The 47,063-nt window shown below is 46.9% G+C and carries 33 protein-coding genes (1 of these 33 only partly in view); 21 read left to right on the top strand and 12 right to left on the bottom strand.

Annotation, left to right across the window (positions count from 1 at the left end; translation table 11 throughout):
* Positions 1 to 76 precede the first annotated feature (76 nt).
* From ACYVGR_RS37455 to ACYVGR_RS37430, 6 genes are all read right to left on the bottom strand, one after another.
* A complete protein-coding gene (locus ACYVGR_RS37455) occupies positions 77 to 1,249 on the bottom strand; it encodes an ATP-binding protein (RefSeq protein ID WP_460966016.1) in 1,173 nt (390 codons plus the stop codon).
* Positions 1,250 to 1,420: 171 nt separating this feature from the next.
* On the bottom strand, positions 1,421 to 4,855 hold the full coding sequence (locus tag ACYVGR_RS37450; protein ID WP_460966015.1) for a ThuA domain-containing protein: 3,435 nt from the start codon (positions 4,853 to 4,855) through the stop codon (positions 1,421 to 1,423).
* 155 nt (positions 4,856 to 5,010) lie between these two features.
* The gene (locus tag ACYVGR_RS37445) at positions 5,011 to 5,790 is read right to left on the bottom strand and encodes an META domain-containing protein (RefSeq protein WP_460966013.1); all 780 of its coding nucleotides are present in this window, start codon (positions 5,788 to 5,790) and stop codon (positions 5,011 to 5,013) included.
* A 66-nt stretch (positions 5,791 to 5,856) separates the two neighbouring features.
* Positions 5,857 to 7,428, bottom strand: a complete 1,572-nt coding sequence (locus ACYVGR_RS37440; RefSeq protein ID WP_460966011.1) for a DUF1501 domain-containing protein — start codon at positions 7,426 to 7,428, stop codon at positions 5,857 to 5,859.
* Between the two features lie 104 nt (positions 7,429 to 7,532).
* Positions 7,533 to 9,083, bottom strand: a complete 1,551-nt coding sequence (locus ACYVGR_RS37435) for a DUF1800 domain-containing protein (protein WP_460966009.1) — start codon at positions 9,081 to 9,083, stop codon at positions 7,533 to 7,535.
* A gap of 210 nt (positions 9,084 to 9,293) precedes the next feature.
* Positions 9,294 to 10,544, bottom strand: a complete 1,251-nt coding sequence (locus tag ACYVGR_RS37430; RefSeq protein WP_460966008.1) for an MFS transporter — start codon at positions 10,542 to 10,544, stop codon at positions 9,294 to 9,296.
* Positions 10,545 to 10,877: 333 nt separating this feature from the next.
* On the opposite strand from ACYVGR_RS37430, the gene ACYVGR_RS37425 reads away from it, so the two are divergent.
* The 15 genes from ACYVGR_RS37425 to ACYVGR_RS37355 all read left to right on the top strand — a co-directional run bounded on the left by ACYVGR_RS37425 (position 10,878) and on the right by ACYVGR_RS37355 (position 23,094).
* Entirely contained in the window at positions 10,878 to 12,011 is a 1,134-nt protein-coding gene (locus tag ACYVGR_RS37425; RefSeq protein WP_460966022.1) for a Gfo/Idh/MocA family protein, read from the top strand.
* Between the two features lie 16 nt (positions 12,012 to 12,027).
* A complete protein-coding gene (locus ACYVGR_RS37420) occupies positions 12,028 to 12,471 on the top strand; it encodes a four helix bundle protein (RefSeq protein WP_460966006.1) in 444 nt (147 codons plus the stop codon).
* A 125-nt stretch (positions 12,472 to 12,596) separates the two neighbouring features.
* The gene (locus ACYVGR_RS37415; RefSeq protein ID WP_460966004.1) at positions 12,597 to 13,742 is read left to right on the top strand and encodes a Gfo/Idh/MocA family protein; all 1,146 of its coding nucleotides are present in this window, start codon (positions 12,597 to 12,599) and stop codon (positions 13,740 to 13,742) included.
* Positions 13,743 to 13,908: 166 nt separating this feature from the next.
* The gene (locus ACYVGR_RS37410; protein WP_460966002.1) at positions 13,909 to 14,961 is read left to right on the top strand and encodes a sugar phosphate isomerase/epimerase family protein; all 1,053 of its coding nucleotides are present in this window, start codon (positions 13,909 to 13,911) and stop codon (positions 14,959 to 14,961) included.
* A gap of 106 nt (positions 14,962 to 15,067) precedes the next feature.
* The gene (locus tag ACYVGR_RS37405) at positions 15,068 to 15,400 is read left to right on the top strand and encodes a type II toxin-antitoxin system RelE/ParE family toxin (RefSeq protein WP_460966000.1); all 333 of its coding nucleotides are present in this window, start codon (positions 15,068 to 15,070) and stop codon (positions 15,398 to 15,400) included.
* Positions 15,397 to 15,702, top strand: a complete 306-nt coding sequence (locus ACYVGR_RS37400; RefSeq protein WP_460965999.1) for a helix-turn-helix domain-containing protein — start codon at positions 15,397 to 15,399, stop codon at positions 15,700 to 15,702. Before ACYVGR_RS37405 ends, ACYVGR_RS37400 begins: the two co-directional genes overlap by 4 nt.
* 38 nt (positions 15,703 to 15,740) lie before the next feature.
* The gene (locus tag ACYVGR_RS37395) at positions 15,741 to 15,944 is read left to right on the top strand and encodes a hypothetical protein (protein WP_182457924.1); all 204 of its coding nucleotides are present in this window, start codon (positions 15,741 to 15,743) and stop codon (positions 15,942 to 15,944) included.
* Positions 15,945 to 16,034: 90 nt separating this feature from the next.
* Positions 16,035 to 16,805 (top strand): MIP/aquaporin family protein, encoded by a 771-nt coding sequence (locus tag ACYVGR_RS37390; protein WP_460965997.1) that lies wholly within the window; start codon positions 16,035 to 16,037, stop codon positions 16,803 to 16,805.
* Between the two features lie 21 nt (positions 16,806 to 16,826).
* A complete protein-coding gene (locus tag ACYVGR_RS37385; protein WP_460965996.1) occupies positions 16,827 to 17,816 on the top strand; it encodes a phosphotransferase in 990 nt (329 codons plus the stop codon).
* A gap of 3 nt (positions 17,817 to 17,819) precedes the next feature.
* Complete coding sequence (locus ACYVGR_RS37380; RefSeq protein ID WP_460965994.1) at positions 17,820 to 18,374, top strand: pyridoxamine 5'-phosphate oxidase family protein; 555 nt, start codon at positions 17,820 to 17,822, stop codon at positions 18,372 to 18,374.
* The gene (locus ACYVGR_RS37375; RefSeq protein ID WP_460965992.1) at positions 18,371 to 18,928 is read left to right on the top strand and encodes a YdeI/OmpD-associated family protein; all 558 of its coding nucleotides are present in this window, start codon (positions 18,371 to 18,373) and stop codon (positions 18,926 to 18,928) included. Before ACYVGR_RS37380 ends, ACYVGR_RS37375 begins: the two co-directional genes overlap by 4 nt.
* 117 nt (positions 18,929 to 19,045) lie before the next feature.
* A complete protein-coding gene (locus ACYVGR_RS37370; protein ID WP_460965990.1) occupies positions 19,046 to 20,572 on the top strand; it encodes a T9SS type B sorting domain-containing protein in 1,527 nt (508 codons plus the stop codon).
* 86 nt (positions 20,573 to 20,658) lie between these two features.
* Positions 20,659 to 21,462 carry a ThuA domain-containing protein gene (locus ACYVGR_RS37365; RefSeq protein ID WP_460965988.1) on the top strand — a complete coding sequence of 268 codons (804 nt, stop codon included), beginning with the start codon at positions 20,659 to 20,661 and terminating at the stop codon, positions 21,460 to 21,462.
* Between the two features lie 6 nt (positions 21,463 to 21,468).
* Positions 21,469 to 22,029: a Crp/Fnr family transcriptional regulator gene (locus ACYVGR_RS37360; RefSeq protein WP_460965986.1), complete on the top strand. Its 561-nt coding sequence runs from the start codon at positions 21,469 to 21,471 to the stop codon at positions 22,027 to 22,029.
* Positions 22,030 to 22,122: 93 nt separating this feature from the next.
* Entirely contained in the window at positions 22,123 to 23,094 is a 972-nt protein-coding gene (locus ACYVGR_RS37355) for a quinone oxidoreductase family protein (RefSeq protein ID WP_460965985.1), read from the top strand.
* Positions 23,095 to 23,122: 28 nt separating this feature from the next.
* On the opposite strand, the gene ACYVGR_RS37350 is transcribed toward ACYVGR_RS37355, so the two are convergent.
* From ACYVGR_RS37350 to msrA, 3 genes are all read right to left on the bottom strand, one after another.
* Entirely contained in the window at positions 23,123 to 23,737 is a 615-nt protein-coding gene (locus ACYVGR_RS37350; protein ID WP_460965983.1) for a Uma2 family endonuclease, read from the bottom strand.
* 135 nt (positions 23,738 to 23,872) lie between these two features.
* A complete protein-coding gene (locus ACYVGR_RS37345; protein ID WP_460965982.1) occupies positions 23,873 to 25,081 on the bottom strand; it encodes an MFS transporter in 1,209 nt (402 codons plus the stop codon).
* Positions 25,082 to 25,166: 85 nt separating this feature from the next.
* Entirely contained in the window at positions 25,167 to 25,829 is a 663-nt protein-coding gene (msrA, locus tag ACYVGR_RS37340) for a peptide-methionine (S)-S-oxide reductase MsrA (RefSeq protein WP_460965980.1), read from the bottom strand.
* Positions 25,830 to 26,002: 173 nt separating this feature from the next.
* Here msrA and ACYVGR_RS37335 point away from each other — a divergent pair, with 173 nt between their 5' ends.
* Positions 26,003 to 26,851 (top strand): helix-turn-helix domain-containing protein, encoded by an 849-nt coding sequence (locus ACYVGR_RS37335; protein ID WP_460965979.1) that lies wholly within the window; start codon positions 26,003 to 26,005, stop codon positions 26,849 to 26,851.
* Positions 26,852 to 26,915: 64 nt separating this feature from the next.
* Here ACYVGR_RS37335 and ACYVGR_RS37330 read toward each other — a convergent pair whose 3' ends face one another.
* From ACYVGR_RS37330 to ACYVGR_RS37320, 3 genes are all read right to left on the bottom strand, one after another.
* Positions 26,916 to 28,484 (bottom strand): RagB/SusD family nutrient uptake outer membrane protein, encoded by a 1,569-nt coding sequence (locus ACYVGR_RS37330; protein ID WP_460965977.1) that lies wholly within the window; start codon positions 28,482 to 28,484, stop codon positions 26,916 to 26,918.
* A gap of 93 nt (positions 28,485 to 28,577) precedes the next feature.
* Entirely contained in the window at positions 28,578 to 31,796 is a 3,219-nt protein-coding gene (locus ACYVGR_RS37325) for a SusC/RagA family TonB-linked outer membrane protein (protein ID WP_460965974.1), read from the bottom strand.
* 678 nt (positions 31,797 to 32,474) lie between these two features.
* The gene (locus ACYVGR_RS37320) at positions 32,475 to 33,161 is read right to left on the bottom strand and encodes a hypothetical protein (RefSeq protein ID WP_460965972.1); all 687 of its coding nucleotides are present in this window, start codon (positions 33,159 to 33,161) and stop codon (positions 32,475 to 32,477) included.
* A 288-nt stretch (positions 33,162 to 33,449) separates the two neighbouring features.
* On the opposite strand from ACYVGR_RS37320, the gene ACYVGR_RS37315 reads away from it, so the two are divergent.
* From ACYVGR_RS37315 to ACYVGR_RS37295, 5 genes are all read left to right on the top strand, one after another.
* On the top strand, positions 33,450 to 34,589 hold the full coding sequence (locus ACYVGR_RS37315; RefSeq protein WP_460965970.1) for an FG-GAP repeat domain-containing protein: 1,140 nt from the start codon (positions 33,450 to 33,452) through the stop codon (positions 34,587 to 34,589).
* A gap of 80 nt (positions 34,590 to 34,669) precedes the next feature.
* Positions 34,670 to 35,077, top strand: a complete 408-nt coding sequence (locus tag ACYVGR_RS37310; RefSeq protein WP_460965969.1) for a hypothetical protein — start codon at positions 34,670 to 34,672, stop codon at positions 35,075 to 35,077.
* Between the two features lie 119 nt (positions 35,078 to 35,196).
* Positions 35,197 to 39,381, top strand: a complete 4,185-nt coding sequence (locus ACYVGR_RS37305; RefSeq protein ID WP_460965966.1) for a hybrid sensor histidine kinase/response regulator transcription factor — start codon at positions 35,197 to 35,199, stop codon at positions 39,379 to 39,381.
* A 216-nt stretch (positions 39,382 to 39,597) separates the two neighbouring features.
* Positions 39,598 to 44,613 (top strand): beta strand repeat-containing protein, encoded by a 5,016-nt coding sequence (locus ACYVGR_RS37300; protein WP_460965964.1) that lies wholly within the window; start codon positions 39,598 to 39,600, stop codon positions 44,611 to 44,613.
* Positions 44,614 to 44,920: 307 nt separating this feature from the next.
* On the top strand, positions 44,921 to 47,063 hold the 5' portion of the coding sequence (locus tag ACYVGR_RS37295) for an RICIN domain-containing protein (RefSeq protein WP_460965962.1). 1,130 nt of this gene lie beyond the right edge of the window; the window shows 2,143 of its 3,273 coding nt (coding positions 1-2,143); it begins with the start codon at positions 44,921 to 44,923; its stop codon lies beyond the right edge, outside the window.

Raw genomic sequence — 47,063 nt, 5'->3', positions numbered from 1 at the left:
TGCATTCTCGGTCATTTTCCTGCGAAAAATCAATCGAAAACGGAAAGTTTAAACAGCTTCATTGACAAAAGGCTGTCTATTGACTGGATAAGAGGTTGATTTTCATGAATTCCCGCCAGTTCAATACAGTTATACCAATGCTTCTTTTTTGCATTTGATTACCCGCATATAAGACAAAGGATTCTTTTTGATCACTTAAATGATTCCAATAGATTATATTTTTGAAGAACTCAGTATTGATTGTCTGGCCAGATTTTAACTCGATGGGTATTAGTTTTTCGGCTTCGTCAATAATAACATCTATTTCATGTCCTGTTTTATCACGCCAATAAAACAGGTTAATAGGTAACCCGGCATTGGTACGTTGTTTTACTAACTCGGAGATAATCATGCCTTCAAAAATAGCTCCTCGTAATGGATGGCTTTGGAGGTGCTCAAGCTTTGTGATACGTAGTAAGGAACAGACTAAGGCTGTATCGTAAAAATAGATTTTGGGTCGCTTGACAATTGTTTTGTTGAAATTTTTGAAATGAGGTTTTAGTAGATGTATGATAAAGCTACTCTCTAGAATACCTAGCCAGGATTGAATAGTTTTCACATCTACGCCTGTTTCTACGGCCAATGCACTCATATTTAATTCTTGCCCGTTACGACCCGCCAGAAGAGACATAAAGCGTTCGAAAACAAGGAGATCTGTGATGTTTTTAATCTGTCTGATATCTTTCTCTATATAGGTCCTGATGTAGTTAATACTCCAGTCGATTATTGGGATGTGCTGGTCGTACACAGGCGGATAAAAGCCGGTTAGCATCAATTCATCATCCGTAACGGGTAATAAGTTAGCATTTGTAAGTTCGGCTATGGAAAAAGGCAGCAAAAAAAGGTGAGCAACTCGGCCAGCCAAGGTTTGCGAGATTGACTGTTGAAGCAGGAAATTATTAGAACCCGTTAGGATAAATTGTCCTTTTTGATTCGAGTTATCAATTATTTCCTGCAAATAAGAAAATAGGTCAGGTGTTCGCTGTACTTCGTCCAGAATAGCTCCATATGGATAAGAAGCCAGAAAGCCTCTTGGGTCCTGTAACGCAAATTGGCGCAAGTCTGGGTTTTCTAAGGATACATAAGGCTTGTCCTTAAATAGTTTTTTTGCCAAGGTCGTTTTTCCGGACTGGCGAGGACCTGTAAGGGCAACAGCTTTAAAGGTAGCTGCTAATTGTATTAATTTTTCTTCTGCGATCCGGTTAATCATATACTAATCTAGCGAAAAACTGGAAAAATTTGGAATCTGATTCCAAATTTTTCCAGTTTTTCGCTAGATCAAAAATTACCTATTGTACTTTCAATGTCTTATTCAATGGATGATAAAAAACGCCCAGACCAACATTGGTCTGGGCGTTTTTGGTATTAAACCTAAGACAGTCTACATACCCTGTGTATCGAACTGTACTTTATCGACAGCAAACAGTGGTTTTGGCCCAGCATTAGGGTTGACAAAAACAAGATATAGCTTATGTACGCCCTGAACCGGCTGACGGAAGGGTAGATTGACAGGCCCTGTAGCACCCTGTTTTACATCGGCTTCGCCAAGCAATGTACCCGTTGGAGAATCAAGCCTGGCTTCGAGTTTGCCGCCTGCAACCTGATCGTTTGAGGCAAATACTGATGGTGTAAGTGCCTGAATACCCGTCAAGTCAATGTCCTTAAAGATCAGGTAACTGCCTGATTTTGTCCCGATAGCGGCAGGGCCTAATTTCGGAATATCATACTCGAAGATATCCTGTTTTCCATCGGCCGAAACAGCTTTTACCGACGGCGAACGCAACGCCAGCGAGGTTGAACCTGTCAGGGGACCAATAACCCCATTACCCCGGTCGGTATAGCTGGCGGTCAGAATATAGGAACCATCTTTTTTCTGTTGTACAGGTACGTAATCGCCCGCAATCGGTTTGCGGTTGGCCGGTTTATCATTGGCCAACGACAGAATGTAACGAACCATGTCGGTAACCTCACTTTCTTTCAACTGTGGGTGAGCACTCATGGCTTGTTCGCCCCAGACTCCGCCACCACCTGAAATGATCTTCCGAACCAGTTTGCTCTCAATGCCAGCAGTGCCTTTGTATTTCTTGGCTACGTCGATATAAGCAGGTCCGATTGATTTCTGATCGATAGCATGACAGGCTTTGCAGTCGCTCAATTCCATTAACCGTTTGCCAGTCGAGTTACCCGTATTGGCCTGGTGCCCTTGGGCTAACATCGTTTTATCGAAGCCTTCGAGGTAATCAATGGTCATCGTTACATCGTCGGCGTTAATGCCTTTCTGAAGTGAACCATCTTCTTTGTCAACGACTTTTACGGCATATTTAACGGGTTTGTTCGGAAAATAGAACGTCTTGTTTCCAGCAACAGCGACTTCAACTTTAGGTTCATCGTTACCGACTTTGATCTCCATTGTTTTGGTCGCGGTATTTCCTGCGGCATCAGTTACTTTCAGGGTAGCCGGATAAGTACCGGGCTTGCTGAAAGTAACGGTTGGGTTGGCGGTTGTTTGTGAAGGTGCTCCTTTCCCGAACGACCATTCGTATTTCAGCGCATCGCCATCGTAGTCCATCGTGCCTTTCGAATCGAACTTCACAACCAGTGGGGCAGCTCCAACCGTTTTATTGGCATTGGCAACGGCAACCGGTTTACGATTACCCGCATTGTACGTGATGCGCGACAGACGGGCGTCGGCGTTGGCACCAAACCATTTCTGGCCGTATTCAATCGTGTAGAGCGAGCCATCATTGGCAAACTGCATGTCGATGATGTGCGAGAATTTCGTGCTTGGCATGAAGGTTTCCATCTTCACGAAATCCCCATTCTCTTTCATGGTAACTGGGTGAATCCAGTCGCGAATCCAATCGTAGGCAAAGAATTTACCATCGTAGTGACGAGGGAATTTCACAGACGTTTCTGGATAATCGTCATAGTAGTAAACCGGTCCACCCATCGCATTCCGACCACCTTTTCCAACAATTTCACCGAACTCAGGCGAGTCGGCATAGGGGTAGTAGATGTAGGCTTTCTGCGCTGGGGGCAATTCGGTTAACCCTGTGTTATTGGGCGAGTTGTTTATCGGCTTCATTGGGTCGAACAAGGGCCCTGTTGTACTATCGGCAAAGGTGCGCTGGTGGTAGGGGCGGTTATCGGCAACGAACAATGGCCAGCCGAAATAACCAGCTTTCCGGGCCTGATTCATTTCATCGTGACCACGGGGACCGTATTTGTCGCTGTTATTACCCGCATCAGGACCTACTTCACCCCAATACAAGAACCCCGTGCGCTGATCGACCGAAATCCGGTATGGGTTTCGGTTACCCATTACATAAATTTCGGGACGGGTTTTAGGCGTTCCTTTCGGAAAGAGATTGCCTTCTGGAATGGTATACGTGCCATCGGCTTCGGGATGAATCCGCATGATTTTTCCCCGCAAATCATTCGTGTTGCTGGATGTTAGGCGAGCGTCCCAGCCACTGCGGCCTGGACGCTCGTCAATTGGTGCATAGCCATCGGAGTTGAACGGGTTGGTGTCATCACCAGTAGATAAGTACAGATTTCCTTTCCGATCCCAGGCAATAGAGCCGCCCGTGTGGCAGCAACCATCACGCTTAACCGGAATCGTCAGCAGTACTTTCTCCGTATTCAACAATACCGTATCCCGAACGTCGTCGTATACAAAGCGCGACAGGTGTTGGGCGGTATCGGCAACAGTTTTCCCGGTCGAAGGGGAGTAATACACGTAAATCCACTTGTTCTGCTTGAAATTCGGGTCGATGTTCAGCCCCATCAGGCCATACTCAAACTTGGTGAAGACCGGGAAATTAGCGACTACTTTTACCTTTTTTTTTTGCGGATCGTAGACGGACAACTCGCCTTTGCGCTGAGCGTACAGCACTTTGCCGTTGTCTAATACTGCCAGCTCAGTAGGTTCATCCATTCCCTGAATCAATACCTGCTGATCAAAACGGTTTTCTTCGGGAAACGGCTGCGTTTTAGCCTGGCCAAATTTCAGGCTGGTTGCCATTACGGATTTGATACCGCCCAGAATGTGCTGTAAAAACAAGGGATCAGCATACGACTCATCTGTATGGCCACCACCCGTGTAAAACGCCTTGCCACCATCGAAATCGTGATGCCAGATAAATGGGTGATTGTCCCCATTCTTGCCACCTTCGTAGGTTTTTTCGTCCAGTTTGCCCAGTACTTTCAGATCGGGCTGGATGCTCTTGTAGCTATACCATTCGTCCCAGCGCTTCCAGACGTCGGGCAGCATTTTGGTTGATGGGTGGCTTTTGTCGATAATGTCGATTTCGGCGTTTTGCTGTTTGGGGTGATTTAAGAAATAAGCCCCTACTAATTGGTTGTACCATGGCCAGTCATATTCAGTATCGGCAGCTGCGTGAATACCCACAAAGCCACCACCTGCCTGAATGTAGCGCTCGAAAGCAGCCTGCTGGCCTTCGTCGAGAATGTTGCCGGTTGTACTTAGAAAGATGACGGCACTGTACCGTTTGAGGTTAGCCTCATTAATTTTCGTCGCATCTTCGGTTGTGTCGACGGCGAACCCGTTTTCTTTCCCGAGTTTCATAATGGCTAGTTTCCCGACAGGGATCGACGCGTGCCGGAAGCCTTTCGTTCGCGAAAAAACCAATACCCGATTCAGGGCTACGGGTGTTTCGGCCGAAGCCACAGCCGGTTTACTAGTCGTACGCTTGGCCGTTGTTTGGGCCCAGACCGAGTTCGACGGCGCAGAGACAGTAGTTGCTAACACGCCCGCTAACAATAGCGCCCGGGAGTGAAGCCGTAAGTTTTTCATAGGTTTGGGATTTTATTCAGATTGGTTTGTAAACAGCTAGAAGTCAATTTGTAGCTTAATTTTAGGATTCAATTGACTTTTATTGAGAAACAAAAGTAACGAAAAAGCGAACGCTACCGTGTAGTCGTTCGCTTAAAATAAAGGTTAAAATGACACTAATCTACTTTCTTGAAAACCATAACAATCTTGCCGGTACGGAGTAAGGTCAACTTGCCCTCTCCGACCCTGTAAGCCAGGGGTTCGTTTAACGCCTGTAGAAATTTAGGCTCAAACTGCCCCGCTTCGCCCATACAAGCCATTTTAGTGGTGATTAATGGTCCGAATACAATTCGTCGGGTATCGGCTCTGACTGTTCCGCTCAGTCGATTGCAGCCAGTTGTGCCCGTTACCCGGCCTTCGGTCAGTGAAATTTCTAATCGAGGAACTTCACCGCGTGGGCCACCAGCAGCAATTGTATTTCCCTGAAAACTAGTGAGCACCCAGATATCTTGTAGCAAAGCCAATTGCCGTAATGACGAACCACAACCTACATAGCTTTTGCCCCGATAATCAACTTCCACACGGTAATCGAAACGTTGTCCAGATAGCTTGTCGACGCAACTATCCGGTCTGAACAAAACGTTGATTCGGCCCGATTGAGCACTGTCTATCATGGCGCTAAAACGGAGGATACCTTCTGAGTCGGTTTGAATTTCGGGCGATTTGGTCGTAATACTGTCGCCATTCAATGCCTTGAATTTTAGAAATCCTTTCGAGGGATTAATGGTTAGCGTCCAGGCAGGATCACTTCCCATGGCAACGAGTTCGTCGCCTGCTTTCAGGTTTCGACTATAGTCTGTGGGCTGATTGACGGGTGTCATCATTGCCGCAAACTGGGTTGACGGACGGCGGCAGGCTGCCGTGAAAAGTAAAAGACCAAACAGGAACGTACGCATGATTTCTAGAGCGGGTAAATTCTGTTTGTAAGACTCCCTGTAGCGCGGAAAGTTTAAATCCGTTTATCAGCGAGCCACTACCACGCGTTTTGTTAGCATCCCCTGCGCTGTTTCAACACGGACTATATAATCGCCTGTTGGTAGATAGCTGACATTGAGTAGTAACGAAGTCGGTGTTGGACGTGAGCTGCTAATCGACATGTACCGGCCCTGCATGTTGGCTATCTGTACCGACTTGATACCTTGAACAAGCCAGTCTGATTCCAAAATCACTTCTGATGATGCTGGATTCGGATAAAGTCGTGCTTCTGAGGCACCAGGATCGACTCCTGTAACTACAGCCGGTGCACGAAAGACCGGAGCTACCGGGAAATCTCTAAATATGGCAGCCGTTTCGGTACTGGCGTCGGCACCAAACCAATCGGTCAGGATGGCTGCGTAAACTTGCCGGAAGTCGGTCTGCATTTTGAGGTTGTTATTGTCAAGGTCACTCAGATTTGGATTCTTTCCGATCATAAGTGACTTAATCGCTGTACCAAATACGAACATAGGCGCTGAGGTACCATGATCAGTGCCGTAGCTCCCATTCGAGATGGCTCGTCGGCCAAATTCCGAGAACGTCATACCAACCACGCGATCATCTACTTTCAACTGCGTTAGGTCGTTCTGGAAAGCCGCGACGGCATCGGAGAGGGTTCTGAGCAGATTGGCGTGTGTTCCTGTGGTGGTATCGTTGGCAACTACCTGAGCGGCATGGTTGTCGAACCCACCTAGTGTAACGTAATACACTTTCGTTTGCATGCCCCCACTAATGAGCCGGGCAATGATTTTAAGCTGATCGGCTAGCGCGTTTGACGTAGGATAAGTAGCCAGATTCTTCCCCTTACCAGCCGCTGTTTTAATCTGGCCAGCATAACTCACCGAACTGGCCTGCTGCTGGCGAATGTAGTCAAGTTGCTGGCCCGCGTAGCCCGTTAACGTTGTGGCTGGTGAATTGGGTTCGTCACCCACCAGCCGGGCAAAAAGGTCTGGGTCTTGAAGCACAATGGCCATCGAATCCGTTGGGCCGAGCAACGAAGTAGCCGTTACATAACCGATCTGGATCGCTGGCGGATCGGGCATGTCGGTGGTTGGATAGGCGTCGGGAAAGTTTGGGAAACGCTTATCGAGATAACGGCCAGCCCAGCCAGAAGTCGCAGTTTGATTCGAGTCGACGGCAGTCATCCAGATATCGCTGGCCCGGAAATGCGAGAAGTTGGGCGTTGGATAAGACACCCCCTGCACAATGCTCAATTTATCGTTGTTGAATAGCTGCTGCATACCTGTCATGGCCGGATGCAGGCCCGTTCCCGGATAGTTCTTTAACCGGAGTGCCTTCGCTTCGGGAATGGCAATATTTCCCCGAAAACTCGGCGACGTGTACACGCCCATCTGATCAAGCGGGATCACCATATTCAATCCATCATTTCCCCCAACGAGCTGAATGATGACCAGCACACGATCGCTTTGAGCAGCCAGGCTAATCAGCGATTGAATAAATGATGAAGGCCGGGCAAACGCTTTGGCTCCATAGCCATCAATCAGGACCGGAAGTATCAGCGACGAAGCCGCCTTTTGGAGAAAATTACGACGTTTCATGGAGTTAATTTTGAATGATTAAATGATAGAATAATTGAATGGAATGCTGGGCCGTGTGCACATCAGCTATTCTATCATTCAATCACTCTATCATTCAAAATTGATTATGCAACCTGATACTCAGCCATGCGGAAAATGTATTGCAGGAGCGTGGTCAGCTTCAACTGAACCGCCTGTTTCTTCGCCGTGTCGTTTGGCGTTTTGAGGTAGTCATTCCATTCACTCGTCCATTCGTAGCCTGGTAAGCCATTGAGCAAGACGGTGTTGGTCAGAAAATCTTTTTGTGCCTGATCGAGCGGGATTGCCAGCAACTGCCCAACAGCATCGCTTACTAAGGTGGCAGGATTCGTGGGATCGGAGAGAGTTTTGACGTAGGCTATTGGATCAATGACCGCTTTCCCATCGAACTTCAATAGGTTGGTTGTTAACGCATCGCCAAAAAAGCCGCGAAGTCCAAGGGTAGTCGAATTGATCCACTGCTGATAGTAGCCAGTTTGGTAGTAGGCCGTCCAGCCAAAAACCGTTGGTGGATTGAGTAACTCTTGCTGCTCTTCTTTCAGGCGAATGTATGTGTAACGTCCAATTTGATAATAGGCGGCTATATTCTGTATTGGATCAGGCGCCTGCAACCCCCAGAAACGGAACGTACCGATAACCAGCTCGGTGGGTGATTTAATAACGGCTCCCCGTAAGGCGCTGTCGAAAAAATGCTGACTCTGAAAAAGCGCCGATAGTACCGGTTTTAACTCAAAATTGTTTTTTCGGAACAGATCGGCGAGGGGTACGATAAAGTTTGTTTCGACATCAGTCGTAATATCGGAATTGACGAACCAGCGATAAATCCGTCGGCAGATATAACGGGGTGTTTCGGCATTCTTCAGAATCATATCCACTAAGTCGTTCAGCTCATCGATGCCCGCATTGGTCCCTGTCCGACCTTTTATAACCGTATTCTGATAGGTTGCCGAGAACGTTTTATCGGTTGTGTCATGCTTGGCAGGTCGGAACGAGCTGCTAATGCTTGCGCTAGTTGCGTCGCGATAACCCGTATCGGTCCAGCCTGTCAGCACTTTAGCCGCGGCCCGAACATCATCCTCCGTATAGCCGCCATTTCGCCCAATGGTGAAAAGCTCCTGAAGCTCGCGGGCGTAGTTTTCATTGGCGGTTCCTACCACGTTTTGATTCCCATTCAAAAAGCGTAACATGGCCGGGTCTTGCGTAATTGCAATGGTAAAGGCTTTGAAGTTACCAAGAGCGTGTTGTCGAAGTAGAGCATTGTACCGATACATATACCGATAGTCTCTGACAGTAGAATCATTGGTAACAAAATGATTTGACCAGAATAGGGTCATTTTTTCCAACACCGATACAGGCTGATTGAGCATCAGATTACTCCACCACATCTTCAGATAGGCTTCGTAAGTTGGCTGATTGTTCATATCAAATGGCTGATCAGTAAATGTTTTGCTTGTGTTTAGTTCGAGTGGAAGGGCAGGAGTGGGCTGATTGGCCAGCAGTTTCGTGACGACTTGTGCGGCTGTTTGTCCCGTAAGCGTCTTGATCTGATCGGGAGTAGGCCCGAATGTAGCTCGTCGAAGCAAGTGCGCGACTTGGTCGGCTGTCAGAGTTTTGGTATAGGCATCGAGTAGAGCCACGGACTAGGTAATTTTAATAAGTTGAAGAAGCTGTGTCAGTGTCAGATAATTAGTTAGACTCCAGAGTTTAGATTTTGGAGCGTAATTAATTGATTTTTAATTGAAAACTGCTTGTGTAAGATGAGTTGGCAGGCACGAAAAAAGCCCTGAAACTACTTAGTTTCAGGGCTTTAGTGTTAGTTGAAATTACCTAGTGGTTGCTTGCGTTTTTTATAGTTGAGGTTGCTCCGCAACTAATTTTTCATCGATATGACCAGGCTTACGATTCCGCACCCAGAACCATAGAATGATAAATGCGAAAATGAGAATAATCGGAAACGTTGTCATTTTTAATAATGTAGCCTGGCCTGCTGCCAACTCCAGTGCATCTCCAGAGAGTCCAGATGATGCTTTTTCAACGCGAGCTGCATCAATCCAGCCCCCAATAATGGGCTGCCAGATAGATGTTGAAAACATACCTACACCGCCGACAATCGACATGCCTAGTGCACCGCTTAATGGAATACGCTCGGCCACAAAACCAATCATAGTTGGCCAGAAGTAGCATACACCAACGGCAAAAAATATAGCTGCTACATACGCCATAGCCCCCGTTTGTGTGCTAAAGAGATAAATGCCGATAGTAGCAAAAACAGCACCACCCAGCAGAACGCCTGTCTGGTCGAGCCGGTGAATAATGGGTCCTCCAAAATAACGACCAACAGCCATTAGACCAGTTACCAGGGCCAGAATCAACAAAGGTTCAGCGCCACTCTTACTTAGTATGAGAGCTGTCCATTGCTGTGGGCCGAATTCCGAAATGGCTGTTATTGCCATGCAGCAGAAGATGAACAGGTAAAGCGGGTTAATCATGGCCCTGAAATTTTCGGAGAGCGACATAGCACCCTCTACCTTTGCCTTTGGGAAAGCCTGGCCCCAAAACAGGAACGCATACGCTAAAGCAGGGATCATAATAACCCAGATTTGCGCCTGCCAGCTCATACCCATTTTGGTCATGGCCAGCGAAATCAGGCTTCCCACCACAATACCGCCCGGAAACCACATATGGAAACGGTTCAGCATCTTGTTCATAGTTATCCCTGAATACATATCAGCAATCATGGGATTGCAGGCTGCTTCAGTACAACCATTACCAATACCAATGAATAGGGTTGAAATAAGCAGCGTTGAGTAGCCCCCTGCGTAAATAGTCAGCAGAATACCCAGCGTATGACACACAAACGCCACCGACATGATGATCCTGGGCCCTACTGTATTATAGACTAATCCACCTACAATCATTGAAATGGGAAAGCCTAGAAACCACATTGAATTAATGAAGCCTAATTGCTCAGCAGTCAGTCCAAATTCAGTACCTAGCTGAGGCAAAATGCCTGCTCTGATACTGAATGAGAAAGCTGTCGTAATAAGAGCAAGGCAGCTGGCCAGGAACAGCCGCGAAGGGTTAACGGTTTGATTCATTTTCTACGAGAGAGGGATTTAGTGAGTTTAAAAAATTGATTAAAAACTAAAGGCTTGAAAGTAGATAAACTCCCCGTTTAAAGGTCGTTTTTGTGCAAAATTTCCGAAAAATAAGAGAAAACAGCTAATTTCCAGCCGTAAAATAAGCGAGTAGGTTCAATGGACATCTGTCTTGATAAAATAACCTTTTGATAAGTCATTTTCTTACTCTGCTCTTGTTGGCGTGGCTGTAACGCCCCACAACAGACCGCTTATTGATAAAACGTTCATAATCAATTCTAAATTATCCGTTACGGACACTCAACTTAAACGCCAATGCACAGAAAATTGCGAATGGGTATGGTTGGTGGAGGTCTTGATGCCTTCATTGGAGCCGTTCACCGCCGGGCTGCTAGTTTCGACGGCGAAATCGAACTGGTTTGTGGCTGCTTCAGCTCAAATCCCGACAAATCGAAGGCTACCGGTCATGCCCTTTACCTGCCCGAAGATCGAGTTTATTCGTCGTTCGAAGAGATGATTCTGGCCGAAAAAGCATTGCCAGAAGGCGAGCGTATGGATTTCCTGTCCATCGTAACGCCTAATCACATGCACTTTCCGCCAGCCAAAATGGCCCTCGAAAATGGCTTCCATGTGATGTGCGACAAGCCCATGACACTTACGCTGGAAGAAGCAAAAGAACTGGCTGCTATTGTTGAAAAGTCCGGTTTAGTGTTTGGCCTAACGCATAACTACACAGGTTATCCGATGGTGAAAGAAGCCCGCGATATGATTCGTAACGGCAAGCTGGGTAAACTTCGGAAGGTAGTTGTTGAGTATCCACAGGGCTGGTTATCGAAGAAAGAAGAGGATACCGATTATAAACAGGCAATCTGGCGCACAGACCCGGCCAAATCAGGAGCTGCCGGCTGCATGGGGGATATTGGTACACACGCCGAAAATCTGGCCGAGTACGTTACGGGTTTACAAATCTCGGAACTCTGTGCTGACCTTACGGCTTTTGTGCCGGGTCGTCAGCTTGATGATGACGGAAACGTTCTGTTGCATTTTGAGGGAGGAGCCAAAGGGGTTCTGCATGCAAGCCAGATTGCCAATGGTGAAGAGAACGCTCTGAAAATCTATGTGTATGGCGAACTTGGCGGTCTGGAATGGCATCAGATGGAGCCGAATACATTGAAGTATAAAACACAGGAAGGCCAGCGGATTATCCGCCCGAATGTGGGCACGCTATCCGATTCGGCGAAGGCGCACTGGCGTATGCCGTCGGGCCATCCCGAAGGTTTCTTTGAAGCGTTCGCTAACCTGTATCGCAACTTTGCCTACGCTGTAAAAGCGCACATGGAAGGTCGCGAACCCGACCCAATTTACGACTTCCCATCAGTAGCAGACGGCGTTCGTGGGCTGGCCTTCATCGACACGGTCATTGCCTCGAATAAGACCGAGACGAAGTGGACGAAGTTTGTAAGTTAAATGAGCGAAAGTGCGAATGAGTGAAAGAGCGATGTCTGAAATTGAGAGTATTGAAGAAGGAGGGGACTTAGTTAGCGAGGCTTGGGTAGATTATTCTACTTACTCGAAAAGTCAATTTCTCGATGATCTTGAAAAGCGGCTGAAATTGTTCATGCTTCGCTGTGTGAAGGTATGTCGTACACTTTCCAAAGATTATGACGCTCAGCACTTCGGTCATCAACTCATTCGGTCGTCATCATCAGCTGCTGCCAACTTCCGGGCTGTTCGTAGAGGAAGAAGCCAGAAAGAGTTTTATGCCAAACTTAGTATTACACTTGAAGAGTTAGATGAAGCGCTCTTTTGGCTCGAAACATTAGTCTTCACTGATATCATATCTGAGCATAAACTGAAGGATTTGATTGATGAAGGATATCAAATTTTAAAAATTTTATCTAAATCCCGTAAAACAGTGAGCGACTGATTTAAAGAGTGAAAGACCGGGCCGCCGGAGCGGTGAAAGAATGAAAGAGTGCTTACAGCGGAATGATTTCGCTCTTTCACTCTTTCACTCTTTCGCTCTTTCACTCTTTCGCTCTTTAAACCCTCATGCAAAAAATTAACATCGGTGTCGTTGGCACCGGATTTATCGGACCCGCGCACATCGAAGCGTTGCGTCGCCTGCCTAATACCAATGTTCTCGCCCTTTGCGAAGTAACGGCCGAACTGGCTCGTCAGAAAGCCGATCAACTGGGTATCGAACGGTCTTGTACGTTTGATGAACTCCTGAAAATGGACGACATTACAGTGGTCCACATTTGTACCCCTAACTTCCTGCACTATTCGCAATCGAAAGCGGCCCTGGAAGCGGGTAAGCACGTTGTCTGCGAAAAACCACTCGCCAAAGACCTGCACGAAGCCGAAGAACTGGTTGAGTTGGCGAAGAAAACCGGTCTGGTGAACGCCGTACATTTTAACCTCCGCTACTACCCGCTGGTTCGCCAGATGAAAGTAATGCGCGAGCAGGATGACCTGGGCGAAGTTTACTCAATTATCGGATCGTACTTGCAGGACTGGCTTTTCTATGACACCGATTACAACTGGCGTCTGGAACCCGATAAATCAGGCGATTCCCGCGCTATTGCCGATATCGGTTCGCACTTGATGGATAGCCTGGAATACATCACTGGCCTGAAAACGGTAGCGGTTATGGCCGATTTCAACACGGTTCATAAATTTCGTAAGAAGCCATTAAAACCCGTCGAAACGTATTCGGGTAAAATGCTTCAGCCTGAAGATTACGCTGATGTCCCTATCAATACCGAAGACCACGCCAACGTATTGCTGAAGTTTGACAATGGCAACCGGGGTGTTATTACAGTATCGCAGGTATCGGCAGGACGTAAAAATCAGATGAAACTGGAAATTGCTGGTTCGAAGAAAACCTACGCCTGGAACTCCGAAGCGCCGAACGAAATGTGGATCGGTAACCGCGATGGGGCTAACCAATCGTTCATGCGCGATCCATCGCTGGCCCACCCTGAGGCTCGTTCGGTCATCTCATTCCCTGGTGGCCATAACGAAGGTTTTCCTGATACATCGAAGCAGTTGTTTAAGGAAGTTTACGATGCCATTGCCGCTGGGAAGATGCCCGAAAATCCAACGTTCCCAACCTTCGCTGATGGTTACCGCGAACTGCTGATTTGCGAGAAGATTCTGGAATCGAATCGCAAGCAGGCTTGGGTGGAAATCTAGATAGTGAACATTTTTTTGTCATTCCGACGAAAGGAGGAATCTCAAGCTTGACTAATAAGGAAGTTCGAGATTCCTCCTTTCGTCGGAATGACAAAAAAGTATATAAAGTTTCTCTTTTAAACTCTACGTTCCCGCGTTTATTTTCTAACGCATAATCTACTTTGACATGAAGACAATGAAAGGGCCCGGCATTTTTCTTGCTCAGTTTTTGGGCGATGCTGAACCATTTAATTCGCTTGAGTCCATCGCCAAATACATGGCTGATTTAGGCTATAAAGGTGTCCAGATTCCAACCTGGGACCCTCGGTTGATCGACCTTAAAAAAGCGTCAGAGAGCCAGACCTATTGCGATGAACTGAAAGGTAAACTCTCGGATATCGGTGTTGAAATCACGGAATTGGCGACTCACCTGCAAGGGCAGTTAATAGCCGTTCATCCGGCTTACGGGCCTATGTTCGATGGTTTCGGTCCGGCTGAGTTGGCGGGCAAACCGAAAGAACAACAAGCCTGGGCGGTTGACCAATTGCTGATGACCGCAAAAGCCAGCAAAAACCTTGGCTTAAAAGCGAGCCCTACGTTTTCGGGTGCGTTGCTGTGGCCGTTTGTCTACCCTTGGCCACAGCGCCCGGCTGGGTTGGTAGAAACCGGTTTTACCGAACTGGCAAATCGTTGGTTGCCAATCCTGAACGCCTACGATGAAGCAGGTGTTGATCTGGCTTATGAGTTGCACCCTGGCGAAGATCTACACGACGGTATTACCTTCGAGATGTTCCTTGAAAAAGTAGGTAATCACCCACGGGCGGGTATCAACTATGATCCAAGTCACTTTGTGCTGCAACAACTGGATTACCTACAATTCATTGATTTCTACCACGATCGTATTTACGCGTATCACGTAAAAGATGCCGAGTTCAACCCAACGGGCAAACAAGGCGTGTATGGCGGATACCAGGGCTGGGTTGAGCGGGCAGGTCGGTTCCGGTCGCTGGGCGATGGGCAGGTTGATTTCTCGGGTATCTTCTCCAAACTAGCTCAGTACGATTATGATCGTTGGGCTGTATTAGAGTGGGAGTGCGCGCTGAAACACCCTGAACAAGGCGCTGCTGAAGGGGCTCCCTTCATCGAAAGTCACATCATCCGCGTTACCGAACGAGCGTTCGACGACTTCGCCGGAACCGGTGCTGACGATGCATTTAATAAGAAAGTGCTGGGATTATAAGCTAGACTAATCAGAACCAGGAGTGTTACTTCTGGTTCTTTTTTATGTCTTATGTTTCTATAAAAGGAAACCTGTTTCGTTCTTAGCCTGTTCCTGAAGTATCCAAATGGAGGTAAAATTTGCTGTACTATTCCTTGAAGATGCCCGAACGTTTCTTCGTAATCTTGATGAAAAGGCACGTACTAAAATCATTTACAATGTTGATAAAGCGAGTGTTCTAAATGATCCCAAGTTATTCAAGAAACTAACGGATACAATCTGGGAGTTTAGAACCAAATACAATGGATTGCAATACAGGCTACTGGCTTTTTGGGATAAAACAGATGGTACTGAAACATTAGTGATTGCAACACACGGCTTTGTAAAAAAGACAGATAAAGTACCCAGTAGTGAATTGCTGAGAGCGGAAAAACTAAGACAAGATTATTTTGAATTATGAATACTGAAAAACCCCAGCTGTACTCGTTGAATCAGATTAAAGATGAAATGATAGGTAAGGTTGGCACGCCCAAGCGAGATCAATATGAGTTTGAACTAAAACTCGATCTGTTAGGGGAAATGATTAAACGAGTACGTCAGGAGCGCAACCTCACTCAAGAACAGTTAGGTGTCTTAATTGGTGTGCAAAAAGCTCAGATTTCAAAATTGGAACGTAGCGCAAATAATGTGACTATAGCAACTGTATTGAAAGTCTTCAAAGCCCTGAAAGCGGACATAAGTTTCAAGGTTGCCTTAGCTTAAAATAAAAGAAATGTAAAATACTCAAAACAACAAATCCAATGGCAGGTCAAGGTTCGGGCGGCAATGTACTGGCAGCCCTTTGTAGTTTCTTTATTCCGGGATTGGGCCAACTGTTACAGGGCCGCTTGCTAATGGCTATTCTACAATTTGTCCTGGCGGGGGCTTTGTGGTTTATTCTAATGGGATGGGTCATTCACCTATGGTCCATCATTGATGCCGCCCGCTACGACCCCAACAAGTAAGTTATGCGCTGCTAATCAAAACTTAACGACGCTACAAACGGCCTTTCCGCTGTAATTGACCATATTTGTGGGAAACCAACAATTGGGTAAATGACAGCAACTCGATCTACACTAGCTCTTTTCTGCGCTGAATTTATCGGAACGGCCCTGTTGCTTTCGGTTGGCCTAAGCATCGTTATTTTCAATTGGGGCACAGGTAGCGTCATGATCGACCTGATTCCATCCGAATCGCTGCGCCGAGCTGTAACCGGCTTCCTCTTTGGAACCACGGGCTGTTTGATTACCCTGTCGCCGGTTGGTCGAATTAGTGGAGCACACATTAACCCGGCTGTAAGCGTAGCTTTCTGGTTGCGGGGTAAAATGAAAACCCCGATTATGATTGGCTATGTGTGTAGTCAGATGATTGGGGCCGTACTTGGTTGCCTGCCGTTGTTGTTGTGGGGCGATCAGGGGAAAAGTGTTCACTATGGAAATACGGAACCCGGCAACGCAGGTTTGCTGGCTGCTTTTGTGGGAGAATTGCTAGCCACGATTGCCTTGATTACCATCCTATTTTTGTTTGTGGGGAATAAAAAACTGCGCAATTATACGCCCTATACGATACCCTTTCTGTATGCGTTTATGGTCTGGCAGGAAGCCCCATTTTCAGGATGCAGCACAAACCCCGCTCGCAGTTTCGGGCCAGCCGTAATTAGCCAGGTTTATTCCGATTATTGGTTGTATGTAACGGCCCCACTAACTGGAGTCGTGCTGGTTGTGGGTGTTTTCAGGTTGTTGCGTCTGCACAACTATTATCAACTCGAAGCTGCTCGTATAAGCTACCACGACAGCCCAACGCCTATTGCGTTAAAAACTGCCTGAATTAACCGTTAAAAACACAGCATGCAACCCTTCCCCGTTTCTTCATCGATTCTATCTAAAACCCACCTCGCTCAATTTTTACAACGTCAGTATAACCTGGGCCCGGATACGTCCTGCCAATTGCTGAAAGCGGGCGTCAACCATTCCTATCTAGTAACCGATGGATCGACAAAAGTTATTTTTCGACTATATAGTCTGGATTGGCGTACCGAGATTCAGATTACTGAAGAGATTCGCTTATTGAATCTGTTACAGGAAAATGGCCTACCCGTTTCGTATCCCATTGCCGATGCGACCGGGACGTATATTCAGAAATTGAATGCGCCAGAGGGGCAGCGGTTTGGGGTATTGTTCTCTTTCGCCTATGGTGAAAAATTATTGAATTTTTCGGAGGAGGTGCATTTTCAAATCGGGCAGATTATGGCCCGTTTTCACCAAATGACGCACAACTTGGCGCTGGAGCGAATAACCTATACGCCCGACGTTTTACTGATTGATCCGATTGAAAAGCTAAAGCCATTTCTTCCTGCCGAAACCCCCGAATTTCAGTTTATGCAATCGGCTCAGCGGTATATGCTGGCTGAATTTGAACGTATTGATTATCGTAAAACTCGTCAGGGTGGAGTGCATCTGGATATCTGGTTCGATAACCTGAATATTGCCAGTGATGGTACAGTAACACTGTTCGATTTTGATTTTTGTGGCAATGGGTTACAGGCGCTCGACATTGCCTACTACATTCTCCAAATTCATAGCACCGAAACCGACTTGGCTGAATTTGAGAAAAAGAAAGAAAGCTTTCTGCACGGTTACGAGTCTGTTACGGAAATTAGTGATGAGGAGAAAAGACTCTTACCGATGCTGGCCGAAAGCATTTATTTCTTTTATGTCGGGGTTCAGTGTGAGCGCTTCGACAACTGGTCGAATACGTTTTTGAATGAGATGTACTTGAAACGATTTATCAATCTGCGCATAAAGCGTTGGTTTGATTTTAATAATCTGGGAAATTAGATCATGGGGAAATTTCACGATTCCATTAAGCCTGCTCATCAGAAATTCATTGAGGAGCAACATATTTTTTTCGTCGCTACAGCTCCACTAAGTGCTGATGGACATATCAATCTATCGCCCAAAGGACTCGACTGTTTCCGGGTTTTATCGGATACCAAAGTGGCCTATATGGATTTGATCAGTAGCGGCAACGAAACCTCGGCGCATACGCTCGAAAATGGGCGTATTACGCTTATGTTTTGCTCGTTTGAGGGCGCTCCAAACATCCTCCGATTGTATGGTAAAGGCTTTACTGTACTACCCAATACGGAATTATGGAATGAGTATGCTCCCCATTTTACAATTTACCCAAGCACACGCCAGCTTATTGTGGCCGAGATCGATTTAGTACAAACCTCGTGCGGTTTTGGAGTTCCTTTATTCGACTATGCTGGTGAGCGAGATATTCACTTTAATTGGGCAGAAAAGAAAGGTGAAGAAGGACTTCAGGAATATATCAGGGAAAAAAATTTAGTTAGCCTTGATGGACTGCCCACCAGCATCGGACTGAACCAATGACACCAACATTCTTCCCCACATCGGCTGACTTTCGAACATGGTTGGCTGAAAATCATCATCAGGAAACCGAATTACTCGTCGGATTTTATAAAGTTGGTTCAAGAAAACCAAGCATGACCTGGTCGCAATCGGTTGATGAAGCGCTGTGCTTCGGCTGGATCGATGGGGTGCGTAGGTCTGTTGATGCCGACAGTTATTGCATTCGTTTCACTCCCCGGAAACCGAAAAGCATCTGGAGTGCAGTCAATATGGCTAAGATCGAAGCGTTGACCCAGCAAGGATTGATGCATCCAGCGGGCGTGGCTGCGTTTGCTAAACGGGAGGAAAGTAAATCTAAAATTTATACCTACGAACAAAAGAATGAAATAATCTTGTCTGCCGATTTCGATGCGACATTTAAGGCCAATGAAGATGCGTGGACGTTTTTCCAGAAACAGGCCCCCTGGTACAAAAAACAAATGATTAATTGGATCATGTCGGCCAAACAATTGGCTACCCAACTCAGCCGGCTCGACAAATTAATACGTGCCAGCGCCGAAGAACGGAAGCTGTAGATGTATGATTAGCTGAGTCTTACATCCAATCTGTGCAAGTATTTCGTATATTCGATACCCTTTTTCGGGAAGTACCGAAGGCGATTCCTAAACTCACAGATAGCACACAGTACGGCTATGCAGCGAAGCCTTATTTGGATGTTAGGTTGGCTTGCAATCATCCTGCCGGGGATTGCTAAGGGCCAAAACCTTGTTCCGAATGGGAGCTTTGAGAATTACCGAAATTGCCCCACCCACGATAATCAGTTAATAGAAGCCACCCCCTGGTACAATCCGAATAAAGCCACCCCTGATTTCTATCACCATTGTTTTGATTTTGGTCAGCTCATTTTGCCTCCGCATTCGGGGCAGGGGGTTGCCCATTTATACTTCGATCAGGATTGGGAAGAATATTTAGGTGTGCGACTAACACATCCCCTCAAGGCCGATGAGTGTTATTACTTTGAGATGTATGTGGCAACGAATACGCCTGCCAAATACATTACGGAAACCATTGGGGCTTATGTCTCAAAACAGCCACTTACAGGTACTACCACCGACATGCTGACTGCCAATCCGCAAATTCTTGATCGGACGCCCAAAGCGAGTGTTTCTTCATTGCAGTGGCAGAAAATATCCGGGGTTGTTAATGCTAAAGGCGGGGAGGAATACCTGACAATTGGTAGTTTCTATAAAGCTCCGCCGTTTCTGGGCTATTACTACCTGTTTGTTGATGATGTTCTGCTGACACCTACTAACCTTGAACTAGGTAACGATACAACCTTGTGCAGCCGCCGAAATACACTTTTGCTCGATGCCACAACGCCCGGCGCTGCGGATTATAAATGGAACGATGGCAGCATCAAACCAACCTTACAGGTAACTAAGCCAGGTAAGTATTCAGTCACGGTTATTACCAGTTGTAAAACGCTACATGATTCAATCAAGGTTGATTATGCCCTTGATTTTGATCTGGGAGCTGATACTACCCTTTGCAATGGAATGGAGATGCAATTAAGTGTTCCTTCAGCCCCTGCGGCTACGTATCGTTGGCAGGATGGTTCCGCACAAACGACCTATAGGGTCAGGCAGCAGGGGCAATACTCAATCACCGTCACGCAGGCCAATTGCGTAGCTACCGACACAATTCAGGTACGCTACATAAAACCTCCCCAACTAGAGTTAGGGCCAGATAAAGAGCTTTGTGGGGCCGAGACGTTTACCATAAAGCCCATTGTGGCCGAAGGTAAATTTTCCTGGCAGGATCAGTATGCAACAAGAGATCGAACTGTAAATACTTCCGGCGTATTTTGGGCCAGCGTTCGTAATGATTGCGCTACCGTAACGGATTCAATCGAGATTGATTACGGTGCCTGCGATTGCATTCTTTACGCACCCAATAGCTTTACACCCAATGACGACGGGCAGAATGATGTATTTTTGACCTATGGTTGTGGTGATATCAAGATCACATCGCTGTCGATTTTCAATCGGTGGGGTGAGGTGATTTACAGGACAACAACTCAACCGTTTCAGTGGGATGGGTACTATCGGGGCAAGCCTTGTGAAATAGGTGTATATGCCTGGAGTGTTCAATATGAATTACACCACGGAAAGAAAGTCAAGATTGATCAGAAGCAGGGACCTCTTAGTTTGATTCGATAAGCTCTGTTAATGGTTTGATAATGAGTATTTTTTCTGTGTAGATATAGTGAAAAGAAAAATTCAAATAGATACAATTTTTAAACCGCATGAGATACCGTTTGCTACTCTATTTTTCTACCTTGATTTTTACGATTTCGCTCCTTGCTGGAGGCACTACGTCAACATGTGCTCAATCAGCGAAACCCAGATTTCGGGTAGTCGCTATTGCAGAGAAGAACGGAGGAGTTCATGCGCCTTTTGTTGCCGAAGCAAAGAAATGGCTCGCGCAGGTTGCATCAGCCAATAATTTTACGATTGATTACATTGAAAATACAGAGCCAATCAACGATGCTTTTCTAGCAAATTATCAGTTATTCATTCAACTGAACTATCCGCCTTATATGTGGACAGACACAGCAAAAGCCGCATTTCAGAAATACATTACCGAAGGGAAAGGGGGCGGTTGGGTAGGATTCCACCATGCGTCTTTGCTCGGAGAGTTTGATGGTTATGCCATGTGGCCCTGGTTTTCGGAGTTTATGGGTGGGATTCGTTACAAGAATTACATTGCCAGTTTTGCTAAGGCAACTGTGCAGGTAGAGGCCAAATCGCATCCGTGTATGAAAGGTGTACCGGCTTCGTTCGAGGTAGAAAAAGAGGAATGGTACACCTATAACAAAAATCCACGACCTAACGTAAAGGTGTTAGCTACCGTCGATGAATCGACCTACTCACCCGATTCGAATATAAAAATGGGGGGCGATCATCCCGTAATCTGGTCGAACGAGCACATGAAAGCCCGCAATGTGTATATCTTCATGGGACACCATCCGGACTTGTTCAGGAATGATGCGTTTGTGAAAATTTTCCAAAACGCCATTTTCTGGGGCGCTGGGATACCTAAGCAATAATGCGCTATGCTTAATGACCAATTGTCTGACTTCGGTATGAATTGGGGAGCGTATAGCCACTTGCTTGAGGAGATAACGATACCAGCCAAAACAACGTTGTTGCAGGAGGGCGATGTTTCTACAAACGCTTACTTCATCAAGAAAGGATGCCTGCGTCTTTGGTTCAATAACAACGGCAAAGATGTGACATTTCAGTTCTTCTTCGAAAACTATGGCGTGTCGTCAATTGAGAGTTTCCAGTCTGGGCAGCCGAGTTTGTTTAGTATCGAAAGTATTGAGCCGTGTATATTGGTGGTGATTTCCAAAGCGAATATGGAGCTGATCATGCAAGAGCTTCCAGGGTATCAGGAGTTATTTCAGTATCATATTTTGCAGCGGATGCACCACTACGCCAAGCTTTTTCTGTCGCGCATTAAAAACAATCCACAAGAGCGCTACCTCGAATTGCTGGCCGATAGCCCGCACATCGTTCAGCGAGTGCCACAACATTATATAGCTTCGTATCTGGGTATCACCCCGGTCTCATTGAGCCGAATTCGGAACAAGGTATTAATTGACAAAAAATAGATTTTCTCAATCGTTCGCGGTATTTCTTAACAATTGTTATCGTGCAACGACACTGGGCCAACGGACCTTTGTCGTAACAAAAACACGACGACTATGAAAGCCGCAGTAATTCATCAATTTGGCGAAACACCCCGTTACGAAGAGGTTGCCGATCCTATCATACAATCTGAAAACGAGTTGATGATGACGGTGCAAGCCGCATCGATCAAGAATATCGATAAGTCGCAGGCGAGAGGTTCACATTACGACCGTTCTAAGCAACTACCGGCCATTGTGGGTACAGATGGCGTAGGCGAATTGCCAGATGGCTCACGAGTATATGCTTTTTATGCTGGCAGTACAATGGCTGAAAAAGCATTAGTTCGGAAAGGAGGTTACGTTGTCTTGCCGGATGGCATCGATTATATAACGGCGGCAGCATTGCCTAATCCGGGATTGTCGGCCTGGTTCTCGCTATATTATCGGGCTGGATTACAACCGGGGGAAACGGTACTAATAAATGGAGCAACTGGAGTTACGGGAAAAATAGCGATCCAACTGGCCAAATACTTTGGGGCCGGAAAAGTAATAGCTACCGGCAGAAATCCGCAAGCACTCGCCACATTACCCGACTTAGGAGCTGACGTAGTCATTTCGCTGGCTCAATCTGACGCTGATTTGCAAGCTGCGCTAAAGGCCGAACAGAGAGAACTCCCTTTTGATGTTGTTATCGATTATACTTGGGGGCACCCCGCCGAACTGATATTGAGTGTACTTGCGGGTAACGATTTTATGGCCGAGGCCCATCGGACACGATATGTAACTGTTGGTGAAATGGCTGGGCCTACTATTCAATTGGCTTCGGGTGTTTTACGAAGTGCCGCTATTGAGTTGTATGGTGTTGGGGGAGGAAGTATTCCAAAGGAAGTTATGCAAAAAGTGCCGACCGAAATCCTTCCAAAGCTATTTGACCTGATCGCGACTGGGAAATTAAAAATAGAGACAGAAGCGGTGGCTTTAAGTAATGTAGAACGGGCCTGGAATCAGAGCGAAACCGGTGGAAAACGGTTAGTGTTGGTGCCTTAATGTGCGTGAATTGTTGAGGATGGCGGGGTTAAAACTCAATGCCTTCTTCAACTAGCAAGGCTGCTAAATTCAGACTAACATCGTCCAGTACAGGTACTGTAGCATCCCAGTTTTGGGTAAGCCAGGGAGAGGTACGAGTAGCTACAAATATCTTTTTGGGTTGTGTTGTAATCCAGATCACGGTATCGACGCCAAACTCAAGTAAGCGCTCGGTTTTCTCATACACATAGCCCGATTCCTTACCCGAAAACTCTTCGGGTTCAATGCGCACATCTACTTCAATGGCAATTTTGGGTGGAATAGTAAAGTATTTATCAGTTAATGTGAGGCCCGACGATTTATCGAAAATGGCAATATCGTTAGATAGATTATTGCCTTTGTCGAGGTGAATGCCCGACTCGTTGGTGACAACTAAATACTTCTTCCTGTTAATAACCCTACCCAAAAACATAACTAAAGTAGCTACCAAAGTAGCCTGCAATGAACTGCTACCCATAATTTCGGCGGGGGTCTTTTTCCCAGTTGTTACATCGCGGTAACCACGGTAATACAAAGCACGTCCATTCAGCGTTTCGTAAATCAGGTAGGATGGCACTCCCGATTTCCTTCGCCTAGTTGGTACTGTTGCAACGGCTACTGACATGACTTTTGTTGATTACGTTTGACTAACAATACTACGCATTTTGACCGGTAAAAGACAAAGATAAGCCAGTCATTCATATGCCATCTTCAAGATATGGCTATGAATGACTGGCTTATCTTGAATTATATTAATTCATTAGAATAACTTCACAATCCGAGATAACCCTGCTGAAATAAGAAGAATAACGGCGACAAACCCCAAGCCATAATAAAGCCCAAATGCTTCGGAGACGAACCCAATAACAGGCGGACCGGCCAGAAATCCAATGAAACTGAAGGTAGCAAACGTGGCCAAACCAGCTGCCGGTGGAATACCCGGTACGCGCATAGAAGCACTATACAGAATCGGTGCGCCGAGTGAACAACCAGCTCCTAATAAGGCAAAGCCTATTAATGCAGTTGGCGGGTAAGGAAGGGCAATTGCGAAAGCCAGCCCCGATGCGGCTAGAAGACTCCCTAGTTGAAGCCAGCGTTTAGCTCCAATTTTTGGAATGATGGCGTCGCCAAAAAAACGCAGACTGGTCATTGTCAACGAAAAAGCACCAAAACCCAGCGCAGCAATCTGACTGCTGGCTCCGAGCGTTTCGTGTAAATAAACTGCGCTCCAATCCAACGCTACGCCTTCACCCATCGCTACGGCCAACCCAATAAAAATCATCAAGAGCAAATCCAGATTAGGCATCACAAACGACGATCCGGCTTTCTCGCCCGACTCGGTACGGCTGCTTGATGGAATGGTTTGGAGCGTAGGTTGTAGGAGGAAGGTGGCAAGAAGTACCAGGCCCGTTATTACCGCCATATGGATCTGAGGAGATACGTGCAACGCGATAACAGCCCCCGAAATACCGGAACCCAACAAACCGCCCAAGCTCCACATGCCATGACAGGACGACATGATGGCAATACCTTCTTTACGTTCCACATTCGTGGCGCAGGTATTCATGGCCACATTGATCAACGCACTCGACAGGCCTAATAAAAATAAACCCAGCGCCATGACAATTGTGTTTGGCGCATTAATAGGGATACAAACGGCCAGTGCAACCCCTACCGCCGACCAGAAACAGGCTCGTGCCTCACCTAATTTGGCAACGATCCAGCCCGTCAGCGGATTCATAACAAGCAAGCCAATGGGCATTGCAAAAAGCGTTAACCCTAAACCAGCGTCGGAAATATGGAGCGTTTCTTTAACATGCGGAATATGTGCTACCCAACTTCCGAGCAGGATACTGTCTGATGCGAATACCAATCCAACAGCCAGCGCCTGCCGATTCAGAAAGAATGTCAGCAGATTTTGGATGAAAGGATTCCGGTGTGATTTAGTTAATGAGGCAGTTGTATTCATAATGCAATAATAGCCGGTCCAGACCGGCTATTATTGCAATCTATTAGCGTATATTGATGCTGTATTGACTTTTTGTAGTCAATATCTATTCTAACATTGTTAACGCTGTATTATTTTTGAGGTGCCCGACCATTGCTTTGCGCAACTTTTCGACCTTTGGCAGCGACACGCTCTGAATGTAAGGCTGATTGGGGTGCAAGGCAAAGTAGTTCTGATGGTAGTTCTCGGCTGGGTAGAAAACCGTAATTGGCGTTACTTCGGTTACGACCCGATTGGCATAGTGCTTAGAGTCATTGGTCCGCTTGATGGCTGCCAGGATTTCAGCTTTTTCTTCGGGAGTCCGATAGAAGGCCACAGAGCGGTAATCACGACCAACGTCGGGACCTTGTCGATTTAGCGTGGTGGGATCGTGGCCTGCGAAAAAAGCATCAAGCAACTGCGAGTAGCTGATCACTTTGGGATCGTAGTAAACCTGAACTGATTCGGCATGGCCGGTTTCGTCGGTTCCAACTTGCTCGTAGGTTGGGTTTTTAACGTTGCCACCAGCATAACCCGAAATGACTTCATGAACGCCTTTGAGTTGGTTCATACCTTCTTCGAGTGCCCAGAAGCAGCCACCAGCAAAGGTTGCTACGGCTTCGCCAGGTTTAAGCGTAGGAAGCTTCGCCGGGGTGTAATCTTTAGATTGGCCTTGTGCGCAACCCGCCAGTAAAAGCAGGCTAAGCGCGTATAAATGAATTCGTTTCATGCTGTATCAATCTTGGATTCTGTTACTATATAAACGATTAAAACAAGCTTGCGGTTTCACTGGAAAAGGAGAAAAGGGAGGAGGGGCAGGAAAGGGAAGAGAGGAGAAATATTACCTGTCTTTTCGAATTTCCTTCCTCCCTTTCGTCCCCTCCTCCCTTTACCCCTTTTTTTATGAAACTTCAATTTGAGAAAATAGAACCCGAAGCAGGTAGTTCCTTTCGGGTAATTCATAGTACGGAAGCCGAAACCTGTCGGGTGTATTGGCACTATCATCCGGAATACGAGATTGTTTATATTCCTTTTGGGAATGGTCAGCGACGGGTAGGGACGAATGTGTCGGCCTATGAAGCGGGCGAATTGGTATTTATCGGGCCAAATTTACCGCACCTCAATTTTAGCTATGGAAAAGAAGGGCAGTATGAAGAGATTGTGGTGCAAATGCGCGACGATTTCATGGGCGAACCGTTTTTGCAAAAGCCTGAATTAGCGGTAATTAAACGGTTATTTGAACGTGGGCATACGGGGCTTACATTCGGCTCAGTCACCAAACAGCAAGTTGGGCCTTGGCTGGAGCAGCTGCCCAGTCAGCCTTCATTCGAGCGATTTCTCACTCTGTTGCGGATATTACACTATTTAGCCGATGCTCCTGACGCCGAACCACTGCATGCCAATGGGGTTCAATTTGAGTTAAATACAAAGGAGCAGGAGCGCATTAATCGGGTTTGTCAGTATGTGGAGCAGCATTATGCCGAACCTGTCGACATTCATGCCGTAGCTGATCTGGCCAGTCTTACTGTTCCTGCCTTTTGCCGCTACTTCAAACGCATGACTCACTTAACGTTTACCGACTTTGTCAATGAATATCGTGTCAACCAGGCCCGACGAATGCTGCACTCTGCCCGGACTGTTGCGGATGTAGGTTTTGCCGTTGGGTTTAATAATTTGTCATATTTCAATAAGACATTTCGAGCTGTAACAGGCCAAACGCCGAGTGCCTATCGAAAAACATTGGTGGGCTAGAGGCCATAAAAAAACTCCTCATCTAAAGCTAGATGAGGAGTTGAGTTTGTCTTACTTATAGTAGTTAAACACCTGGATAATTTGGATTTTGTGGTCTCAAATTCGGGTTGTTCAACATTTCCTGTTTTGGCAGAGGCAGCAACAGGTGTTTTTCCTGTAAAGCCTGATTCGAACTCAGGTTGATGTGACCAACGAAATTGTCGAAACCATTGGTTTTTTCGTTGTACACTTTCCGAAGACGAACCATGTCGAACCAAGTAATCTGCTCGTAGCACAGCTCATGCCAGCGTTCCCGCCATACAGCCTCCCGGAAGGTAGCTTGTGTGTAAGTACCAATGGCAGGCGTGGTTAACGTAGCCCGATCGCGAATACGCTTCATCGCATCATAAGCCGCCTGTGTAGGACCGCCTACTTCATTTTGCGCTTCAGCATAAATCAGCAGGGTTTCAGCGTAACGAATCTGTGGTACGTTCAGGTTATTCTGACGAGTACCTGCTACCCCAGAAGTACCGTTGGCTGTCCGGTTGAAATGCTTAAACACATAAGGAGCGCCTAATGCGAATGGTGCACCATTACCGTTGGTATAGTAGGTGGTATAGAAATAACCATCCTGATCCTTGGCCCGTAAATCGCCTGCTTCGTACGAAGCGTAGAAGGTAGGTGTTGGCACTGTGCTACCCGTTCCACCAGGACCATTGTAGGTAACTGGCTTAAAGTTTGGATACATATTATCCATTGGGTTACCTGCTACTACAGTATTGTACTGAATCATGAAGAGGTGCTCAAGCTGATTCTTCTTCGCTTCACTGTGTACGTCGTTGTAGTTCGTAAACAGGTTAATTGTAGTAGGGTTTGCATTGGCATACGTAATCACTTCAAAGGCTTTATCGGCAGCCAGTTTGTAGTACGCAGCTCCTTTGTTAAGCGGATAACCTGCCATAGTCAGGTATACCTTCGCCAATTGCGTTTTGATCGCCGATTGAGTAACCCGTCCGTTGGTTACATCCATCCAAGGCAGACCTGCTGCTTCAGCTGCTACTAAATCATCAACAATCAATTTATACACATCCTCTACCTTGGTACGCGAAGGTAGGAAGTCAGCCGAAGCAGCTGTTTGTGGTTTGGTAATCAGTGGGATGTCTCCCCATAATTGAACCGTCGTAAAGTAAGCCGAAGCCCGTAGGAACCGTGCCTCACCGAGGATACGAGCTTTCTGAGCAGCATCCATAGGGGTGATAGCTGGTACTTTATCGATCGTCTGGTTAGCCTGCGCAATTACTTTATACAGACCATTCCAGTAGTTAACGACGTGAGCTGTATTGCCGTCATGAACTAACCCGTACAGGTTATTCAAGTCAGAGTTTTGAGCGGTTTCCGTCGTAGAAGTACCTGTTAGGGCTTCCAATAGCTGCCAGTTGCTGGAGAAAATACCAGCCCCATCACCCATAAAGCGCAGACCAGCATAGGTTGCAGCAATAGCTGCTTCAGCGTGGTCAGGGATGGTATAAAAGTTGTCGGAAGTCAGGTTTGACGGTGCCTGCTCTTTTAAGAAGTCTGTACAACCAACAGGGCCGACCAATATCAGTCCACCTAGTAAGGCCTTACTTATATTTTTTACCAGTGTATGTCTCATAATTGAATGAGGAATCAAAGAATTTGAAATGAGTGTATTCAGGCCACTTACTCCGCGTCGTTAAGGAACAACGCGAAGCAAACGACTGACATATTACAGGCCAATCTGAAGACCTAACAGGTACGTGGTTGGTTTTGGATAGTTGTGCCAGATTTCGCCTTGCGAGAACGCACTGCTGGTAGTACCCTGGTTGGTTGGCGTTACTTCTGGATCGCCAATGATTGGATCTTCTACTAACAGAAAGAAGTTCTGAGCCGAAGCGTACACACGTAGCCGGTTCATTTTCATCTTGTTGGTCAGCGCAGCTGGGAAGGTATAGCCTACCAGTAAGTTTTTACCGCGTAGGAACGAACCATTCTTGATCCAGTGGCTATCTACGTTCGTTACGTAACCAGCACGGGTATCCCGGATTTGAGCAATCATTGTATTCTGATTGGTTGGAGTCCAGGCGTTCAGTACCGATTTGTAGCTGTTCGCCAGTGCTTGGCGGTCTTCGCTTGGGTGCAGGTTCATGAGCAGAACGTCGTTACCGTACATGTACTGCAATTCGAGCGTGGCATCGAAGTTGCCCAACTTGAAGTTGTTCGTCATAGCTCCCCAGCCTTTTGGGCTACCGTTACCAATAATGCTACGGTCAGCATCGGTAATCGCTTTGTCACCATTTACATCTAAATACTTGATGTCACCAGGCAACATCGTCAGACCATTCCGGTAGCTGGTAAATTGAGCAGCCTGATCGCGCTCAGCTTCGCTCCATACACCTACACGAGTTAAGCCCCAGAATGCTCCCACGGGCTCACCAATCCGGATAATGTTGGTTTGGTTGGTAAAGTTAGGTCCACCCACACCGAAGATATCAGATGGGGTAGCCAGCGACAACACTTTGTTCCGGTTAAGCGAGAGGTTGAACGACGTATTCCAAGTGAAATTTCCCTTGTTGATGTTCACCGTATTGATACCGAACTCAAATCCTTTGTTTTCCATCGAACCTACGTTCCGGCGGATAGTTGCGTAACCGCTCGATTGTGGTACAGGCGCATCAAGCAGCATATCTGTTGTCAGGCGGTAGTAGTAATCCAATTCTACGTTAATCCGTCCTTTGAACAAACCAATTTCCAAACCTACGTCAGTTTGTGCGGTTTTTTCCCATTTCAGATCTGGGTTAGCTAATCGGTTAATACCCGTTCCGCTCACTTTCGTATTGCCATAAACGGCAGCGTAGTTCGAGTTTAAGGTCGAAAGCGACTGGTAAGGGGGAATTTCCGAGTTACCTGTCAAACCATAGCTACCACGCAGTTTCATGTTCGAGATAATCGAATTGCCTTTCAGGAAGTCTTCTTCCGAAATACGCCATGCTAAAGCTGCTGATGGGAAGAACGCGAATTTGTTGTTTTCCCCGAATTTAGACGAACCATCGGCCCGGCCTGTAGCTGTGAACAGGTACTTGTTTTTATAACCGTAGTTAATACGACCGAAATACGAGTTAAAGGCAAACCGTGATGCGTCAGAACCAACAGATGGGTTAGTAGCACCAGCTCCTAAGTTGTTATAACCAAAATAATCGGTAGCAAAACCACTAACGCTACCATTCATTCTGAACGCATTCGTTTCCTGCCAAGAGATACCCAACAAACCCGTGAACGAGTGGTCCTGACCGAATTGTTTGTTATAAGTCAAGTAGTTTTCCAACGACCAGAACGAAGTCCGGGTACTTTGCGTCGAAGCATTACCATTGCCACCAATGTTCAGGGTACGGGTTTGCGACTGGTTAACTTCCTGGGTCTGAACGTTGGTCCCTAAAACAGTACGCATTTCCAGCCCTTTACCGAAATTGATATTGGTGTATAAGCTACCGATTACCGTTTGGGTAACCTGAATGTATTTCCGGTCTAGCAGACGGTGGACTGAACTCATTGTTCCCTCCGCATAGGGATAGTCGCGGTTTTCAGCTAATACGCCTGTGTCAGGGTAACGAACAGGCAGGAATGGGAAGTCTTCCACAATTTGCCGGGCTACTGCGTCATTGATATCCACCAGGTTTTCATTCTGGTTGTTATAGCTCAGCGTACCGCCAATTTTGAGCCAGCTTTTTACCTGATCGTCAATGGAGAAACGGCCAGAATAGCGTTTCATGTACGAGGTCTTGATAAGACCTTGATCATCCCGATAATTGAGCGAAAGTGCATATTGTGTACGTTCGTTACCACCGCTGAAGCCCAACTGATGGTTTTGCGAAAGTGAATTCTGCGACGATTCTTTGAACCAGTCAGTATCATACAGTGGGTTCAGGTTCGCATCAAAAACACCTGGGTGTGCAGCACTGAACGCCTTCCGACGAACGACTGGGTCAAGATAAGTCCATTTACCAGCAGCCCAGCCAGCAGGGTCAAATTTCGCCATGTTCGCGTATGCCAGATCTTCAGTTGCCAGATATTCTTTGGCGTTCAACACCTGAGGCTTGTTTGGTCCAATAGTGTTTACACTGAATTGAGTGTCGTAAGTAACTCGGCTTTCACCAGCTTTCCCTTTCTTGGTTGAGATCAGGATAACGCCGTTAGCGCCCCGAGCACCATAGATAGCTGTTGACGAAGCATCTTTCAGTACTTCAACATTGACGATATCGTTTGGGTTGATATAGTCGATTGGGTTACTGAACTGGTCACCTGTACCTTGTGGCAGCATCACACCGTCGATTACATAAAGCGGGTTGTTCGACGAGTTAATCGAGCTAAATCCGCGAATACGAACGGTTGTACGACCACCAGGACGACCTGAGTTGTTGTTCACCTGTACGCCCGGCATACGACCCGATAGAGCCTGGTTCAGCGAAGGGGCTGGACGCTCCATGAGTTGAGCTTCTTTTACGCCAGCAACAGCACCGGTAAGATCTGATTTTTTGGTTGTACCATAACCAATAACTACAATCTCATCCAACACTTTGCTGTCTGTTTTCAAACTGACATTCACCGAAGCCTGGTTGGAAACCTGAATTTCCTGAGGAAGGTAGCCTACAAACGAAAATACAAGAGTAGATGTACCATCAGGTATGTCTAGCCGATAACGACCATTGGCATCCGTAACGGTACCACGCTGTGTTCCTTTAATAATGACACTTACGCCCGGTAACGCTTCATTTTTCTCATCGCTAACCTGTCCTGTCAGAGTCCTGTCTGCAACGGTTGTTATGTTGCCCCGATCAGTGGGGGTCTTTGCATAGGTTAGGTTAAGACAGCTAAATGCCAGTAGCAAAGGCGTTGCCGAGCGATATAACTGCCTGCCAAACCAAGGTTGAGGAGGTAAGTGTTTTTTCATAGAAGTTGTGATCATTAATGCTTAGGTTTGAGCGTAAACGGAGATTAAAAATGTACTAAATAGATTAAAAAATAATTGGACTCTACGCGTCAAAACTAGTATATAACCCATTTCTACTCGTTGTAATTAGAAAATAATTAAGCCATAGTTAATAAGTTATTAAAAATACTGGCTAACTGTCTGAGTAGTTGAGCTTAGCCTTCTTTGGGTAAAAGTGTATGTTTTTAATAATATCGATAGGTATAAATTACTAACATTAGATTAACATTTGATCGATTGAATGTATGGTGATACGGATACCAGCTATTTCAGCTAAGGTGTTAGAAACCTAAAAATCAGATTAGATTGATCGGATATATGATTGTACTATTTAGCAGGAGGCCACTTAACGACAAGTCGATTGCCTTCTTCGAGTAGTAATTCCCAACGCTAGTGTCTTTCAGGACACAAGCAGTATGACAGGATAGGGGAACTGATATTTTTAATAAACAGTGTGGTCAGGTAAGCACGCAAATCCGTAGCTTCGAGAAACACTTTGATGCCAGAGCTGCCTCTTCATGATGCTCGGTCATTAACAATCTTTCGATACTTGCTGGTGTAGCCTTATTAGGAGTTGGCAGAAGCAAAAACGCATAGTACGAAGATCAGGCCGCTGGCGATGGAGGTCTACATAATGAATCAATAAGGGATCTCGTGTGCATCGCTAAGATTGAGTAGATAATTCCCGATAATGCGAATTGGCTGATCAAGGTTGGGGCTCCAGCGAACCAGGAAGTAATAGCCATCTGGCCGATGCGTTTCTAAAATCAACTCTGAGCCATCAGTCCCAAGCACTTTGCTAAAACCTAATGGGGAACTGTATAAAACCTTTAGACTCATCATTAATTGAATAAACTCGTCGTAAGTAGCCTTGGAAAGGCGTTTCGACTTATTCACTTTAAATGGTATTTGGGATGTACTGTCTGCTATATGGATTTTACCATTCCGTGACATGTAATTCCTACCTGGAAATTCGGGCATTTTACGGGCTACTTTACTATACAAACGAATCTTATCCCCTTTCTTTTCCAGTGAAATCACTACGGGGGGATGGAATGATCTGAGCAAGGTAAATCGATAGACTTCTTTCTCCAGCGGAAAATTAGATAGGACAGGTTCTCGTAGCTTGTAAAGGTCATACGAAAACCAGTTGAGCTTGAAGGTATCAATTCGGGTTTTGACTCTTGATGCTAGAACAAGCTCGCCCGGAAGGAAATAATAATTAGGGTCAGTGCGCATGCTTTCAGTAACCTGATCTTTCGGAACTCGCACTCTTGTTAGTGAACTGTCGATAAATTTTTCGGGAGGGAAATACCAGGTTCTCATGCTTCTGGGTTTTCCTGATTCATCAGAGATACTGGGAGAGCGCCTGAACGAACTCTTGAAAGGAGAGTCCGTCGGCTGTTGGCAACAGGCCGATGTTGGGGAAAATAAGAAACCCCCACTTACGTAGAGTATGAATTGAACAAGGATCACTTTTTTCATAACGGCAGGGTTAACCGTAACTCAGTCTCATTTCCTGAATCAATCTTACCGGCTCATCTACTCTTCTTCTGACCAACTAGTGTTATAAGATAATGTAGCAAAGCCCGACAATACATAACCAACTCACCTATGCTTCGACCTCTTAGTGGCCTTCTGGTACTATTCGCCCTTGTCGGTGCAACTGCTCCTGAACCTACACTTCGCTTTAACCGCTACTTTGTTGCCGCCGAAAGTTATGAATCGGTGGGGGTGTTTGACGTCGATAAAAATGACACGCTAGACATCGTATCCGGTGATTTCTGGTATGAAGGTCCTCGTTTTCGTAACCGGCATCTCATTGGAAACGAGCCGCGTAAAGACCAATATTATGACGATTTCTCGACCATTCCACTCGATGTCAATGGCGATGGACGTCTGGATTTCGTAACGGGTGGGTGGTTTGACCAGACGCTGCGTTGGGTCGAAAATCCGGCGAAGAAAGACAGTCAGTGGCCCTTGCATGAGATTGGGAAGGTGGGTAATGTAGAAACAACCCGAGCCTGGGATATAGATGGCGATGGCACCGTTGACATTGTGCCTAACAATCCCAATCATCCCCTCAAATACCTTAAGCTGGTAAGTCCAGGCGTATTCAAAACCGTTACGGTGGCGCCAACGCAGGGACACGGCCTCGGCTTTGGCGATGTGAACGGCGATGGTCGGGGTGATCTGATTGTTAGCGATGGCTGGCTTGAGGCCCCTGAAAATCGGGAGTCTGGTCCCTGGACATTGCATAAAGAGTTTGCCTTTGGCACGGCTAGTGTGCCCATTATTGTGGCCGATGTGAATGGCGATAAACAGAATGACCTTATTGTAGGGCAGGGGCACAGTTACGGCCTGCACTGGTACGAACAAACTCGCGACGCCAACGGGCAACGCGCCTGGACAAAGCACCTGATCGATGACAAAAACTCACAATACCATTGTCTGGAGTGGATTGATATTACGGGCGATGGACGCCCTGAGCTACTAACCGGTAAACGCTTCCGGGCGCACAACGGTAGAGACCCCGGCGAAGAAGATCCTGTTGGCCTGTACTATTTTACTTGGGATGCCTCGAAAAAACAATTCGTGAAGCACGATATTGCGTATGGGCAGGCAGGTGTTGGCAAGGGAACAGGAATTTACTTTGCTGTGGCTGACTTGCATAAAACCGGTCGTAAAGACCTTATTGTGGCCGGGAAAGATGGCTTAGTTGTATTTTTTAACGAAGGCTTCTCGAAAAAATAGTAGCTGTTAGTCTATAAGTGTAGTAGTTTTTGGCGTATTTTTATCCATTATATTGATCGCTTATCGTAACTACTACCTCTATGCAACGTGCTCAATTAAAAGAGTTTTACGGCTACGGATTAATCGTACTTGTTCTAATTGCTGTCCAGATTTATTCTGTTTATACGGCTGCCACCACAGATTTGGCTTTGACCTGGAAGCATTATGCTGGATTTGGGGCCACGGTTCTAGCGGGCATTTTGTGGGCCATTCGCAAACCTCAATACCTATTTTACGCACTTGGTCTAACGTTGATGCTGGGCTACGAAAACCTGATTGGCTTCACACCAACCCTCGATTTCACGGCAACGCGTTATTATATTAACAACATGGCGTTGCCCGTATCGTATCAGGACTTTTCGATGTATATGCTGCTTATCTGGGCCTACATTGCGCATGCAAGATTGCGGACAATGGTGCAGTCCTTGTTCGTGAGAACGAGAGGTTAATTGCCTAAGAATGCTTTATACAAGCTAATGTAGTAAGGGCTAGTTATCAACTAAACAACTTCGGTAATACTAAAATCGGTTTGGTACGGTTGTACGTATCTTTCTGGAAAAAGATGTTGATGCGCCTTCTTTGTCTGGTCTTCTGTCTGCTGCCGTTTTCAATATTCGCTCAACTTAAGGGTTGGCAGGAAATTACAATCTCGGAAGGCTTGTCGCAAGGAATGATTTATGATCTTAAACAAGATCATAAGGGCTTCATATGGGCAGCGACTAAAGATGGGCTGAATCGCTACGATGGCTATAATTTCACGGTTTTTACCCACGACGCGTACAATAAATTCAGTCTGTCATCCAATGGTTGTTCGACTTTACTAGTTGATCGTCAGGGGCGTTTATGGATAGGAACCTTAAACCGGGGGCTTAATTTATACGATGATCGAACCCAACGATTCTATCATATCGACCTGAGCGATCCGGCCCTACCTGATGCTGGCAATTTCGAGATTAGTATGTTGGCCGAAGACCCAGAAGGCAACATCTGGGTAGGCACCAGCCAGAATAAACTCGTTAAAATTACCTTGACTGACGCGCTGAAAAACGGGTTCCCTCAACAGGATGATGCTACATCCCAGGTCCAATTCAGCCGGTTTTCATTTCCAAGTAGTGGCAGTGCTCCAGCCCGAATCAGATTTTATGACAATGGACAGGCGGTGGTTAGTGCCGCCCGAGAATTATACACACTGAACTGGCGACAACCGACGGGCTATTCGCAAAGTAAGCGATTTGGTCCATTAGCTACCCTGTTCCAGGCAACACCCGACGGGCAGCAACCTGACTACTGGTTTGGATTCAGTTCGGATACGCTCGTTGGCTGGCAGCAGACTAAACGAAAGGTGATCAAGCTGCCGCCTACTAAAAACTTCAATCTGTATCTCGATGCCCTTACCCCTCAAACGGTAGCCGTAGCAACACCCGATTTTTTGTGGCTTATGTCGCCCGCCCAGCTCTACGCGCAGGATAACCTGTCAGAGCGCAATGCTTTTGCGGTTATGCCGCCAAATGTGTTTGCGATTACTAAGCTTCTGATCGACAAAACCGGGAATATTTGGGTGGGTACAGCGGGCTATGGCCTGCGAAAATTCAGTCCTCGTATTAAGCAGTTTCAGGCTTGCTTACCAAATACCTCACTCTCATATCTATTTCAGGATCAGCGGGGTCAGACTTATGTGCGAAATCAGTTTGATTATGGCCGATTAGACCGCTCTACTAATAACTGGAAATCTTTTCTGAGTAAAAGCGGCACAATTCAATCTGACCGGCCAGCTTACATCATGCAGGATCATCAGGGGTTTTTCTGGGCCTCCATAGCAAACGTCCAGGCCGATCCACATATCCATCAATTCGTTAAGTTTTCGCCGAACTGGCAACCGCTCAAAACCTACTCGCTGCCGCCCGGTACGGCGTTTGGTGTATATAGTAATCAAACTCGTGAAGACAAATTCGGGAAGATCTGGATTGGGGCAATGAATGGAAAACTCCTCAAATTTGACCCAACGACCGAAGCCTTTACGGTATTTTCGTACCAGAATCTGCTACCCAGACAGGCCGCCGAAGTCGAAACTTACTCGCTGTATTTCGATAATGCCGGTACGGGCTGGATAGGTACACAGAATGGCCTTATTCGGGTCGATCATCTACAGTCGAACCCGGCTTTTTCGATTTATAAAAACAATATTGCCAAGCGCGAGAGTCTGAGCAATGATTTTGTGTCGAGTACTGTCGACGATCCTGATCAGCCGGGAAAATACCTTTGGGTAAGCACGAAAGGAGGGGGGCTAGAGCGGCTGGATAAGCAAACCGGGCAATTTCGGCAGTTCACCGAAGCTCAGGGATTGCCTAATAAGGTGGTTTATGGCATACTGGTAGATGAGTTTAAAAATCTCTGGATGAGTACCAATCGGGGGCTGGCTCAGTTTAATCCCCGGACGTTCAAGTTTCGGAACTATACTAAAGCCGACGGGCTTCAGGACGACGAATTCAATACGGGTTCATTTCTTAAAACGGCATCAGGAGAACTACTTTTTGGAGGTGTAAACGGGCTGACTGCCTTTCGTCCTAAAGACGTAGCAACCACAACTAAGGGTTCGATTCCTGAGGTTCATATTATTGGGTTAAAAGTCAATAATGAAGCTGTTGGTGTAAGAGCTCCAGACGGCATCTTGCCAGAAAGTATCGAGCAGACCCAGCAGCTCGATTTGTTATATACCCAAAACTTAGTGACGCTGGAATTCGCAGTAATGGATTATGCAAATCCGGCTAAAAATCAGTACCGTTATCGGTTGCATGGTATCGATAAAAACTGGGTAGAAGCAGGGACCAACCGATTCGCCAACTATGCGCAGCTGCCCAGCGGTACCTATACGTTTGAGCTGGAAGGATCGGCTAACGGAGAGGTCTGGAGCAAGCCCGTTCAACTGATTATTCGAATTCACCCGCCGTTCTACCGAAGCTGGTGGGCTTATTTGCTGTATACGCTTGCGCTGATTTTTCTCGCGTGGCAGCTCTATCGATTCCAGAAACAGCGATGGCTGTTGCAGCAGCAGGTGGCTTTTGAGCAAAAAGAAGCCAGTCGATTAGCAGAGCTGGATGCGCTTAAGACGCAATTCTTTACCAATATTTCCCATGAATTTCGTACACCACTGACGTTGATTCTTGGTCCGTTGACCGCGTTGAAACAACAGCTTCGGACAGAAAAGGTGGTCACGCTAACAGAGCCGGTGGTGAATTTGATGGAGCAGAACAGCAATCGGCTGCTCCGCCTGATCAACCAGCTCCTCGATCTGAGCAAACTATCGGCGGGTCAACTTCGACCGATACTGGAAACTGGCGACTTGGCGACGTTCTTCCGAACCCTGGCCAGCTCGTTTAGCTCACTAGCCGAAAGCCGAAACATTCGGTTCTCGTTCGCGCAGCAGCATAGCCACTTCCAGGCTAATTTCGATCATGACAAGCTTGAAAAAATAGTAACCAACCTACTCTCAAACGCGTTCAAATTTACCCCCGATGGCAATCAGGTTCATTTGCAGGTCGATTACCCTCCCCAGCACTCAACCGGTGAGTTAGTAATTTCGGTAGAGGATACCGGTATTGGCATTGCCCCAAGTGATCGGGAGCGCATTTTCGAACGATTTTATCAGCGGTCTGCCAATGCCCGATCGGCTGGGGCTAAGAATAAAGTCAACCCCACTGGCGGACTACTAACCTACGAGGGTACTGGTATTGGGTTATCGCTGGTTAGTGAATTGGTAAAGGTACTTGGAGGAACGGTTACTGTTTCCAGTACCGAGGGCGTAGGCACTACTTTTATGGTTCGCCTGCCACTAATAGGGTTGGAACAGGAATCGCCAACAGATGATGCCAAAGTACCCGAATTATTGGGGTATGCTATTGATAAGCATGTAGTTATACCTGAAATAGCTTCACCAATATCAACTACGGATAACATTCTGCTTATTATTGACGACAATGCTGATATTCGTACGTATGTACGAATGGTGTTCGAGCCAGATTATCATATTATTGAAGCCGAAGATGGACTAGATGGACTGGAAAAAGCGACGGCTAATTTGCCTACTGTAATCATCTGCGATCTGATGATGCCCCGACTCGATGGGTTTGGTTTTTGTAAAGCCCTGAAAACGCAGGAGGTCACCAGCCATATTCCGGTGGTAATGCTAACGGCGAAGGCAACCATAGAAGATCGTCTCGAAGGTCTCGAATTAGGGGCCGATGATTACCTGACCAAACCCTTCAATCAGGTCGAACTTCGAACACGGGTAGCTAATTTGATTCAGCAGCGCGAACGACTGTACCGTTGGTTTAGCCAGCAGGAAGAATCAGCAGCAAACTCAACAACTTCCAAAACCTCACCAGCACTCCCACTTGCTGACCAGAAATTTCTCGACCGATTATCGGCCATCGTTGACCAACACCTAAGCGATCCAGCATTTAATGTAGAAGCCTTTGCCGAAGCTGCCAACCTGAGCCGTACGCAGCTCAACCGGAAGCTGAAAGCAATATCCGATACCAGTCCAACTAATTTTATTCGGGAGATGCGACTAGCTAAAGCGGCCGAATTACTACTTGAAGGCGACGAAAGCGTAACGCAGATTGCTTATGCGGTTGGGTTTGATAATCCATCCTACTTCACCAAATTATTTCAGGAACATTACCATACACTTCCCTCGCAGTATGGCCGGACGACGAGCGGGCGGATTATAAAAGACGAATCATCACTTACGTAGCGTAATTTACAAAAAAACAAAATCCGTATCTTAACTAGGCAGTTTAGTCATCATGAAGCCCATAATCGGGCTTCTTTTTTGTTTGATGCACCCAAATTTACAAACAATGCAACATATGTGGTAGCGGCTGAGAAACCAGATAGGGTACTTGCCGGGGCAATTTGTTCGGTAATCGGCCGACATAAACTCCTACGCAATCCTTAGTCTATCTCGTTTATGAACTCTTCTTTACTTCTTTTTCATCGTCTATCTTTTCGGACAAGCTTTCTGCTGATTATACTGACTAGCTTCTCTCTGCTGACTCGGGGAAAAACTATCGAATATCCAACGACCAATACAACCGCTTTTTTTTCGGCGGATAGTGGCCGGGTTGGGCAGAAGAGTAGCTACGAAGAAACTCCTAAACTCTTGCCTGATAGCTGGATGGCTAGTGCTGGACTAAAACTTATGCCTCCCGATGGAGCGAACTCGTTTGAAATCGAGGGTGGAGAAAGGAAAATCAGTAAGTTCAGTACCAGCTTACGAGCTGCCCCGCTCTCAACGCTTGATTACCAGCCAATGATGGATCTGTACAATGGCACAAATGGGCCAAACTGGACCAACCATACAGGCTGGGGCAACGGTACTGACCCCTGCACCGGTAATAATGGCAACCCCTGGTTTGGCCTAACCTGCACTAATGGACGGGTAAGTGAGATTGCTTTAACCAATAATAATCTGGTGGGCAGCCTTCCAGGTAGTCTGAGCATGCTCACAGGTTTAACCGTGCTTCAGATTAACCAGAATTCACAATTGAGTGGCAGCATTCCTACTGGCTTGGGCAATTTAACCGCCCTGATTGGCATCGAACTGGATAACAATGACTTGACGGGTCCGATTCCGACCGATCTGTCTACGCTGACCAATCTGCAAGCTCTTTCTTTACCATATAATCGGTTGACGGGTAGTATTCCGGCTAATTTGCCTACAAACCTGAAAATGCTTGATTTAGAGCACAATCAGCTAACGGGTAGCCTCCCCGCTAACCTGATTACCATGACCAATATTCAGTATATTATTCTAAGTGTTAATCAGTTAACGGGTACTGTCCCAACTGATCTGAGCCCACTGACTAGCCTGCTAAATTTTAATGTAAGTGAGAATCAGCTGACCGGGAACATTCCCACGATCCTGCCTGCGAGCCTGCAAGGATATGAGTTACAGAACAATCAGTTAACGGGAAGCATTCCCGCTAATCTGCCTTCGAATATAGAAAGGCTTAATTTGAATGATAATCGGTTAACAGGTAGTATTCCAAACAACCTGAACACGCTAGCCAAACTGAAGGTCCTTAATTTACAGAACAACCAGTTAACGGGTAGCATTCCCGCTAATCTGGGTACGCTAACCAAGCTGACGGTTCTTAATTTAAATACGAATCAGTTAAGCGGTTGTTTTCCTGCCTCATTAACAGCGCTGTGTGGAGGTGGACGTAGTGTTGATTTTCAAAATAATTTAGGTCTGCCAGGAGAAGGAGACTTTGATGCTTTCTGTAGTAGAGGATTTGGTAAGGCTGGATTTGTGGCTCAGGCGTCAGTCAGCCTAACCTCGGCCTGTATTGAGAGCGTGGTCAGTTTAAGTGCTAATGGTGGAAGTGGTTACAGCTACAATTGGTTAAGCCCGGCCGGCACCACGCTAAGCAGTAATTCAGACCAGAGCGTGTCGGCCACAATGAGTACTTCGGGGGTGAAAACGTTCACGGTGGTGATTAGTAGTGGTAGTAGTTGCAGCAGCACGGCCACCGTCAATGTAACGGTTAATAACTTATCGACGATTAGGCTTAGTGCATCTAATGCATGTGCAGGCTCACCGGTTACCCTGTCTGCTACCAGTGGCTTAAGTTCGTATACCTTCACGGGTCCGTCGGGTAGATTAAGTGGTGCTGGCAACACCCGATTGGTATTATCCCTGACCGCAGGAACCTACAGTTTCAGTGTAGCTGCGGTCAACGCCAGCGGCTGCGTAGCTACTGATCAACTATCGCTGGTAGTCAACGAATTGCCAACTGCAACATTGACGAGCAGCGGTACGTTGACCTGTGATCAACGTACCGTCACGCTGACGGCTTCGGGTGGGGAATCCTATACGTTTACCAGGGGTGGAGTTGTACTTGGTACACCAGGTTCCACGAATACAATAGATGTGACGACGGCAGGTACCTATACCGTGCGCGTGGTCAATGCTACTGGCTGTGTCAGTACGACCACCACGAGCGTCGTCAGTACCATAGCAACCGTCAACGTCGACAATCCGGTTACGACAACTGGTATAAAGGATGTTGCGTTTAGTAAGACCTTCAGCGCATCCGGGGGGGCATCTCCCCGTAGTTTCAGTGTGGCCAGCGGCAGTTTGCCTGACGGACTGAACTTGTCCACTACGGGAGTATTATCGGGTACACCTACTGAGAGTGGTAGTTTTACCATCACCGTGCAGGCTACTGACGCCAATGGCTGTTCGGCTGTCGGAGCTAATTACATTCTGACGATTACAGACAACACACCCACCATTACCGATTTTGGAGCGGTGAACACGAGTGTGTGCGTGGGTAGTTTGCTGACCTTCACCGCTACAGTGGGTAATGTATCGGGATTGTACAACTACACGCTTACTAATGGTATCGGCACTCCGACCTCTGGGGTAAAAAACAGTACTGCTTTCACCCAGAATCTGACTTCTTCTGAGTCAGGCAGCCAGAGCTTCACGCTGATTGTAAGCGCCAATAGCCAGTTGGCATCAGCAACAACTGATGTGACCGTTAGTTCGTTACCTGTACCCAGCCTGACCAACAACGGCCCTATCAGTTGCACGCTGCCTGCAGTGACCTTAACGGCTTCGGGGGGGAACTCCTATACGTTTACCAAAAGTGGTGAAGTCATAGGCGCACCGGGCTCGACGAATACGGTAGATGTGACTAGTGCGGGTACTTATACCGTACGCGTGGCTAATGTTACAGGTTGTGTCAGTACCACCACTACGAACGTCGCCAATATCGCAGCAATCGTCACCGCTACAAATCCGGCAACAAGAAATGGAGTTGTAAATGTTTCGTTTAGTCAGACCTTCAGCGCATCGGGGGGCACATTGCCCCGTAGTTTCAGTGTGGCCAGCGGTAGTTTGCCCGACGGATTAAGTTTATCGACCACTGGCGTTTTATCGGGTACACCTACTGAGAGTGGTAGTTTTACCATCACTGTACAAGCAACCGATGTCAACGGCTGTTCCGGTGTCGGGGCCAGTTACGTCCTGACGATTATAGACAACACACCCATCATTTCCGACTTTGGAGCGGTAAACACGAGCCTATGTGTAGGTAGTATTGCCACTTTTACGGCCACAATAGGAAATGTAACGGGTACCTACAACTATACGCTGACCAATGGTATTGGCACTCCGACCTCTGGGATAAAAACCAGTGCTGCTTTCAGTCAGAATCTGACGCTTGCTGGATCAGGCACCCAGAGCTTCACACTTACTATCAGAGCGAATAATCAATCAACATCAGCCACTATCGATATAACCGTGAGTCCCTTCCCCGTGGCCAGTCTGACCAACAACGGTCCTTTAAGCTGCACTTTGACTACCGTGACCTTAACCGCTTCGGGCGGCACGTCGTACACCTTCATCAAAAGTGGTGAAGTAGTCGGTACACCGGGTTCGACCAATACAATAGATGTAACCACATTAGGTACCTATACCGTGCGCGTGGCCAATGCCACGGGCTGTGTGAGTACAACCACGACAACGGTGGGCAACATCGTAGCAACCGTCAACGTCAATAATCCAAGCACAACAAACGGTGTCCAGAATGTAGCGTTCAGCCGGAACTTTACGGCTTCGGGCGGAACGGCCCCCCGTAGTTTCAGTGTAGTCAGCGGCAGTTTACCTACAGGACTAAATTTATCAGCCACTGGTGTCTTGTCGGGTACGCCTACGCAAAGTGGTAGTTTCTCCATCACTGTACGAGCCATAGATGTCAATGGCTGTTCAGGCGTGGGAGCTTCTTACGTGCTGACGATTGTGAACAACACACCTATCATTGACAACTTTGCCGCTGTGAACAACGCGGTCTGTGTGGGTAGTCCTGTTACCTTCACGGCTACAATCAGCAATGTAACAGGGACTTACAGCTACACGCTCACCAACGGAATCAGCACCCCGACAACTGGCACCAAAACTAGTGCTACCTTCAGCCAGAACCTAACTTCTGCGGGATCGGGCAGCCAAAGCTTTACTTTGATTATCAGCGATAATAGTCAGTCAGCATTTGCAACTACCGCTGTAACGGTGAGTTCATTTCCTGTGGCCAGCCTGATTAATAATGGCCCCATCAGTTGTACGCTGCCTGCGGTGACGCTGACCGCGTCGGGCGGTACTTCTTATACATTTACCCGAGGAGGAACAGTGGTAGGTACATCCGGTTCAGCGAATACGCTGGATGTGGCCGTAGCAGGTACCTATACGGTTAGAGTTGCCAATGAATCCGGTTGTGCGAGCACTACTACAACAACGGTCACCAGCAATACGGCTTTACCTGCCCTCACCGTCAGTCCCACCAGCGCTACGCTGACCAACGCCAATCCGAGTACCACCCTCACGGCCAGCGGTACCGGTAGCCCCCTTTGGTCGACGGGACAAACCACGCCCATGATCTCGGTAACCACCAGTGGCAACTACTCGGTCACGCTCACCGGTGCCAATGGATGTAAAGCTACGGCCAATGTGCCAGTTAGGGGCTCCGATTTAACCGCGAACATACTGTTGCCACAAGCTCAGTTTGGCGCATCCGGTACAGCCGCCGTGGGTAATTTCGTGGTCAATGTGTTTGAAGTAGGTGGATTACCAACTTCTTCTGGCAATGTGACCATTACCATCACGGCGCCTATTGGCTATACCCTGGCGTTCCCCCCGAACTTAACTAGTATCGATGTGCAGACTAGCGGCACCCTGAACGTGAATAATGGACAATGGACGGTCACGAAGTCATTAGCCAACCGACAACTCACCCTAACGATGAATTCAGGAGCCTTCATTAGTGGAGGTGGCGAATCGAGTTTAGGCTTTACCCTCACCCGAACGAGTGCTAATTCAGGTAGTACGTCCAGCATTACGGTAAATGTGGCTGATGATCTGACCATGACCTACGATGGTAATCTGGCCAACAATGTATACGCCCGAATTATCAGCGGCTTGTAGGCCCTAATCTTGCGAAGTAAATTTTAATTGATTCACTCCGCAAGATTACTATTTAGTAGAAGCCTGTTCATAGAATAAGGCTTTTTTTGATGCTCGTGCAACCAGATTGTTAATTTATGCAACCAGTGTGGTGGTATATAATTGGGCATAGATGCTATTTGCCACCTTATTTAACTCACACTTTAAACACCCTTTAATGCATAAAATAAAACACAACATGTAACGCAGTCCTGACTAGTAAGTCTGAATTAAAGTCTGGGAAAATCAACCGATTTCTCCAAATAATCTAACCCATACTCATTCTTTTATGAACACAATGTATACGTACATGCCTAAGCTGTATGCCATCAGCTGTGGCCTTTTTAGTAGTTTCCTCTGTTTGCTGGGGAGCCAAATCACTGTTCTGGGCTTGTCACTACCATCCGCAACAGTCCCATCCGCTACTCTGTCGTCGCCAAATTCCGTTTCGGTGATTGATCCCAACAAATGCTATCGACTCGTATCCCGACTAAGCGGTAAAGTATTAAGTGTAGACGCTAGTGCTCAGAACGACGGCGATAAACTCAACCAACGAGCCGATCTTAACCAGCTCACTCAGGGTTGGCGGTTTACCACTTCCAACGCAGGCTATTACAGCATCACGATTCTGAATACGCAGAAAGGTATTCAGGTTACCAACTCCTCAACGGCGGATGATGCCTTGCTGGAGCAATGGACGTATTGGGGAGGCAATTATCAGCAATGGCGTTTGGTCCGCAATGCGGATGGGTATTACAACATCATCAATCGTAACTCCAACAAAGCCATTACGGTACGTAATGCCAGTACGGCCGATGGTGCCCAGATCAGTCAGATGACGCTGGGAACGGGGCAGGAACAGCAGTGGAGTATTGAAGAGCGTAGTTGCACGGCCACTGCTACCACTAATCAGGCTCCTGTCGCCGTTGCTACCTCTACGTCGCTAACGGGGACGTCGCCCCTAAGTGTGACCTTTACCGGCAACAAATCCTACGATCCAGATGGTGACCCTATTACCTACGAATGGAACTTTGGCGATGGAAGTAGCTATGCTACGGAGGCCAATCCTGTTAAGGTATTTACAGCAAAGGCTGGTAGTCAGGGCGTCGGTTTGGTACTCAACTATACGGTTCAACTGACGGTCATTGATAGTAAAGGATTACGCAGTCCTGTTCAGACATTTTATGTCAAACTCAACAACAATAACCCAACGGTTAAAATTACGAGCCCCGTCAATAATGCTACCTATGCACTCGATAAATCCACTAGCTATACGCTAAGTGCTACGGTCGCTGGCAATAGTATCCAATCGCAGATCTGGCAGGTAAAGCTTCGCCACAACAATCGTGAGCAGCTTGTGAAAACTACATCAGGTGCTAATCCTGTTGTTGATATATCGCCCGCAGGCTGCGACGGCGATGATTACTATTACGTGATTTCGGTGAAAGTGACGGATTATAACAATCTGTCAGGGCAGGATTCTGTCAAGATTTATCCCGATTGTAACTCGTCTAAACTCAATATTACGGGTTTAACCGCAACCACGCTTACGAATAGCAGTGTGCGGCTTAACTGGACTAACCCAACGCTACCTTTCGACAAGGTGTTGGTGGTGGGTATGGCGGGATCAGGCCTTACAGATATACCACTAGAGCCTAACTATACGGCCAGCTCAAGCTTTACGGGTACTGGTTCGGTTTTGCCGGGGGGCGGTAAGGTGCTCTTCCAAGGCACGTCAACCTCAGTGGTCGTAACTGATCTGACAGCAGGACAGCCCTATTATTTTCGGGTTTATGCCCATTCGGGAAATGGTTGGTCGGGTGGTGTGCAGATCAGCACTACCCCGGCATCAGCCACTGCCAATCGCCCGCCTGTAGCGGTGGCTACCGCTACATCTTTAACGGGTAGCTCACCCTTAAGCGTGACCTTTACAGGTAATAAGTCTTACGACCCCGATGGCGATCAGATTTTCTACCAGTGGAACTTTGGCGACGATAGCAACTACTCCAATGAAGCGAATCCTGTGCATGTATTTACGCCGAAAACAGGGCAACACGGCGGTCTTATCACTACGTTTTTCGCTCAGCTCAAGGTTATAGATAGTAAAGGGCTACAAACTCTCAGCCAGGTATTTACCGTCTCGCTCGTAAATAATGCCCCGACGATTAAAATCACGAGCCCGGTCAATAATGGTAAATACCCCCTTGATAAAGCCACTAGTTTTGGGCTGACGGCAGCCGTTACTAATGGTAGTGCCAACCCACCCCTATGGCAAGTGAAATTACGCCGTGGCACTCACGAACAATTGATTAAGACGACTACCGATAACACCATCGCTATTCCGCCAGTAGGCTGTGATGGCGTAGATACCTATTATCTGATCTCTGTGACCGCGACAGCAGCAGGCGGTGGCTACTTGGTGACGGATTCTG

The sequence above is a fragment of the Spirosoma litoris genome (assembly GCF_054776755.1).
Note: the sequence above shows the minus strand (reverse complement) of the source record. Positions and strands in the feature narration are given on the sequence as shown.

Bases quoted from the DNA above. Each gene is read 5' to 3' on its own strand.
- ACYVGR_RS37455 (WP_460966016.1), bottom strand. From the start codon at position 1,249: ATGATTAACCGGATCGCAGAAGAAAAATTAATACAATTAGCAGCTACC.
- ACYVGR_RS37450 (WP_460966015.1), bottom strand. From the start codon at position 4,855: ATGAAAAACTTACGGCTTCACTCCCGGGCGCTATTGTTAGCGGGCGTG.
- ACYVGR_RS37445 (WP_460966013.1), bottom strand. From the start codon at position 5,790: ATGCGTACGTTCCTGTTTGGTCTTTTACTTTTCACGGCAGCCTGCCGC.
- ACYVGR_RS37440 (WP_460966011.1), bottom strand. From the start codon at position 7,428: ATGAAACGTCGTAATTTTCTCCAAAAGGCGGCTTCGTCGCTGATACTT.
- ACYVGR_RS37430 (WP_460966008.1), bottom strand. From the start codon at position 10,544: ATGAATCAAACCGTTAACCCTTCGCGGCTGTTCCTGGCCAGCTGCCTT.
- ACYVGR_RS37425 (WP_460966022.1), top strand. From the start codon at position 10,878: ATGGGTATGGTTGGTGGAGGTCTTGATGCCTTCATTGGAGCCGTTCAC.
- ACYVGR_RS37420 (WP_460966006.1), top strand. From the start codon at position 12,028: ATGAGTGAAAGAGCGATGTCTGAAATTGAGAGTATTGAAGAAGGAGGG.
- ACYVGR_RS37415 (WP_460966004.1), top strand. From the start codon at position 12,597: ATGCAAAAAATTAACATCGGTGTCGTTGGCACCGGATTTATCGGACCC.
- ACYVGR_RS37410 (WP_460966002.1), top strand. From the start codon at position 13,909: ATGAAGACAATGAAAGGGCCCGGCATTTTTCTTGCTCAGTTTTTGGGC.
- ACYVGR_RS37405 (WP_460966000.1), top strand. From the start codon at position 15,068: ATGGAGGTAAAATTTGCTGTACTATTCCTTGAAGATGCCCGAACGTTT.
- ACYVGR_RS37400 (WP_460965999.1), top strand. From the start codon at position 15,397: ATGAATACTGAAAAACCCCAGCTGTACTCGTTGAATCAGATTAAAGAT.
- ACYVGR_RS37395 (WP_182457924.1), top strand. From the start codon at position 15,741: ATGGCAGGTCAAGGTTCGGGCGGCAATGTACTGGCAGCCCTTTGTAGT.
- ACYVGR_RS37390 (WP_460965997.1), top strand. From the start codon at position 16,035: ATGACAGCAACTCGATCTACACTAGCTCTTTTCTGCGCTGAATTTATC.
- ACYVGR_RS37385 (WP_460965996.1), top strand. From the start codon at position 16,827: ATGCAACCCTTCCCCGTTTCTTCATCGATTCTATCTAAAACCCACCTC.
- ACYVGR_RS37380 (WP_460965994.1), top strand. From the start codon at position 17,820: ATGGGGAAATTTCACGATTCCATTAAGCCTGCTCATCAGAAATTCATT.
- ACYVGR_RS37375 (WP_460965992.1), top strand. From the start codon at position 18,371: ATGACACCAACATTCTTCCCCACATCGGCTGACTTTCGAACATGGTTG.
- ACYVGR_RS37370 (WP_460965990.1), top strand. From the start codon at position 19,046: ATGCAGCGAAGCCTTATTTGGATGTTAGGTTGGCTTGCAATCATCCTG.
- ACYVGR_RS37365 (WP_460965988.1), top strand. From the start codon at position 20,659: ATGAGATACCGTTTGCTACTCTATTTTTCTACCTTGATTTTTACGATT.
- ACYVGR_RS37360 (WP_460965986.1), top strand. From the start codon at position 21,469: ATGCTTAATGACCAATTGTCTGACTTCGGTATGAATTGGGGAGCGTAT.
- ACYVGR_RS37355 (WP_460965985.1), top strand. From the start codon at position 22,123: ATGAAAGCCGCAGTAATTCATCAATTTGGCGAAACACCCCGTTACGAA.
- ACYVGR_RS37350 (WP_460965983.1), bottom strand. From the start codon at position 23,737: ATGTCAGTAGCCGTTGCAACAGTACCAACTAGGCGAAGGAAATCGGGA.
- ACYVGR_RS37345 (WP_460965982.1), bottom strand. From the start codon at position 25,081: ATGAATACAACTGCCTCATTAACTAAATCACACCGGAATCCTTTCATC.
- msrA (WP_460965980.1), bottom strand. From the start codon at position 25,829: ATGAAACGAATTCATTTATACGCGCTTAGCCTGCTTTTACTGGCGGGT.
- ACYVGR_RS37335 (WP_460965979.1), top strand. From the start codon at position 26,003: ATGAAACTTCAATTTGAGAAAATAGAACCCGAAGCAGGTAGTTCCTTT.
- ACYVGR_RS37330 (WP_460965977.1), bottom strand. From the start codon at position 28,484: ATGAGACATACACTGGTAAAAAATATAAGTAAGGCCTTACTAGGTGGA.
- ACYVGR_RS37325 (WP_460965974.1), bottom strand. From the start codon at position 31,796: ATGAAAAAACACTTACCTCCTCAACCTTGGTTTGGCAGGCAGTTATAT.
- ACYVGR_RS37320 (WP_460965972.1), bottom strand. From the start codon at position 33,161: ATGAGAACCTGGTATTTCCCTCCCGAAAAATTTATCGACAGTTCACTA.
- ACYVGR_RS37315 (WP_460965970.1), top strand. From the start codon at position 33,450: ATGCTTCGACCTCTTAGTGGCCTTCTGGTACTATTCGCCCTTGTCGGT.
- ACYVGR_RS37310 (WP_460965969.1), top strand. From the start codon at position 34,670: ATGCAACGTGCTCAATTAAAAGAGTTTTACGGCTACGGATTAATCGTA.
- ACYVGR_RS37305 (WP_460965966.1), top strand. From the start codon at position 35,197: ATGCGCCTTCTTTGTCTGGTCTTCTGTCTGCTGCCGTTTTCAATATTC.
- ACYVGR_RS37300 (WP_460965964.1), top strand. From the start codon at position 39,598: ATGAACTCTTCTTTACTTCTTTTTCATCGTCTATCTTTTCGGACAAGC.